Annotated in this window: 56 protein-coding genes, 2 pseudogenes, 1 riboswitch and 1 other annotated feature (2 of these 60 only partly in view); of the genes and pseudogenes, 22 read left to right on the plus strand and 36 right to left on the minus strand. The window is 46.5% G+C overall.

All coding sequences use genetic code 11. The features are described 5' to 3' along the window. The 3 genes from GCU48_RS05450 to GCU48_RS05460 all read right to left on the minus strand — a co-directional run. On the minus strand, positions 1-1,140 hold the 5' portion of the coding sequence (locus tag GCU48_RS05450; RefSeq protein WP_152379339.1) for an HlyD family secretion protein. The gene continues 198 nt to the left of window position 1, outside the view; only the first 1,140 of its 1,338 coding nucleotides appear in the window; the start codon lies at positions 1,138-1,140; the stop codon falls past the left edge of the window. Positions 1,141-1,258: 118 nt separating this feature from the next. Beyond that, the gene (locus GCU48_RS05455; protein ID WP_370881031.1) at positions 1,259-1,720 is read right to left on the minus strand and encodes a MarR family winged helix-turn-helix transcriptional regulator; all 462 of its coding nucleotides are present in this window, start codon (positions 1,718-1,720) and stop codon (positions 1,259-1,261) included. A 181-nt stretch (positions 1,721-1,901) separates the two neighbouring features. Then, positions 1,902-3,092 (minus strand): NAD(P)/FAD-dependent oxidoreductase, encoded by a 1,191-nt coding sequence (locus GCU48_RS05460; RefSeq protein ID WP_152379341.1) that lies wholly within the window; start codon positions 3,090-3,092, stop codon positions 1,902-1,904. 234 nt (positions 3,093-3,326) lie between these two features. Here GCU48_RS05460 and GCU48_RS05465 point away from each other — a divergent pair, with 234 nt between their 5' ends. After that, positions 3,327-4,331: an NAD(P)/FAD-dependent oxidoreductase gene (locus GCU48_RS05465; protein WP_152379342.1), complete on the plus strand. Its 1,005-nt coding sequence runs from the start codon at positions 3,327-3,329 to the stop codon at positions 4,329-4,331. Between the two features lie 160 nt (positions 4,332-4,491). On the opposite strand, the gene sda is transcribed toward GCU48_RS05465, so the two are convergent. Continuing rightward, positions 4,492-4,635, minus strand: a complete 144-nt coding sequence (sda, locus tag GCU48_RS05470; protein ID WP_007431918.1) for a sporulation histidine kinase inhibitor Sda — start codon at positions 4,633-4,635, stop codon at positions 4,492-4,494. Between the two features lie 251 nt (positions 4,636-4,886). Next, positions 4,887-5,543 (minus strand): YheC/YheD family protein, encoded by a 657-nt coding sequence (locus GCU48_RS05475; protein WP_152379343.1) that lies wholly within the window; start codon positions 5,541-5,543, stop codon positions 4,887-4,889. 218 nt (positions 5,544-5,761) lie between these two features. On the opposite strand from GCU48_RS05475, the gene GCU48_RS05480 reads away from it, so the two are divergent. Next, positions 5,762-7,297 (plus strand): Ppx/GppA phosphatase family protein, encoded by a 1,536-nt coding sequence (locus GCU48_RS05480; RefSeq protein WP_025717435.1) that lies wholly within the window; start codon positions 5,762-5,764, stop codon positions 7,295-7,297. On the opposite strand, the gene ppk1 is transcribed toward GCU48_RS05480, so the two are convergent. After that, positions 7,257-9,365 carry a polyphosphate kinase 1 gene (ppk1, locus tag GCU48_RS05485; protein WP_152379344.1) on the minus strand — a complete coding sequence of 703 codons (2,109 nt, stop codon included), beginning with the start codon at positions 9,363-9,365 and terminating at the stop codon, positions 7,257-7,259. The two genes, GCU48_RS05480 and ppk1, sit on opposite strands and share 41 nt — an antisense overlap. Before the next feature lie 264 nt (positions 9,366-9,629). On the opposite strand from ppk1, the gene GCU48_RS05490 reads away from it, so the two are divergent. The 3 genes from GCU48_RS05490 to GCU48_RS05500 all read left to right on the plus strand — a co-directional run bounded on the left by GCU48_RS05490 (position 9,630) and on the right by GCU48_RS05500 (position 11,596). After that, positions 9,630-9,875, plus strand: a complete 246-nt coding sequence (locus tag GCU48_RS05490) for a hypothetical protein (RefSeq protein WP_007431922.1) — start codon at positions 9,630-9,632, stop codon at positions 9,873-9,875. A 206-nt stretch (positions 9,876-10,081) separates the two neighbouring features. After that, positions 10,082-10,741 carry a futalosine hydrolase gene (locus GCU48_RS05495; protein WP_152379345.1) on the plus strand — a complete coding sequence of 220 codons (660 nt, stop codon included), beginning with the start codon at positions 10,082-10,084 and terminating at the stop codon, positions 10,739-10,741. Continuing rightward, positions 10,742-11,596 carry a 1,4-dihydroxy-6-naphtoate synthase gene (locus GCU48_RS05500; protein WP_152379346.1) on the plus strand — a complete coding sequence of 285 codons (855 nt, stop codon included), beginning with the start codon at positions 10,742-10,744 and terminating at the stop codon, positions 11,594-11,596. It begins immediately after the preceding gene. Between the two features lie 112 nt (positions 11,597-11,708). Here the strand turns inward: GCU48_RS05500 and GCU48_RS05505 are convergent, their stop codons facing one another. The 5 genes from GCU48_RS05505 to GCU48_RS05525 all read right to left on the minus strand — a co-directional run bounded on the left by GCU48_RS05505 (position 11,709) and on the right by GCU48_RS05525 (position 14,676). Then, complete coding sequence (locus GCU48_RS05505) at positions 11,709-12,029, minus strand: hypothetical protein (RefSeq protein WP_152379347.1); 321 nt, start codon at positions 12,027-12,029, stop codon at positions 11,709-11,711. 311 nt (positions 12,030-12,340) lie between these two features. Beyond that, positions 12,341-12,631, minus strand: coding sequence for a hypothetical protein (locus tag GCU48_RS05510; RefSeq protein WP_025720067.1), 291 nt, complete (start codon positions 12,629-12,631; stop codon positions 12,341-12,343). Between the two features lie 62 nt (positions 12,632-12,693). Beyond that, entirely contained in the window at positions 12,694-13,038 is a 345-nt protein-coding gene (locus GCU48_RS05515) for a YkvA family protein (RefSeq protein ID WP_025720065.1), read from the minus strand. A 9-nt stretch (positions 13,039-13,047) separates the two neighbouring features. Then, positions 13,048-13,662 carry a hypothetical protein gene (locus GCU48_RS05520; protein WP_152379348.1) on the minus strand — a complete coding sequence of 205 codons (615 nt, stop codon included), beginning with the start codon at positions 13,660-13,662 and terminating at the stop codon, positions 13,048-13,050. Between the two features lie 84 nt (positions 13,663-13,746). Continuing rightward, the gene (locus GCU48_RS05525; RefSeq protein WP_152379349.1) at positions 13,747-14,676 is read right to left on the minus strand and encodes a DMT family transporter; all 930 of its coding nucleotides are present in this window, start codon (positions 14,674-14,676) and stop codon (positions 13,747-13,749) included. A 148-nt stretch (positions 14,677-14,824) separates the two neighbouring features. On the opposite strand from GCU48_RS05525, the gene GCU48_RS05530 reads away from it, so the two are divergent. The 4 genes and pseudogenes from GCU48_RS05530 to GCU48_RS05545 all read left to right on the plus strand — a co-directional run bounded on the left by GCU48_RS05530 (position 14,825) and on the right by GCU48_RS05545 (position 20,157). Further along, positions 14,825-15,694: a LysR family transcriptional regulator gene (locus tag GCU48_RS05530; RefSeq protein WP_152379350.1), complete on the plus strand. Its 870-nt coding sequence runs from the start codon at positions 14,825-14,827 to the stop codon at positions 15,692-15,694. A 47-nt stretch (positions 15,695-15,741) separates the two neighbouring features. After that, the gene (locus GCU48_RS28610) at positions 15,742-15,870 is read left to right on the plus strand and encodes a hypothetical protein (protein ID WP_280116425.1); all 129 of its coding nucleotides are present in this window, start codon (positions 15,742-15,744) and stop codon (positions 15,868-15,870) included. 559 nt (positions 15,871-16,429) lie between these two features. Beyond that, positions 16,430-17,571: pseudogene (locus GCU48_RS05540) on the plus strand (IS110 family RNA-guided transposase). Between the two features lie 420 nt (positions 17,572-17,991). Next, the gene (locus tag GCU48_RS05545; protein WP_152379351.1) at positions 17,992-20,157 is read left to right on the plus strand and encodes an anthranilate synthase component I; all 2,166 of its coding nucleotides are present in this window, start codon (positions 17,992-17,994) and stop codon (positions 20,155-20,157) included. Positions 20,158-20,436: 279 nt separating this feature from the next. Here the strand turns inward: GCU48_RS05545 and GCU48_RS05550 are convergent, their stop codons facing one another. The 3 genes and pseudogenes from GCU48_RS05550 to GCU48_RS05560 form a co-directional block, all read right to left on the minus strand. Continuing rightward, complete coding sequence (locus GCU48_RS05550) at positions 20,437-21,657, minus strand: IS110 family RNA-guided transposase (RefSeq protein ID WP_152379352.1); 1,221 nt, start codon at positions 21,655-21,657, stop codon at positions 20,437-20,439. Positions 21,658-22,532: 875 nt separating this feature from the next. Further along, a pseudogene (locus GCU48_RS05555) lies at positions 22,533-22,863 on the minus strand (hypothetical protein). A 596-nt stretch (positions 22,864-23,459) separates the two neighbouring features. Further along, on the minus strand, positions 23,460-23,819 hold the full coding sequence (locus GCU48_RS05560) for a HesB/IscA family protein (RefSeq protein ID WP_007431955.1): 360 nt from the start codon (positions 23,817-23,819) through the stop codon (positions 23,460-23,462). A gap of 373 nt (positions 23,820-24,192) precedes the next feature. Here GCU48_RS05560 and mqnE point away from each other — a divergent pair, with 373 nt between their 5' ends. Both mqnE and GCU48_RS05570 read left to right on the plus strand, forming a co-directional pair. Then, the gene (mqnE, locus tag GCU48_RS05565) at positions 24,193-25,299 is read left to right on the plus strand and encodes an aminofutalosine synthase MqnE (protein ID WP_152379353.1); all 1,107 of its coding nucleotides are present in this window, start codon (positions 24,193-24,195) and stop codon (positions 25,297-25,299) included. A 318-nt stretch (positions 25,300-25,617) separates the two neighbouring features. Then, positions 25,618-26,685: an NAD(P)/FAD-dependent oxidoreductase gene (locus tag GCU48_RS05570; RefSeq protein ID WP_025720048.1), complete on the plus strand. Its 1,068-nt coding sequence runs from the start codon at positions 25,618-25,620 to the stop codon at positions 26,683-26,685. Between the two features lie 56 nt (positions 26,686-26,741). Here GCU48_RS05570 and GCU48_RS05575 read toward each other — a convergent pair whose 3' ends face one another. Continuing rightward, a complete protein-coding gene (locus tag GCU48_RS05575) occupies positions 26,742-26,999 on the minus strand; it encodes a YuzB family protein (protein WP_025720046.1) in 258 nt (85 codons plus the stop codon). 87 nt (positions 27,000-27,086) lie between these two features. Between GCU48_RS05575 and GCU48_RS05580 the strand changes: the two genes are divergently transcribed. Then, a complete protein-coding gene (locus GCU48_RS05580; RefSeq protein WP_013311836.1) occupies positions 27,087-27,332 on the plus strand; it encodes a NifU family protein in 246 nt (81 codons plus the stop codon). 89 nt (positions 27,333-27,421) lie between these two features. Here GCU48_RS05580 and GCU48_RS05585 read toward each other — a convergent pair whose 3' ends face one another. The 8 genes from GCU48_RS05585 to GCU48_RS05620 all read right to left on the minus strand — a co-directional run bounded on the left by GCU48_RS05585 (position 27,422) and on the right by GCU48_RS05620 (position 35,513). Then, a complete protein-coding gene (locus GCU48_RS05585) occupies positions 27,422-28,186 on the minus strand; it encodes an SDR family oxidoreductase (RefSeq protein WP_152379354.1) in 765 nt (254 codons plus the stop codon). Between the two features lie 145 nt (positions 28,187-28,331). Continuing rightward, entirely contained in the window at positions 28,332-29,174 is an 843-nt protein-coding gene (locus GCU48_RS05590; protein ID WP_152379355.1) for a MetQ/NlpA family ABC transporter substrate-binding protein, read from the minus strand. 74 nt (positions 29,175-29,248) lie between these two features. Continuing rightward, positions 29,249-29,917 carry a methionine ABC transporter permease gene (locus tag GCU48_RS05595; protein ID WP_152379356.1) on the minus strand — a complete coding sequence of 223 codons (669 nt, stop codon included), beginning with the start codon at positions 29,915-29,917 and terminating at the stop codon, positions 29,249-29,251. Beyond that, positions 29,914-30,936, minus strand: coding sequence for a methionine ABC transporter ATP-binding protein (locus tag GCU48_RS05600; protein WP_152379357.1), 1,023 nt, complete (start codon positions 30,934-30,936; stop codon positions 29,914-29,916). Before GCU48_RS05600 ends, GCU48_RS05595 begins: the two co-directional genes overlap by 4 nt. Positions 30,937-31,086: 150 nt before the next feature. After that, positions 31,087-31,226: riboswitch (SAM riboswitch) on the minus strand. 130 nt (positions 31,227-31,356) lie between these two features. Next, positions 31,357-32,076 (minus strand): Cthe_2314 family HEPN domain-containing protein, encoded by a 720-nt coding sequence (locus GCU48_RS05605; RefSeq protein WP_025720040.1) that lies wholly within the window; start codon positions 32,074-32,076, stop codon positions 31,357-31,359. A 51-nt stretch (positions 32,077-32,127) separates the two neighbouring features. Continuing rightward, positions 32,128-33,894 (minus strand): UbiD family decarboxylase, encoded by a 1,767-nt coding sequence (locus tag GCU48_RS05610; protein WP_152379358.1) that lies wholly within the window; start codon positions 33,892-33,894, stop codon positions 32,128-32,130. A 129-nt stretch (positions 33,895-34,023) separates the two neighbouring features. After that, on the minus strand, positions 34,024-34,956 hold the full coding sequence (locus GCU48_RS05615; protein WP_152379359.1) for a COX15/CtaA family protein: 933 nt from the start codon (positions 34,954-34,956) through the stop codon (positions 34,024-34,026). A 212-nt stretch (positions 34,957-35,168) separates the two neighbouring features. Then, the gene (locus tag GCU48_RS05620) at positions 35,169-35,513 is read right to left on the minus strand and encodes a thioredoxin family protein (protein ID WP_152379360.1); all 345 of its coding nucleotides are present in this window, start codon (positions 35,511-35,513) and stop codon (positions 35,169-35,171) included. Between the two features lie 151 nt (positions 35,514-35,664). Between GCU48_RS05620 and GCU48_RS05625 the strand changes: the two genes are divergently transcribed. Next, on the plus strand, positions 35,665-36,954 hold the full coding sequence (locus GCU48_RS05625) for a DUF2515 family protein (protein ID WP_152379361.1): 1,290 nt from the start codon (positions 35,665-35,667) through the stop codon (positions 36,952-36,954). Positions 36,955-36,980: 26 nt separating this feature from the next. On the opposite strand, the gene GCU48_RS05630 is transcribed toward GCU48_RS05625, so the two are convergent. The 7 genes from GCU48_RS05630 to GCU48_RS05660 form a co-directional block, all read right to left on the minus strand. Next, complete coding sequence (locus tag GCU48_RS05630; RefSeq protein ID WP_152379362.1) at positions 36,981-38,615, minus strand: putative polysaccharide biosynthesis protein; 1,635 nt, start codon at positions 38,613-38,615, stop codon at positions 36,981-36,983. A 125-nt stretch (positions 38,616-38,740) separates the two neighbouring features. Further along, entirely contained in the window at positions 38,741-39,226 is a 486-nt protein-coding gene (locus GCU48_RS05635; RefSeq protein ID WP_152379363.1) for a DUF456 domain-containing protein, read from the minus strand. A 77-nt stretch (positions 39,227-39,303) separates the two neighbouring features. Beyond that, a complete protein-coding gene (locus tag GCU48_RS05640) occupies positions 39,304-40,053 on the minus strand; it encodes a Cof-type HAD-IIB family hydrolase (protein ID WP_152379364.1) in 750 nt (249 codons plus the stop codon). Between the two features lie 83 nt (positions 40,054-40,136). Next, complete coding sequence (locus GCU48_RS05645) at positions 40,137-42,215, minus strand: peptidoglycan D,D-transpeptidase FtsI family protein (RefSeq protein ID WP_152379365.1); 2,079 nt, start codon at positions 42,213-42,215, stop codon at positions 40,137-40,139. A gap of 174 nt (positions 42,216-42,389) precedes the next feature. Continuing rightward, positions 42,390-44,474, minus strand: a complete 2,085-nt coding sequence (locus tag GCU48_RS05650; protein ID WP_152379366.1) for a peptidoglycan D,D-transpeptidase FtsI family protein — start codon at positions 44,472-44,474, stop codon at positions 42,390-42,392. Between the two features lie 19 nt (positions 44,475-44,493). After that, entirely contained in the window at positions 44,494-45,645 is a 1,152-nt protein-coding gene (locus GCU48_RS05655) for a transglutaminase domain-containing protein (RefSeq protein WP_152379367.1), read from the minus strand. A 15-nt stretch (positions 45,646-45,660) separates the two neighbouring features. After that, positions 45,661-46,143, minus strand: a complete 483-nt coding sequence (locus tag GCU48_RS05660) for a hypothetical protein (protein WP_152379368.1) — start codon at positions 46,141-46,143, stop codon at positions 45,661-45,663. A 230-nt stretch (positions 46,144-46,373) separates the two neighbouring features. Between GCU48_RS05660 and GCU48_RS05665 the strand changes: the two genes are divergently transcribed. The 3 genes from GCU48_RS05665 (at position 46,374) to GCU48_RS05670 (ending at position 48,280) form a co-directional block, all read left to right on the plus strand. Further along, the gene (locus GCU48_RS05665; RefSeq protein ID WP_152379369.1) at positions 46,374-47,546 is read left to right on the plus strand and encodes an MFS transporter; all 1,173 of its coding nucleotides are present in this window, start codon (positions 46,374-46,376) and stop codon (positions 47,544-47,546) included. Between the two features lie 150 nt (positions 47,547-47,696). Next, positions 47,697-47,774 (plus strand): YjcZ family sporulation protein, encoded by a 78-nt coding sequence (locus GCU48_RS27680; protein ID WP_231503732.1) that lies wholly within the window; start codon positions 47,697-47,699, stop codon positions 47,772-47,774. Positions 47,775-47,938: 164 nt separating this feature from the next. Then, the gene (locus tag GCU48_RS05670; protein ID WP_025720019.1) at positions 47,939-48,280 is read left to right on the plus strand and encodes a toprim domain-containing protein; all 342 of its coding nucleotides are present in this window, start codon (positions 47,939-47,941) and stop codon (positions 48,278-48,280) included. 122 nt (positions 48,281-48,402) lie between these two features. Here the strand turns inward: GCU48_RS05670 and cyoE are convergent, their stop codons facing one another. Next, positions 48,403-49,347, minus strand: a complete 945-nt coding sequence (cyoE, locus tag GCU48_RS05675) for a heme o synthase (protein WP_152379370.1) — start codon at positions 49,345-49,347, stop codon at positions 48,403-48,405. A gap of 200 nt (positions 49,348-49,547) precedes the next feature. Here cyoE and GCU48_RS05680 point away from each other — a divergent pair, with 200 nt between their 5' ends. Continuing rightward, positions 49,548-50,531, plus strand: coding sequence for a metal-dependent hydrolase (locus GCU48_RS05680; protein WP_152379371.1), 984 nt, complete (start codon positions 49,548-49,550; stop codon positions 50,529-50,531). 252 nt (positions 50,532-50,783) lie between these two features. Here GCU48_RS05680 and GCU48_RS05685 read toward each other — a convergent pair whose 3' ends face one another. Next, the gene (locus tag GCU48_RS05685; RefSeq protein WP_013311857.1) at positions 50,784-51,005 is read right to left on the minus strand and encodes an alpha/beta-type small acid-soluble spore protein; all 222 of its coding nucleotides are present in this window, start codon (positions 51,003-51,005) and stop codon (positions 50,784-50,786) included. Between the two features lie 119 nt (positions 51,006-51,124). Here GCU48_RS05685 and GCU48_RS26775 point away from each other — a divergent pair, with 119 nt between their 5' ends. Further along, positions 51,125-51,292 (plus strand): hypothetical protein, encoded by a 168-nt coding sequence (locus GCU48_RS26775; protein ID WP_167518651.1) that lies wholly within the window; start codon positions 51,125-51,127, stop codon positions 51,290-51,292. A gap of 61 nt (positions 51,293-51,353) precedes the next feature. Here GCU48_RS26775 and trpS read toward each other — a convergent pair whose 3' ends face one another. Then, positions 51,354-52,343, minus strand: coding sequence for a tryptophan--tRNA ligase (gene trpS / locus GCU48_RS05690; protein WP_025720015.1), 990 nt, complete (start codon positions 52,341-52,343; stop codon positions 51,354-51,356). Positions 52,344-52,399: 56 nt separating this feature from the next. After that, positions 52,400-52,658 (minus strand) — a binding site (T-box leader). A gap of 143 nt (positions 52,659-52,801) precedes the next feature. On the opposite strand from trpS, the gene GCU48_RS05695 reads away from it, so the two are divergent. Together GCU48_RS05695 and GCU48_RS05700 are read left to right on the plus strand one after the other, a co-directional pair. Next, positions 52,802-53,767 (plus strand): aldose 1-epimerase, encoded by a 966-nt coding sequence (locus GCU48_RS05695; RefSeq protein ID WP_152379372.1) that lies wholly within the window; start codon positions 52,802-52,804, stop codon positions 53,765-53,767. A gap of 90 nt (positions 53,768-53,857) precedes the next feature. Further along, positions 53,858-54,103 (plus strand): alpha/beta-type small acid-soluble spore protein, encoded by a 246-nt coding sequence (locus GCU48_RS05700; RefSeq protein WP_025720012.1) that lies wholly within the window; start codon positions 53,858-53,860, stop codon positions 54,101-54,103. Between the two features lie 136 nt (positions 54,104-54,239). Here GCU48_RS05700 and GCU48_RS05705 read toward each other — a convergent pair whose 3' ends face one another. Together GCU48_RS05705 and GCU48_RS05710 are read right to left on the minus strand one after the other, a co-directional pair. Continuing rightward, entirely contained in the window at positions 54,240-54,647 is a 408-nt protein-coding gene (locus GCU48_RS05705; protein ID WP_025720011.1) for a hypothetical protein, read from the minus strand. A gap of 260 nt (positions 54,648-54,907) precedes the next feature. Beyond that, positions 54,908-56,695: a M3 family oligoendopeptidase gene (locus tag GCU48_RS05710; protein WP_152379373.1), complete on the minus strand. Its 1,788-nt coding sequence runs from the start codon at positions 56,693-56,695 to the stop codon at positions 54,908-54,910. Between the two features lie 97 nt (positions 56,696-56,792). Here GCU48_RS05710 and GCU48_RS05715 point away from each other — a divergent pair, with 97 nt between their 5' ends. Then, entirely contained in the window at positions 56,793-56,963 is a 171-nt protein-coding gene (locus tag GCU48_RS05715) for a YycC family protein (RefSeq protein ID WP_081752189.1), read from the plus strand. After that, positions 56,960-57,196, plus strand: coding sequence for a hypothetical protein (locus tag GCU48_RS05720; RefSeq protein WP_025720008.1), 237 nt, complete (start codon positions 56,960-56,962; stop codon positions 57,194-57,196). The genes GCU48_RS05715 and GCU48_RS05720 overlap by 4 nt, the downstream gene beginning before the upstream one ends. A gap of 104 nt (positions 57,197-57,300) precedes the next feature. On the opposite strand, the gene GCU48_RS05725 is transcribed toward GCU48_RS05720, so the two are convergent. Beyond that, positions 57,301-57,671, minus strand: the 3' portion of a protein-coding gene (locus GCU48_RS05725) for a DUF2225 domain-containing protein (protein WP_208811957.1). It continues 340 nt past the right edge of the window; the window shows 371 of its 711 coding nt (coding positions 341-711); its start codon lies beyond the right edge, outside the window; it ends in the stop codon at positions 57,301-57,303.

Here is a 57,671-nt window from a genome sequence, read left to right on the forward strand (position 1 = left end):
TTTTCCCCCTGCTTTAAACTGCGAGATGGAATCCTCATCCACATAAATATCGTAGTATAGCTGATTGGTTTCAATTACGACGCCCGTTGCCCCTGTCGCAACGATTTCACCCATCTTGGGTACAATGCGGGACACTTTACCATCTGTAGATGCCCTCAACACCATGCGTCCGCGCTGCAATTCCAAGGTTTTGAGTTGAACGCTTAATGCCTGCTTTTGTTGAGCCAGAAGATCTACGTTATATTCACTATTCTTGACATCTCTTCGCGTTTGCGAGGTTTGATTCAGGGCTTCCTTGGCCTTTTCTGTTTTGATACGTGCCTGTTGACGTTCCTCAGCGGTTGCACCTGCCTCCATTTTGTCCAAAGCGGTTTGCTGCTGAGCGATACCATTTTGAGCAATGTCGGATTGCTTGCTGGCGGCAGTAATCTGATTATTCGCAATCTCAACCTGATCCTTAGCTGTGGCTAACGCAATTTGGGCATTATCCAATTGGTTTTTGGCATTATCTAGCTCTGCTTTGGTCCCGGCACCGGCATTATACAACGCTTGAACACGGTTGTAATTCACTTGGGCCAAGTCAAGAGCCTCTTGCCTGGATGCTACTGTCTTTTGTGCGATCTCCGCATTTGTTTTAGCTGTCTTTACTCCTGTCAGAGCTGCATCCAACGATTGCTGTGCTGCTTCAATCGCCAGCTTTTGTTTTTGGATGTCCTCTACACGTGTACCTTCGTTCAATAAGGATTCTCCGGCTTCCGCAGCCTGAATATCCAATTGTCCCTGTTTTTCTGAATTTGAAATTTTCTCAGACTGATTTTGCAAGCCGTCTTTAGCCTGCTTTATTTTCACATCAGCCTGCGCGATATCTGTTTTTAATTTCTCAATCTGCAGGTTCTGGTCCACAGGATCCAGGGTCATGAGCACATCCCCTTTTTTCACCTGTTGTTCCTCCTTCACCTCAATGGTATTCACTCTTCCCCCTACGCCCTGAAAAGCGACATTTACGGTATCTGCGGCAAGCAGCGTGTTTTTTTGTTGGGCTGCCACACTCACAGCGTCCTTGCCGCTCATTGCCATCAGCGTACCTCCAGTACCTAATGCGACAACAAGTAGAATGTACACGATGATCTTTTTATTCATTGCAGTAAACTCTCCTTCATGATGATTTAGCCAATAATCGCTGAGAAATGATAGTTTTAAAAAAACTAATAAGCAATCTGATAGTACGACGTCTAACTATTGCTGCTGGGAGAGTTAATTATTCCCGTTTTATCCGTTCAAGACCTGAGGAAAGCTTCTGTAATAACGTAGTAAAATAAATATGATCTTCCTGCGTAAATTCACTCATTAAATCAGCAAAAAGCAGAGTAAACTTCGGAATTTTTTCCGTCATTAACTTTTTTCCTTTATCAGTCAAGGAGATCGCGGTCATACGTCGATCCGTCAGCGTACTTCGCCGGACCAGACCGTCCCGTTCCAGCTTATCAATTACACTCGTTATCGTTGATCGTGTAACCCCGGAATACTCAGCCAACTCTGACGGAGTCAACGAACGGTCATACAAAAACAAATAAATTAAAATTTTCAGGTTTCCGACAGATAATCCGTATTCGCACAACAGGGAGGATACACCATTGTAAATCTCATGAGATGTCTGCATAAAAAGGACGAGCGTGCTCAAGGATTGAGGGTCCAGATTGGGAAATTTGTCAGACAACATTTTTACTTTATTAGGGTAATGCTTGAAATTAAATTCAGAATCCAACGTTAAGGACCTCCTATGTATTTCGCAACCATACTATAAGACGCCGTATAGTTATAAGTCAATACTTTTTTTTCTATTGATCTAGACTAAAAAGGCCTTCAAGCTCCTGTACAGGACCGTGAAGACCTTTTCTGCTCTAGAAAAATCGTCCCTTTTTCAGCACTAGCGGAATCCCGCCAATGATGAACAGATAGCGGAGATCCACGATTTTTTTCAGCTGTGCTGCGACCCAGCCTTTTATTTTGCGTTTGCCCACCACTGCAACAGCCTCGCCTTTTCCAAGCGAAGCAACGGTCCCTTTATTGGAAAATACGAATTTGTGCAGCTCCTTTTTACGCAGGGTGGCTGCCAGATTCTTGGCACAGACTACCCCTTGCTGCATCGCAATTTGGGCTGTTGGTGGATAGGGGCGCCCTTCAGGATTAAGCATCAGGGAGCTGTCCCCGATAATAAAAATGCCATCGTGCCCTGGTGCACGTAGAAAATCGTCGATTTTCACCCTTCCACGCATCACTTCGAATCCGGCTTTCTCAATCAATCCGTTTCCACGGATACCTCCCGTCCAGACCACCGTGCAGGCTTCGATTTTCTCACCCTCACCCACGATTACGCCATCCTCCAGGCATTCCTTAATGGGAATTCCGATACGGAAGTTAACCCCCTTGCGTTTAAGCACATCCATTGCATATTCCACCAGCTCTGGGTCAAATCCCGGTAATGCCGTAGGAGCCGCCTCAACATTAATAATTTGAATCCGATTAAAATCAATGTCATAAGCTTTTGCCAGCTGTGGCAGACGATCCGCCAGCTCCGCAATGAATTCGATGCCGCTGAAGCCGGCGCCACCTACTACAAAGTTTAGCCGACCGGGTTTACCGTCATTTTTGTACAAAGCGAGTTGGTATTCAATATGCTCACGAATCAAGCGAACAGAGTTAATACTACGGATCGTCAGCGCGAACTTATCCATTCCTGGAATACCGAATGTTTCCGGCTCCCCTCCCAGCCCAATCACCAAGTAATCGTAGGATAACGAACCATCCTCAAGCACGATTTTTTTCTCTTTTGGCAGGATTTCCTTCACCGTTCCTTTGACTAAATCCACCTTGAACTCATCTATTAGCTGCGAAATTGGAATCCTTGAATGCTCAATCGTATCCGTACCTGCCGCAGGCATGTGGAGATGTGTCGTAATGTAGTGGTAATCATGACGATTAATCAGTGTGACGTTCGCCTCATTATGCTTGAGCTCCTTTTGCAATTGCTGAGCTGTTAAAATACCGCCATATCCCGCACCAACAATCACAATTTTGGGAATATTGCTCATATTCCTACCCCTTCCGGTATATTAATCATTAAATATTCAAGCTTTTCTCTTAAAACAGGTTTTATACACGCAGGAATTGTTCATCAAATTTTAATCGCTTTAGCCTTGCAAGTAGAACCCGGCAGTTTATAATAAGAAGCAGTGAATCAAGCATCTAATGGCTAATTAAACCTCTATGCGGCTGATTCAATATCCACAATTCATACTATAATCCCTTTTGGAGGTGTTTTTAGAGTGACAGCTCAATCCACAGGTGCGGAACTACGCGACCTGATCATTATTGGGGGCGGTCCAGCCGGTATTTTCGCCGCTTTCTACGGAGGAATGCGCCAGGCATCCGTCACCTTAATTGAAAGTATGCCCCAACTGGGCGGCCAGCTTGCAGCCCTTTATCCTGAAAAATATATTTACGACGTCGCTGGCTTTCCTAAAGTGACCGCACAGGAGCTGGTCAACAATCTGGTTCAGCAGATGAACCATTTCAATCCAGAGGTACAATTGGAAGAAAAAGTTGTTTCGTTGGAGAAAAAGGAAGAACGCCACTTTATCATAAAAACGGACAAGGGCGGCGAGTATCATGGTAAAGCGGTTATCATTACCGCTGGTGTAGGTGCTTTTGAACCACGCAGATTGGAACTGCCGGGTGCAGAGCATTTTGAAAAAACGAACTTGCATTACTTTGTCAGCGACCTGAGCAAATTTGCAGGCCGAAAAGTGCTGATCAGCGGTGGCGGCGATTCTGCTGTCGACTGGGCGCTTATGCTGGAATCGATTGCAGAACAGGTTACATTGATTCACCGCCGCGACAAATTCCGTGCACATGAACACAGTGTGGAAAACCTCCTCGCTTCCAAGGTAAATGTCATTACACCAACAGAAATTACAGAACTGCATGGGGAAGATACCATTACAAAGGTTACTCTCGCACATGTAAAAACCAAAGAGACTCAAGAAATTGAAGTAGACGATGTCATCGTTAACTTTGGATTTGTGTCTACCCTTGGCCCGATTGCTGAGTGGGGAATTGAAATCGAAAGTAACTCCATTGTGGTCGATTCTCGTCAGGAAACAAACATTCCCGGCATCTTCGCCGCAGGGGATATTACAACCTATCCAGGCAAGCTCAAGCTGATTGCTGTCGGCTTTGGTGAAGCACCTACGGCAGTCAACAACGCCAAGGTCTATGTAGATCCGGACGCCAAGCTTTCACCAGGTCACAGCAGTAACATGAAATTGTAGTTTATTTTAGACTATGACAAAAAAGGGTATTTTACTCCAAATTTGAATCGTTGGAGTGAAATACCCTTTTTCACGGTGTGCCTATTCGTTGCAGTGATTGTCTGTAAAGTCATCCGAACCCTGAATGGCTTTACAGTCGCAGTACGAGAGCTTGTCCGGTCTAATGAAGGACTACGGCTGTATTCATCTCTAAATTTCTTTTGTGAATCTCAGCCAGCAACAGTGCAATGAAGTCACATTCAAGTTTAAGCTCGATTGCCATCTGATAGGAATCCAAAAGCATTTCATCCGTCAGCATAGCCATCCTCGACACAACCTTTCCTTTTATTTCAAAATCTATTCTATCAAAATACTAAAAACGGAACAAGCGTTCTGTTATCCACAGACAATTGTGGAAATCCTGTGTATAAATTGTTGGTAAGTGTCGTAAACCCTTGTATGTGACAGGGGATAATGTGGACAATATTTATACACAGAATTTTGACGCCTTAACACAAAAAAAATATTTTCATAGTTTATACAAATATATTATATTTAGCGCCTTGTTAAGACGTTTTACTGGGGCCTTGTGTTTACCTCCAAAATCCATACCCGTCCATTTGGGTCAAGTCCATAATCAAACCCCAGCTGCCCGATTCCTGGAAACCTTCTCTCCAGTACCGGAATGCAGCGCAGGGTGAGATCCGCAATTTCCCGCTGCTTCCGGATAGCTAACCGTCGGGGATATATCATCCGAAGCGCCTTTGTTCCCTTCATTAGAGTCCCACCTTTGCACATATTCGTAATGACCAATCCAGGGCGGGCCTGACGTGCGACCACTGCACGAAAAACCCAATTTTGTCCTTCCCTCACCACCTTGACCCGATAGTCGACAGGTCTACCTTGAATGCGTGCCAATTGGATGCCTTGCTGAATAAGATATGGACGCTGGATTCGAAGTGCGTTGATTCCGGCCACAAGTGCTTTAAAATGATTGAAACGATATGTGTTCTCCATACGCGTACAGGTATATTCCCTACGCTCCCTTGCAACCCGCATAACCCCGTTTCCTCCGCCTCCCTTCACGGGCTTTATGAATACAAAAGCATGCCGCCGCAGCATCATGCGCAGCTGTTCTTCACTGTATAGACACGTGTCAGGTATATAAACGGCGGTATGTGGATGGTGGAGCAGCGCCTTCGTCTTTAACCACTTGCTTGCCAGTTGTCTCATCAACCCTCTCTCCTTTCGCCGCCAGCATACTTATACATACTCAACAGGGATGCGCTATTCTTGGATGATTGCCTGAGCACATAGGATTTCGACAAGATCACTGCAAACGGTAGCATGGACCGGACATGACTGGTACAATGACAATAATCTGATTTTTATTTGCCCGGAGCAGCGGATTTTACCCTGCAAATGTTTTTTTTCGACAAGGAGGTCAACTCATGAACAGCAAAATTGGCATTATGGACATTGGTTCCAACTCCATCCGTCTGGTGATCTATGAAATAACAGAGACAGGAGCTTATCGGATTGTCCAGGAATGCAAAGAGGCTGCCCGACTAAGTGAAAAGGTTGGGGCAGGCGGTCGTATGGAACGGGAAGCGATTCGAAGCATCGCTCCATTACTGCGCCAATTTATGACCGTATGCCGTATGCATAAGGTTGATCGTATGCGTGCAGCAGCGACTGCTGCTATCCGCAATGCGGTCAATTCGGACGAAATTGTTCAATGGATTGCGGAGGAAACAGGCTTAACGCTGGAAATATTGAGCGGGGAGCAGGAGGGCTATGCCGGTTTTCTGGGTGTCGTCAATACAATGATTGTAAACGACGGTATTATTATTGACATCGGAGGCGGCAGTACCGAAATTACACTGTTCCGCGAGCGGAAGCGGCTGCATACCGTTTCTTTTCCCTTTGGTGCGGTCAATATGAATTGGCGCTTTGGACGGGAGGTCAGGAATGGCGAATGGTCTCCTCAGCAGATCGAGGAAATGGAGAGCTTTGTCCGTTCTTCACTGCAAAGCCATGACTGGATATTTTCCAATCCGGGCCTGCCATTCATCGGTTTGGGCGGCACTCTGCGCACCTTGGCGAAAATCAATCAAAAGCGGCAGGATTACTCGTTGCCTGTTACGCACCATTACGAAATGACGGCTGAAGATGTCAATTATTTTTACGATACTCTGCCACATCTTCCCTATGAAAAACGAAAAAAAACAGCCGGCCTGTCCAAAGACAGAGCCGACATCATTGTACCTGGACTCATTATATTAAAAACGATATTCGAGGCTGCTCAAGGCAGCGCATATTTGATCAGTGGAGCGGGCCTGCGGGACGGGCTGTTTCACGAGCTAGTCAATACCGAGCAGCCCGTGGTGGCTAATCCGCTCATCGCCTCCATACGCAATATACTGTCGTTCGCAGTTCCGGTTAGCGAAGCACATGTCCGGCGCGTTAATGAATATGCGGTGCTGCTTTATGACGTTTTGACTGACACACCATCCGCAGCCATGGACAAGCGCTTGCTGCTGACCGCAGCTACTCTTTACAAGACGGGAGCTGCCTTGAATTATTATCATTTCCGCCAGCATTCCGTGTTCTGGATCCTGCACGCTGGCATAGGTGGTTTATCCCACCGGGAAACGGTACTAGCCGCGCTGATCGCTGATTACCATCCCAAAAATCGGACGCCTCGTCTGTTACGTACACATGCAGACATCTTGGAGCCTTCGGACGAAGAACGCGTGCATCGGCTCGGTTCCCTGCTTCAGCTCGCAATCGGCATGGATCGAAGTGAGTCCGGCATCATTACCAGCATCCATCCCACTATAGGAGACGATGCACTGCATATTCGTCTGGAAAGTAAGAGTGAACCGATTCTGGAACAACGGGAACTGGTAGCTGTCGCTAAAGATTTTCAAAAGGCTTGGAATCTTACATTGTCGTGGTCCATTCTTCCTTCTTCCAGTTTTTAACCTTCATCGCTTCGAACTGGCTCCTGATGGGAGCCTCTTCGTCGTTTCTTGCTACAAACTGATAGCTGCCGTTAGACAAAAGCTGCCGTGCTTTCACATTATCGGTCAAGGATAAATGTAAAATTTCCGCCAGCATTTCTTTGATTCGGTCATCATAAATCGGGCACATCAGCTCAATTCGGCGAGTCAGATTGCGAGTCATCCAATCCGCGCTGGACAGAAATAGCTCCGAATTTCCTGCATTTTCAAAGTAGAACAGCCTGGAATGCTCCAGGAAACGGTCGACAATACTGATAACCCGAATATTCTCGCTAAAGCCCTCCACCCCGGGACGCAAGCAGCAGACCCCTCGAATGATTAAATCAATCTTCACACCTGCTTGAGAAGCCGCATATAGCTCATCAATCATTTCCTGATTGGATAAAGAATTAATTTTGGCAATGATACGGGCTGGCTTGCCTGCAAGTGCTTGCTCCGCTTCCCTGCGGATCAGCTCGAACAGCTTATTTTTCATTCCCGTCGGGGCTACCGTGAAGGCTTGCAGGGTCTTGAGTGCGGAGAAGCCCGTAATTTCATTAAACATCTCAGAGGCATCCTCGCCCAGCACCGGGTCTGACGTGAACAGCCCGATATCCGTATATACGCGTGCCGTGCTTTCATTGTAGTTGCCAGTTCCCACATGCACGTATCGTTTGAGCACGTTACGCTCATGGCGCACAACAAGAATGATTTTGGCATGCGTCTTCAAACCAACCAGTCCGTACACCACATGACAGCCTGCTTTCTCAAGCGTACGCGCCCAGGCAATATTACGCTCCTCGTCAAAACGGGCCTTCAGTTCCACCACCACCGTGACCTGCTTGCCGGATTCGGCCGCACGTGCCAGTGCCGGAATCAGCTTGGATTCCCCGTTGACCCGGTACAGGGTCATTTTGATGGCCATCACATCGGGGTCCTCTGACGCTTCTATAATAAAGTCCGTCACCGCATCGAACGATTCATACGGATGATATACCAGCACGTCCCGTTTGCGAAGTACGTTGAAAATATCCTCTTGCGGGGGCAACTCTTCGGGATACAGCGGTTTGATTACCGGAAATTTCAGATGCGAATACCCCTCCAAATGATCGGCAAAAGACGATAAAAACGTCAAATCGAGCGGCCCGTCTATCTCAAACACATGATCGAACAACTTAAATTCACGTTGAAGCTCCGCCAGAGCAAAGGGATGAATCCCTTTTTCCACTTCCAGTCTTACTGGTGCACCGCGTCTTCTTCGACGCAGCTCTTTTTCAATCTCTTCGAGCAAATCTTCAATCTCTTCTTCATTAATGGACAAATCGGAATTACGCGTAACCCGAAAGGCCTGAACCGCCTCCGGAACATAGCCCGTGAAAAGCGTTTGGATATGATGCTTAATAAGTTCTTCAATTAAAATAAATGATTTCTTCTTACTGTTGGAACGCAGCGGTACTGTAACAACACGTGGAATATTGGAAGGCACCTGCACTATGGCAAAAAGCGGTTTATCCTCCTCGGTATCCCCCGGACGTTTCAAGACGACTGCTAAATATACGTATTTATTATGAACCAATGGAAAAGGACGACTTTGATCGACCGCCATCGGCGTTAGCACCGGAAATATAATTTCATGAAAATACGCATCCAGCGACTTGCGCTGTGTCGTATTCAAGTCTTCATATTCAAGTAATAAAAGCCCTTTTTTCGTCAAGAGGCGAGAAATATCACGATAGGTCCGATATTGCTCGGATACCATCGAGACGGTGCGCTTGATCAGGCGTTTGTACAAACCGGAGGGGGTATATCCGGTAAAATCCTTTTGCATAAAACCAGCCTTGATCTTCTCTCTCGTCTCTGCCACGCGAACGGCCATAAACTCATCTAAATTGCTAGACACAATTGCCAAAAATTTGGCTCTCTCCAGCAACGGTGTATCTGCATCCTGAGCTTCCTGAAGCACACGACGGTTAAATTCAATCCAGCTTAAATCCCGATTAAAATAACGTTCTGACCCGGCTTTATCCTTTTTCTGACTCTCTATCAACATATGGCCTCCATCAATTCATGCAGTATTGTTAACCTTTATTGTACTATTAGATGAAACGCACTAGCATCACAGCTGTGTAAACACAATGTAAAATCTATGTAAACGCAACTGGATGTTGAAAAGGTCAATCGGATGCTTTACAAAAATAGCATTAAGGGGTACAGTGTTTACGTCTGTTTCATAGAGTAGAATGACAAAGCATATCTTTTTCAACCACACTCAATTGCTGATTTTTAATGGCATCATATAGGGAGGATTTTCGTTATGGAACCCAAGAAAACGCCACGCGTACTGCAAAAAAACATCGAATTTTTCACCGCAGCGCTGTCTCAACACCTCGTTTCGGTCTGGCAAGAGGACCCTACGGGCGTATATTGCGAGATCGGCTGTGGATATATCGAGTTGTTCAGCAGCGAGATGATTCGAGTGCGCAATCAGGATGGGACCCCAAGCCATTATGACCGCAACATTACCATGTTTCAGTTGATCACGAAAGATCAACCGATATAATTATTATAAGCTTGCCTGCGCGGTTCTTCCAGATTAGAATTATTTTTATCTTATAGATAATGCTTGGCTTGTATATCAGCTAAAGCTCGAAATTTCACTCAAAAAGCGCCATAGAGCGCTTTTTTTGTCGACTTTTTTTTGAACATCGTTGCAAAAAGCAGTATGATAAGGGGGCATATTACCTGAATTTAAAGGGGAATCAACCGATGGAGCATACAACATCAGATGGACGCATCCTGGTCATGACCGCGGTTGAAGGCGAACGGGAGGCCGTGCTGCGCGGCTTGAAAGGCGATACTCGCTTTGCGGTCGAGCTGGCAGGTGTGGGCGCTCCGTCCGCAGCGGCTTCAACCGCGCTGGCGCTGGCTGCTGGTGACTTTCGCCTGGTCATCAGCGCCGGGATTGGTGGCGGCTTCGCCCATGCCGCTGCGCTGGAGAGCGTCGTCGTCGCTGACGCGATCATCGCTGCCGACCTCGGGGCCGAGACGGCAGAAGGCTTCAGCAGTGTGGACGAGCTAGGCTTTGGCTCCAGCCGAATCGCCGTGAACACCGCCGCCAGCCAGCGGATCGTGCAGGCACTGCGCGCCGCCGGACAGACAGCTGTCGCTGGGCCGATCCTGACCGTCACGACGGCCACAGGCACGTCGGCAACCGCGGAACAGCTGGCTAAGCGTGTTCCCGGAGCCGCTGCCGAAGCGATGGAGGGCTACGGGGTAGCTGTGGCAGCGAACAAGCTGGGGCTGCCTGTGATGGAAATCCGCACGATTTCCAATGCCGTCGGTCCACGTGACCGGGCAGCCTGGCGAATCAAAGAGGCTTTGCAAGCGTTGGAAGCCGCATTTTCTACATTAACGGAGGTTATATAGATGCAAATTGCTTTTTCACCTTGTCCCAATGACACCTTTGTCTTTCATGCTCTGGCCCACGGATTGATTCCGGGCGCACCCGCGCTGGACATTACCTTTGCCGATATCGACATCACCAACAATCTGGCGATCACGCCAGATGGACTGGATATTATGAAAATCTCGTATGCCGCACTCCCTTGGGTACTGGATGAATATGCTCTGCTGCCATGTGGTGGCGCACTGGGCCGGGGGTGTGGGCCGCTCGTACTGACCAAAGAAGGCTCCACGGTGGAAGGCCCGGAAGCCTTGTCTGGCAAGCGTGTAGCTGTGCCAAGTGAGCGTTCCACCGCCTACCTCCTGTTTCGCCTGTGGGCAGCCAAGCATGTACCAGGGGGTGTAGGCGAGATCGTCGTAATGCCGTTTGACCAAATCATGCCTGCTGTCCGTGACGGACATATGGATGCCGGACTGGTTATTCACGAAGCACGCTTTACCTATCCGTCCTACGGACTCAGCAAGCAAGTTGATCTGGGCAACTGGTGGGAAGAAGATACAGGACTCCCGATCCCCCTCGGAGCGATTATTGCCCGTCGTCATCTGAATTTGGATGCTATTACAGACTGGATACGCGCCTCTGTCGAGTACGCATGGAAGCATCCTGAAGCTTCCCGCGAATATGTATTGTCCCATGCACAGGAGCTTTCACCGGATGTCGCCCAGTCGCATATCGACCTGTATGTGAACGATTTTACCGCCAATCTGGGTGACAGCGGGTATGCCGCCATCGAAGCCTTGCTCGGACGTGCCGCACAGGAAGGGCTGGTGCCTTCGTTTGATTTGGCCAAGCTGCGCCCTGCCTCCACAATCCGCTAAAACCTATAAAACCTCCCGAACGAGCACATGCCTATTCATGCGCCCAGTTCGGGAGGTTTTATCATTTCTTCGTATGGCGAATTCTCATTCTAGACTCGCATGAGTCCTGTCTTTAGTTCTGTTCTTGCTCCACGACCTCGGTCTTAAACACATTATCCAGCTTGGTACCCAGTCTTTTTACCAGCGGCACCTTGATATCCCGGCTCAGTTCCTTGAAAAAAGCGTCCATATCACAATTAATCTTATCCAACACAACCTTCACGGTGCCCTCTGCCAAGATCTGCGCATTCAGTTCTTCCGGTACCGTAACCGAGATATCATACTTCTTGCTTAGCGTTTTAATGTAGCGGGTAAAGATTTCAATAAGCTCCTCATTGTTGAAGTTCTCAACAGCAACTTGCCCTTTGTTCGTAAATTTCAAATTCACTCTCACGTTAGCATTTCCCCTTTTCCTTTTGACCATTTATTTTGGATAAACGTTGAACCGTACAGCGGCTCTTCAAAGAAAGGGCCTTACCGATCGTTTTAGACTCTTGTCCTTTGATATACTAAGTATAACACATTAAGTCTGTTTTCATTTCTCAACTTGTCGTTTTATGATAAAAAATGATACATTTTGCGCATTTTCAACATAAATTATTTCTTTTCATTCCAATTACTAGTAGGGAATCATGCAAAAATATACAAGAAACGCCTATCTCACAATAAAAAACGTTTCCATATAGTAGCTTATATAACATGAATTCACAGCGGTTTTGTACATTCCCAACCGTGTGAACGGTACTCACGCACAGCATCCCGTATATCCTCAATATCATCCGTATGCAGTAAAACAGAAGGTAAAATGACCCAATATTCATTTTCTGCCAGATCAATAAATACGTCCTCGACGTCATAATACTGCATGTCTCCAAAAGCCGTATCTCTGATTTTCTGTCCAACCAAAGGCATAAACTTGGAATCAAAGGTCTTCATCACCTTCGTGTATTCCTGTACGCCCGTTGCTGCGATCTGTTGTGAAATAATGACGCTCAATGCTGCTACCTCCCTGACCTAATAATGCTTATTATAACCTGCCCTCAGACCATCTACAAAACCTATGAAAAAAATTCGCTCGCCTTCTCCCGATGGGCTGGCTTAATATGCATGTCCAGCACCTTTAAGGCTGTCAACACAACACCCGCGTCATCCGTGAATCCCAGTATTGGAATCACATCCGATATCGCATCCAATGGTGAAATAAAATATGCCAAGGCTCCGAAAGCTACTCCTTTGGCATAAAGAGGCGTTTCAGGATCTATCGCACAATAGTACATAGCCACTGCATCCTTCACAAAAGGAACCTTTCCGGCCGTGGACTTCACCTTTTTGAGAAATCCCTTTTTCACCTGTTCTTCCTGTTTCGGGTCATACTTGGCTTTCGTTACGTCAAAATCCTTCATAGGCTCCTCCTATTGCTGGCTGGTAAGCTTGAAAATGCCGCCTTCCCGCTTCCCAAGCGGATAATTTTGGACCGTCATTTCCACCTTCGTATTCTTATCCCATACAGGGAGCTTATCCGATTTACCGTACTCTTTCATAGCTATGTTTATGACTTCTTCTGCCTTCTTCGTCAAAGTAGCAGAAGCCATATTATATTTACCATAACCTTGATAAGCACCGCCAAAACCAAGATTGGGTTGATTATTCACATTTAAAAGCACACCCTGCAACGTACCATTCTCTGCTACATCAAAGGTCACTTTTTCCAATACAAAATCATCAGTAACGATAGATGTCTGCTCCATTGCATGCGAGATGGATGACAGGTTGGCTGCTAATTTAACCCGTTGCAGCAGTGCCTCTGTATCGTTCTGTTGCTTCGTCAATGCTTGTGTTGTCCTGTGCAGTGAAGCATTCGCTGTAATCAAAGTATTTACCTTTGTGTTCAAATTATAATTCCATACTGTCAAAGCAATACATCCGAGTACAGCTATTCCTGAAATGACCGTGGCTACAATGCCAAGCTTACGAGCAGCCTGTGATTGCGGCTCCACAGACTGAGTGTGGCTGCTTAATTCCCCCATACCAAACTTCCTCTCTGTTTATATAGTCATATTTTACTATGACCTCCTTTGATATTCTAGTATATTTTTCCTGATTCTGTACTTCTATGCATTTGGACAGGATTTCGCTTCATCAGTCTTTAAGCTTCGGTTCCCCCGTTTTCCGGGTGAAGCTGTATTTACCAGGTACACACTGCCTGCAATCAGCACCAGCCCCGCAACAAACGTCAAAGTAAGTGATTCCTTGAGTATCACCATACTAAAGATCGTGGACAGCACCGGGATCAAAAACGTATATGAGCCGACGGTTCCCGCATCTCCATTGTCGATCAGTTTAAAATAAATCATCCAGCCCATCGCAATCACGAACATCGAAATAAACAATAAAATCGCGATAAAGGAGTTTGTCCAGTGGATATCACTCCATTTTTCTGTCGCAAATCCAACCCCATTAAGCATGATGCCCCCCAGAATGAGCTGCATCGTCACCGCCCAAATGGAGTCCAGCTGCTTGCTTTTTTTCTTCATATAAATCGTTCCCAGCGCCCAGCACAATCCTGAGGCCAGACCCAACACAATGCCCAATACAGACAAATGACCTGCCATCCCGCCAGAGCTAATCACGATCACCCCGCCAAATCCAAGAACCAGCCCGATCACCTTCATAGGAAACATACGCTCACCCAACCATAGCCAGGAGAATAACCCCAACAAGATCGGCTGGAGGAATACTAAAGTGGAAAATAGCCCGGCAGGCAAATAACGCAGTCCCACCGTCTGCAAACCGTAGTATCCTGCAATATTAAATATGGCCAGCACAAGATAAGTCCACCCATTCTGTCTAAGGCGCAAGGTTTCCCGGTGACGCAAAGCGAATAACAGCAAAATCAAGCCGCCCAGCAAGGTGCGAATTCCCGAAAAGAATAGCGGCGGTGTATCTGGCAAAGCCAGCTTGGTCAACGGCCAGTTGATCCCCCATACCATCACTAATATCAATACAAGCCACAGTGTAGCTTTGGGTGTTAACTTTTTCATAGATGTCTTCTCTCCTCTGGCATTTTCATCATTCTTTGCAAACACTATAAGCATCAGGCCTGTTTGCAAAGCTTTACTTTACTAGCGTATACTGTGAGCACCAATAAATAAAATGAATGTTTCCGATAAGGGAGATAACTTTTCGCTTATGACCATTACCCAAATCATGATCTTTGTCCGCGTAGCTGAAACACTAAATTTCACCCAAACTGCTCACGAGCTGCATATGACGCAGCCCGCAGTTAGCCATGCTATCGCCAGTATCGAAAATGAGCTGGATGTTCAGCTATTGCTGCGTGATCGCAAAAAAGGCGTACTCCTAACCAATGTCGGGCACAAGGTACTGCTGCAATTCCGCATGATGCTGCAAAACATGGAAAAGGTACAGCAGCAGGTGGCTGCTGAAAAAGGGCTGGACGTTGGCACGATCACCATCGGCGCCTTTCCCTCGGCCTCAGCCTATTTTCTGCCTCCCATTATCCAGCATATTCGCCAGCACTATCCCAACCTTGTTTTTGATCTGCACGAAGGCTCCACGAATGAGGTCAAAGAATGGGTGCATACCCGAGAAATCGAAGCCGGGATCATCCTGCTGCCAGATCCACAAGTAGATATAATCCCTTTATGCCAGGATAATATGGTCATCCTCCTGCCGGACGGTCACCCCTTGCAAGCACATGACAAAATAGCTATTCGAGACTTGAATCAGCAGGATATGATCTTTTGCAAGGGCGGACATGAGGTTGCCATTATGGAGGGGTTTGAACGTGAACAAATCCAGTTACAGGCACAATTCATTACTCACAATGTCAGCACCTTGGTCAGCATGGTCCGACAAGGACTAGGTATGGGTATTGTCTCTTCACTCGCCTTGTCCACGTTCCCTCATGATCTGACCGTCAAGGAAACCACGCCATTGATTACACGCGAGATTGGTATCGCTGTGCCATCTCTGTCTAATGCTTCTTTGGCCGTACAGTTATTTGTGCGCACTGCGCAGGAGCTATTTACGGATTGATACTTAAAACCTTACGAAAAAAATAATTTTAGGAGGTCACTTTTTATGTGCAGAACAATCAAATCATTGAATACGAGGAAAAACTGCGTAAGGCCATGTTGGCTAGTGATGTGAAGATGCTGGATGGAACCGCCGTAACTATAATGGCGTGTTTCTCTACAAGGAACGGTGGGTAACGAACCATTGAAGATGAAATGTGTTATACCCGTGTTTGGCACGAATTTGATGGAGCGGGCTTTCCATTTGTAGAAATAGGAATAGCGCTATGCTATACTATAAACAGAAGTTGTACCACGTATCACGTGTCATATAACATATGATACGTGGGTAAAATGAGAATAGCCGCGATGGTTGCACATCGCGACTTTCTGACAAAGGCCGGTGGGCGACCACGGCGAGAATTTCATACTAGGTACGAAAAACCACCGGATAGCTAGGCGCCTAACCTATTCCCGGTGGTTTTCGTATTATTAGGTCAACCAAAAATTTGGTTGGCCTATTTTAATAGGTGTTTTAAGATGACGATAGGCGGGAAGAACTAGGTGGTTTTAGGGGAATATACCCCGTCAAGAAAACTGTTCTCCCACTATCACCAACGACCATGTTTGAGCTGGTTGGGGCAGCGATCCCGTATAACAAGCGAAGCTATGAGGTTGGAATCATCGTGGGGACACCGGTGGTATTCGTAGGAGGGGGATTATGGAACCAGTTATTGGACTAGACGTATCAAAAGGAATGAGTGTATTTCAACCCTTTGTGCAAAGAAATGATCCGTTAGGAAAGGCGGAAACGATTCTCCATGAAGAGCAAGGCTTTCGTCGTATACGCGAAGTAGTTGCACAGCTACAGGAACGCACAGGCAAGGCTCCAGTTGTTGTTTTAGAAGCAACAGGTCATTATCATCGTGGACTTGTTGCATTTCTCATACGAGAAGAAATTGCACATCTCATTGTGAATCCCTTGCAGTCCAAGCGAGCCCGAGGAACTACGCTACGCAAGTTAAAACAGATGCAACAGATGCTTGGCACTTGGCTGAAATGTTCTACCGTGGTGATTTAAAACCACACCGGGCATGGGATGAAGCCCATACAGAGCTTCAGTATGTAACCAGACAGCATGAATTTATAACATCATTATATGTGCAGGCCAAGTTAAATACTCGGGCTTTGCTAGATCAGGTATTTCCCGAATTTGAACCCGTATTTTATGACCTTTACTCGGTAACGGCTCTAAAAGTCCTGCAAGCTTGCCTTCAGGGTAAGGTGGAAAATGCCTCTCAAGCTTTGTTTGAGCATGCCAGGCTCTCTCACTCCAAGAAATGGATTAACGATAGAGTAGAGCTGCTAGACATAGCGTTGCAACAAAAAGCCAAAGTCAGCCGAAGCGTCTCTCAACATGCCGTTTTAGAAGGAATGATTACCTTATTACTTGCCTTTCAGTCTCAACTCGAAATATTAGAGACACAAATGGAGGAAATTTCCTCAAATCTTCCAGAGGTCTATTTGCTCAAATCCATCCCCGGGATTGGTGACAAGCTCGCGTCTACTATTGTGGCTGAAATTGGCGATGCGAGACAATTCGTAGGGCCAAAACAATTGGTTGCCTTTGCAGGACTAGATCCTGGAGTGTACAGCTCAGGTAAGTTCAAAGCAACGAATAATCGGATTACAAAGCGAGGATCAAAGAGACTACGAAGAGCCATTTATTTGGCCGTTCAATGTGGACTGCGACAAGGAGCAAATCAAAGAATAAAAGACTATTACGATAAGAAAAAGAAAGAAGGCAAGCCTTACAAAGTGGCTGTGATCGCCTGCGCCAACAAGCTTATACATCACATATACGCCATTCTTAGTAAAAACGAGCCTTACCACCTGTAAATACCATATTCATCCAGGAACTTTCTGTAGGAGCAGAAGGTTTCTTAGTCATGTTTATAAACAAACCACGTTTGTGGCTATATAATAAGGAGTGGCCAAAAATAACCCTTTCCAAGTATCAGAAGAAAATAAAGTTCTAGACTGAAAAATAAAGTGTTAGACTCTGCAAATATAGTTGTAGACTAAGAAAATAAGGTCTTAGACTGAAAATGCTTCATTAAGCTAACGGGGCAGTTTTGCATTGATAAAATTCGGATGATCAATTAAGATTTAAACAGTTGAGATGAGAACAGGTTAGCTGAGCTGAGAATAGATGAGACTAGTTGAGAGATGCGAAAGAATGTATCTTATTTATTTCCATATCAATATCCTCTCCATGGTCGCTCCTGTTCTCCTCTATACCTAGAGGAGGTACTTCACATGAGTATTTTGTCATCGTTCATTTCTAGTCCCCTTCAAAAAGTCTACCTTACCAAAGGAAACATCGAAGTAACCCGCGATATTAAGTCCATGGATGTCGTAACGTCGCATCAAGTCATTCTAAAGGAAATTGATTATAAAAAGGGCGCATTATTTTCCAGCGGGTATGAATATCCGGGGCGGTATTCGCGTTGGGATATTGGTTTTATATCACCTCCAATAGAGTTCAAAGCACAAGGAAACAGTTTTTGTGTTACTGCAGAGAATAGCAGAGGGACCGTATTATTAAATGCTATTTCCCAAAAATTGGAACAAGTCGGAGACATTGAAAATCTTACGTATTTGGAAAACAAGATTTCAGGTAACATACGAATCAATCAAGGGTTTATAAGCGAAGATGAAAGAACGAAACAGCCTTCCATTTTTTCTGTAATCCGTGCAATTAAGGATCAATTTTATTCCCCTGATGACGTCTTTCTAGGATTGTACGGAGCCTTCGGGTATGATTTGGTGTTTCAATTTGAAGCGATGGAGTTAAAGCACAAAAGGGATTGTGACGAATCCGATGTGATACTTTATCTCCCTGACGAAATCATTATCGTAGATCATCATATGAATTCCGCCTATCAACTTTCTTACGATTTTAGTTTCAACGGTGAGAAAACTAATGGACTGGAGAGAAGTGGACAAATCCGGCAGCCCAAGTTAAATGGGCAAGTGCCATCGGAAGCTTATACCCAGGGCGGCTATGCAAACTTGGTGCGAGAGGCAATTAAATCTTTCAAAGTAGGGGATTTATTTGAAGTTGTTCCCTCCCAAACACTCGTTGAAACTTGCTCAAGCCTACCATCCAACATATTTACTCGATTGCAGGGCATCAATCCGAGCCCTTACGGGTTTATTATTAATTTGGGGGATGAATTTTTGGTTGGCTCTTCCCCTGAAATGTACGTTAGAGTGGAAGGCACAAGGGTAGAAACATGTCCGATTTCAGGTACCATAAAACGGGGGACAAACGCAATTGAAGATTCTGATCGGATAAGAGAATTGTTGAACTCCGCTAAAGATGAGTCAGAGTTGACGATGTGTACCGATGTAGATCGAAACGATAAATCGCGTATTTGCGAACCTGGTTCAGTTAACGTCATTGGGAGAAGGCAAATTGAGATGTACTCCCATCTCATTCATACCGTCGATCATGTTGAAGGGATTCTGCGTCCTGAATTTGATGCTTTGGATGCATTTATGACCCACATGTGGGCGGTTACCATAACGGGTGCTCCCAAGCGCGCCGCTATTCGTTGGATTGAAGACCATGAAAGTTCATCAAGGAGCTGGTATGGTGGAGCCGTTGGCTACTTTGCCTTCAACGGAGATTTGAATACAGGGCTGACGTTACGGACCATCAAAATTAAAGAAGGGGTTGCGCAAATCCGCGTTGGCGCAACGCTACTTTATGATTCAGTGCCCGAGGCTGAGGAGCAGGAGACGCTCACGAAAGCGGCAGCCCTTGTTCAAGCTGTGCGCGAATCAAATGCTACAAAAAAAGTTAAATCGAAACCGATTCGATCCAATGTAGGACGGGGCAAGAATATTTTGCTTGTTGATCATGAAGATTCTTTTGTTCATACGCTAGCAAATTATATTAAACAAACAGGCGCGAAAGTAATGACCTTACGTGCCCCCTATGCCCGAGATATTTTAAACGAAAAGACATTTGATTTGGTCGTGCTTTCCCCTGGACCTGGTCGACCATCACGATTTGCACTAAATGAGACCATTGCGATTTGTCTTGAGAAACAAACGCCTATTTTCGGAGTGTGTTTGGGGCTGCAAGGGATAGTTGAATACTTTGGAGGGAGCTTGGATATTTTGGATTATCCTCAGCACGGTAAATCCTCTTTGGTAAAGACCAATGGGATGAGCCGAATTTGGGATGGATTACCCCAAGAATTTGATGTTGGTCGATACCATTCTTTATATGCAAAACAAATACCGAGTTCTTTGACGGTCAATGCGATTTCAGAAGATGGGGTTGTTATGGGAATTGAGCATACGACATTGCCGATTGCCGCAGTGCAATTTCATCCCGAATCGATCGCCACATTGCGCGGAGAAGTAGGTTTAAGATTAATCGAAAATGTAATATCACGCCTAAACGGCTGATATTGTTGCGCTAACGGGAAACGTTAGTTTAATGGCAACGGCAGTCTAAGACTTTATTTAACAAGTCCTAGAACGCCGTTGTTCTCATTAATGGAGCAGTCTAAAACTTATATTTCAAAAGTTGACGATTCTTCTTTTCAAAGACCGCGTTAAATCAATCACTCCTGTCTATCCTGAAAATATCGCTCCGTAGAACACCTAAAAAAGGCAACAAGAAAGCGACCCTCCGGCAAACAAAAAATAGCCAGGGGCATTAGTAATGTATGGTTTGCATAACGATCAGGAAGCTGCCGTATTCACAGTAATTGATACACCTAATGACTCCAGTTTCTTAATGGAATGCTTGATGATCACATCCCGTTTTCGTTCCTCGTAGTAGGTTGGACCTAGCTCGATGTAGGGTTGTTTCCGCTTAAGAATATAGTAAACCATAGATAATATACTGTGTGCTACTGCAACCGTCGCTCGGTTAGCTCCCCGACGCGCGGAAATCCGATGATACTGGCTGGATAAATACGTTTCTTTTGTTCTAGCCGCAGCCTTCGCAGCTTCTACAAGCGTACTTCGGAGTTTCTTATTTCCTTTTCGCGTCTTGCCGGACAATCGTTTTCCGGCGCTTTCATTCTGACCCGGACACAGCCCTGCCCAAGAACATAAATGGGCGGCGGAAGGATACTGATTCATATTAGAGCCAATTTCGGCTAGAATAGTCTCTGCTGTTCTTCGTGCCACACCTGGGATGGTGTCAAGCAGTTCCAAGTCTTCATCAAAAGGGAGCATGCGCTTTTTAATTTCCTCATCCAACCTGCCAATCTCTTCGTCCAAATAATCGACGTGACGGAGCTGAGCTCCCAGCATCAGTTTCTGATGAGGGCCCATTAAGCCGTTCAATGCTCGCTTCAAATCCGCTTTTTTGCTTTTCAACTTTCGTTTTGCAAGATCAGATAAAGCTTCAGGATTGGTTTCGCCAGCAATCATCGCCTCAATCATTGCACGTCCTGATTTCCCAAGCACATTGCTGGCAACCGAGGAAAGCTTGATGTTTGCTCCTTCCAGCACCTTTTGAATGCGGCTGACTTCCCGAGCTCGCTCTTCGATGAGACTACGGCGGTAGCGAATCAATTCCCTCAGCTCTCTTTGCTCGCGATTTGGGATAAAGCTACCCTTCAATAGACCATGCCGGAGCAATCCAGCAATCCATTCCGCGTCTTTGATGTCAGTCTTGCGTCCCGGAACATTCTTGATGTGCTGGGCATTCACAACAAGAGTCTCAATCTCCTCAAGCTCCAACAGGTTGTAGATTGGTTTCCAATATGCTCCAGTGCTTTCCATCGCTACATGAGTGCATTCCTTGACTTTGAGCCAATCTACAAGCAAAATTAAATCGTCGGTCATCGTGCCAAACGTACGGATTTCTTTACCTTCAGGCGTGATGGTGCAGGCAACGATGTTCTTTTTATGAACGTCAAGTCCGCACACATGACTGTAAACAACGTCCATTCGTAGCCTTCTCCTTACGGCAGCAAGATTGAAGGGGCTGGTGCAACAACCACATATGGTTATTCTATCCTGCGTGCTTCCAAATTCGGAGCAACAATCTGTGGTGCACCTGGTCGTTAGGGTCAGTCTAATACTCGGGCTCGAAGCACCATTGACTGCCGACCTGCCTTCGCCAGCCGTAAGTAAATTATATCGCATGCCTACCATTTTCATCATCTGTTGGTGCTGCGTTAGCGGCATGGGCGTCTAATACTTTATTTTCAACGAACAGCTGAACTATGCGCTGTTTGGCTGGGCTGGGTTACTTATAGCACTGGCTGGAACTATTTATGGACTTTCATTTCTTACGGTATTGCATTTGTACTCGTTTACTTATATATACTGGTTTTGAAATGGGCAGAGAAATAGATCAATCTCCAAGCCAAGAGATAGCACAATAGAAGCAGTGACAGCCTAGTCTTTCGACTTTCGGGTCACTGCTTTTTTAAGTGGGAGTCAAATAAAATAAATGGAATTTGATACTCGGCCTATTAGACGATCATACCGTTCAGTTTATAGAAAAATACGCCATCTCTTTGACGTATATTTTCGTTAGAATGTTGGTGGACCCCCTTGACAAACATTAGCTGGTTTTCTTGTCTTTACGTGATTGCTTCCAGGCCTGAACCAAAGTCTTTAGGTCAGTAGTTATACTGACCAACTTTAGCACAACGTCAAGAATCTTCACGATTAGATCAAATGACACGGCGTCACCCCCTCTCGGGCTAGCTTCGCCGCATCTTCCCACCGGTTATTTTGTCCAAATCATTATAGCATAAATGGGAAAACTGGAATATAGAGTAGGAATAGCGAGAAGAAATACTAGTCGTTAAGTGTCACTTTGTTTTAATAAGGTCAAGTTCAATGTGACTTCGATTGTGTAAAACATAGCAGTTCATCCAGTAAAAACGTTAATCCATCCTTTCTGCGTAAACGCTCGATCAACTCTGTAACGACTTCCATAATCTCACGTTGTACATTCTTCGCCAGTTGGAGCCCCCCCGCTTTCCCCATCCACATATAGATGCGGATGATCCTCCTGTTCTACCTTGCGTACATGCCGCAGACACAAAATCCTTTTTCAAGATAAAAGAAATAGCTACGTCCATACAGGACTCCCTCAAATAATTCATACATATGAGGATCATCATCAGGTCCATAAACCATGGTGGCTCGCTTTAATTCAACCGGATTGCCCGTATATAAAATTACTCCCTCCACACTCAATTTCAAAAGTAGCTCCTATACCAACATTTTAGTGAGGTAAAACTCAAATTAAAATAATGTGAACTTTTTGTTCGATAAGTGCTAAGTGATCGTATGCTAAAATGTAATTTATGTATAAGGAATCGTACATCAAATACGTTTGTATATATTTCCTTATAAAGTTCATGTTACGTCGGCCTCTATGTATTAATGTGCTACTTATTCTATATGTGAATTCTCATAGTCGGGATGGAGAGTGATAAAATGCGCTTTCTGAAAGCTTTTTCCTCAAAACAAAATATAAATAGCTCAGTTCTGTTTTTTGCATTTTTAATTTCATACAGTGTTTATTTTGAGATGGAAATTAAGCCCTTAATCATTTTCATTTTTACAATTCTATTCTCCCTTCTTAATGCTTTTAGTACATTTGTTCAATCCATACGGAGTAATCATGATTTTAAATAAAGTGGGTATCCACACACTAAAAAGACCTCCACAACGAGTATAGTACTTGACTATACCGCTATGGAGGTCAGATCATCAATGAAAAAGTCTAATTAACAAGGCTCCTCGCTTGGCTTCCCTGCATCGTCACGTGTACGAAAGCTTGAACCACAGCCGCATGTAGCTACGGCATTCGGGTTATGAATCGTGAAGCCACCAGACATCCCGGATTCTTCAAAGTCGATTTCCAGCCCGTCCAGGTAGCGAATGCTTTCTTTTTCCACTACTACTTTCATATCCTGTACGTTCATATATATATCCTGATCTGTCTCATTGTCGTCAAAGCCCATGGCGTACGAAAATCCGGTACATCCACCTGGCGTAACACCCAGACGCAAAAACATATTCGGCGTTTCCTGCTGCTCCAGCATTTCCTTCAAGCGTTCAGCAGCGGAATCGGTGATGTTAATCATGGCTCCATCCTCCTCTTTTACTTCATATTCTCCTTCAGTATACTCCACTATTTGCAGGTGCTCAAGTCATGGAATGTCCTTCCCCTACGGGATAAAAGACCTGTTTTTATACTCATTTGTATTGATCACCTGTGTGGTGAGGTTTATAATAGGTGAAGAGTGTGTAAAAGAAACTGTCGGAAATTTGTCATTTCAATGGCGATGTTTTGAGACATTCATCATTGTAGCCTGGCATTGTAACATTTTTCACATATCATATATCCGCGCTGCCGGGTTCGTACCGACGGAACGGGACATCCTGTGTGCATCAAGCGCTTACGCCGCTGATCAAAGCGGACAGCCTCGCACAGAGCAACTTGAAGGAGGAATGGGCATGTCCACATTAGTTACACCCTTTACAGACCGCAGAATGGCGGAGATTGTAGAAAAGGTACAGAACGGGATTCGTTTGAACCTTGAAGACGGTATATATTTGTATGAAACTGACGATATTCTCACACTGGGTCAGTTGGCTAACGAAGCGAATTTACGCAAAAACGGAAAAAAGGTTTATTTTATTGAAAACATGAGCCTGTACTTCACCAATGTATGCGAAGCGCGCTGCGCGTTCTGCAATTTCCGCAAGGATCAGGGGGAGGACGGCTCTTATACGTTGTCCGGGCAGGAAATGATTGATTATGTAGAGCAACATATTCATCCGGGTGTAAGAGAATTCCATATCGTCGGCGGTCATAATAATCATGTGCCTTTCCAATACTATGTAGACTCATTGAAGGCGCTAAATGAAAAATATCCTAACGTTACACTGAAAGCCTATACTGCGGCAGAAATTGATTTTTTCACACGTATTAGCGGCTTGAGTATCAAAGAGGTGCTTCAGGAACTGCAAAAGGCTGGGCTTAAAACGCTGACAGGCGGTGGCGCAGAAATTTTGTCCGACGAATATCGCAAGAAAATGCATGTTTCCAAGGCCAACGTGGACCGCTATCTGGAAGTACATCGCACGGCTCACAATCTCGGCATGAGAACCCATACGACCATGCTGTACGGTTCGGTCGAATCGTATCAGGATCGTATTGAGCATATGCTGCAAATTCGTGAATTGCAGGACGAAACGAACGGATTCATGGTATTCATTCCACTATCTATGCAGCCGAAAAGCAAAAATGCCAACATCATGCGCCGCAATTCCGCTTATGAGGATCTCAAAACCATTGCGATCAGTCGCCTGATGCTGGACAATATCGATCATGTCAAAGCCTACTTCATTAATATTGGTCCACAATTGACGCAGGTCGCGCTTACATTCGGTGCCTCGGACGTCCATGGCACGATTGTGCGCGAGCAAATCAGCCATGCCGCTGGTGCATTGACTCCGGCCGGTCTGACCCGTAAAGAGCTGATTTGGCTGGTCAAAGGTGCAGGACGCATCCCGGTTGAACGGGATACCTTCTATAACGAAATTGAAGTTTTCGAGTAGAAATTCTCAAATTCTCAATTACATGTATTTTTGGATTCAAATTTCCCGCGAGCATTTCATCCCCATTACTCACACCATGCAGCGTCAAGCTGTCTCGGAATACTCTGGTTTGCCTGCCACAGGCGGACCAGACTCCGGGTTTTACAACAATAATAAACTCGTGTCTGATCGGAGTGTTGAATTCGTATGTCGCCGGAGTAAGACGTTAATTAACTTTTACGTAACAAATCTTGATACGGCGAGAAGACGAACTTGCTTTTCTGATGAGGCTCCAGACCATTTGCCGGGGACACGGCAGCGAAAGGACGGCGGATTTTGATGAAAAATTTCGTTATTCTGGGGGGCGGCTACGGCGGCCTTACCATTGCCAAAGAATTGCTGGACAAACACATTCCCGACGATGTTCAACTTATTTTAGTGGACCGGATGCCCTTTCAGGGGTTGAAAACAGAATACTACGCTCTCGCGGCGGGTACGGTATCTGATTTTGATTTGCGAGTGCATTTTCCCGATGAGCAGCGTCTGATTCGCAAATATGGGGAAGTCACCTCAATGGATTTGGAGAATAAAATCGTCCATTTTCAGGATGGCGAGCCTTTGCTCTATGATCAGCTTGTGATTGCGCTGGGTTGTACGGACCGTTTTCACAATACACCAGGGGCTGAAGAGTATAGCTGCACGATCCAGTCATTTAACCATACCCGTCAAACGTATCTGCGCTTGAATGAAATCAAGCCTTATGGACATGTTCATATTGTAGGCGGCGGTCTGAGCGGTGTTGAAATTGCTGCGGAATTACGTGAAAGCCGTTCAGATTTAAATATTACCATTATGGATCGGGGCGAGCGGGTGCTGTCGGCATTTCCGCAACGTTTGTCTGCCTACGTACACGCGTGGTTCAAGGAGCACCAAGTAAATGCACTCAACCATGTTGCGGTTTCCCGTATTGAACCGGGAGCTATTTACAACCATGACGAGCAGATTGTAACCGATGCAGTTGTATGGACCGCCGGGATTCAACCGGTAAAAATGGTGCAGGATTTGGCCGTTCCTAAAGACCCACAGGGCCGCATCGTGCTCAACGAATATTATCAGATACCGGATCATCCCGAGGTGTACGTGGTTGGGGATTGTGCCAGTCTTCCCTACTCGCCAAGCGCCCAGGCGGCAGAGGTGCAGGGCGAGCAGATTGCACACATTGTACGCGACCTGTGGAAGGGCCAAACGCCTCACCCTCATCCTCTGAAGCTGCGCGGCACATTAGGCGCACTTGGCAAGAAGGCGGGGTTCGGCTATGGCTTTATGGGTAGCACCTCATTGCGTGGGCGAGTACCGCGCTTGCTTAAAAGCGGTGTGCTCTGGAAGTCCAAACGCCATTTTGGCTGACCCAATGTCTATATAATCACAAGAAGACCCGCTCTCGGAGCAGGTCTTCTTGCATTTCAATCCAAATCAAGCTGATCCCATGCTTCGGCTTCCTTGATCTTGTTTATAATCACTTCATACAGCAGCTCTGCTGAATCTGCGGAAACAATCTCGCCGTTGACCATCGCATAGGGTTCAGCATTACACTGACCACAATTGCTAAGACAGCCGTATTCGATTACATCATAATCTGGATTTTGCTCCAGCCTGGACATAATTTCATCGGTGCCAAAATGCATATTACTGGTGCAAAATTCGATGATAGGTCTTAACATTTTTTCACCTGCTTTGGCTTACGGGCATTTTAATTTGGCCCGCTTTGTAATATAATAAATAAGGTATAGGAAAGGAGTTGAATTCTAATGAGCGAAACACAAAGCGTTCAAATGTATGACGAAGTAGCAGATGTACTGGATAAGCTCCGTCCGTTCCTGCAACGCGATGGCGGTGACGTTGAGCTGGTTGACGTTGAAGACGGCATCGTTAAGCTGAAGCTGGTAGGCGCTTGCGGTAGTTGCCCAAGTTCCACAATCACGCTGAAAGCAGGGATTGAGCGCGCTCTTCTCGAAGAAGTCGACGGCGTCCAAGAAGTGGTACAAGTATTCTAATGCTTGTTGCATAATGATCATGAGAGTCTTGACTTCGGTAACGAAGCTCAAGACTCTTTTTTGTGTACTGCATCTACCGAATCCAACTCTTAAATGGTCGGCCGAATCGGGTCCAGCCCTCCCGACACATCCATAATATTGCCTGTTATAAAATCCGAGTGTTCCTGACACAAATAGGCGATCACTCGTGCAATGTCCTCTCCACTCCCCGGACGTCCACGTGGTGTCTCTTTATCCTGCATGCCGATGACGTCGGCGATAGACATTTCTTTATTCGCTCCCCGGATATCTCCGGGACAAATCATATTCACCGTAATGCCATACGGAGCTTCCTCCACAGCCAGTGACTTTGTGAAAGACACCAGCCCCACCTTGGCGGCTGCATAGGCAGCACGATGCGGCCAAGCCCTCGCTTCTCCAGCATGACCAAAGCCAAAATGAATAATACGTCCCCATTGCCGGCTACGCATATGAGGCAATACCAGATGATCCAGCAGCATGGTACCGACCAGATTTCCCTGTATCATGGCATGAATCTCGGCTACACTGTAATCCGCAAACAGACGGCGTTCCCGGATGAACGGTCCGGCATTGTTCACCATAATATCTACACCGCCCAGCCGATCCTCGACCTCGCTGATCAGCCTCGTGATATCCTCCTGAATGGAGATATCTCCTTGTAAAGAAAGGCAGCGTACTCCTTTAGACTGGATCACCCGCTTTAGCTCATCGGCTTCAGCTTGGCTATGCACATAATTCAGTGCAATATTACAGCCTTCATCAGCCAGACGCAGAGCGGTCATCTTGCCTAAACCTTTGGCACTGCCTGTTATGAGTGCGACTTTGTCTCTCAACAGTTTTCCTCCTCTTCACAGAGAACGGTCACCCCCAAGTATAAAATATTTAGGCTTCGCCTACAACTCCAGGAAAAAAGAAACCCCAGTCCTCTTGTTCAAGAGATCTGGGGTTTGCGTTGTTCGACGCGCTTACACTCCCTACTTAAAATGCCGGGATAATCGCGCCTTGATATTTATCTTCAATGAATTTTTTAACTTCCGCTGATTGCAAAGCCTTCATCAGCTTTTGAATCGCTTCGGAATCTTTATTATCAGGACGTGCAACCAAAACGTTCGCATATGGAGAATCCTTGTCTTCCAGTGCCAATGCATCCTTGGTTGGATTCAGATTTGCTTCCAGAGCATAGTTCGTGTTGATCAGTGCAATGTCCACTTCAGGCAACTGACGTGGCAGCATTGCCGCTTCCAAAGTTTTGAAATCCAATTTTTTCGGGTTTTCAGTAATATCTTTTACTGTAGCTTCGATATTGCTTTCGTCTTTCAGCTTGATCAGACCTTGTTTGGCTAACAGCAGCAATGCACGACCTTCATTGGTTGCATCGTTCGGAATAGCTACGGTTGCGCCATCTGGAATTTCATCAAGTTTTTTATATTTTTGGGAGTAGATACCGAATGGCTCCAGATGAACGGCACCTACAGACACCAGATTCATTTTACGCTCTTTGTTCATTACATTCAGGTAAGGTACATGTTGATAGAAGTTAGCATCCAGCTGCTTGTCGAACAATTGTACGTTGGGTTGTACGTAATCGTTAAACTGAACGACTTGAAGACGAATGCCCTCTTTTTCCAACTGAGGTTTGATCGATTCCAAAATTTCCGCATGCGGCACAGGAGAAGCGCCTACTTTCAGCTCAACTTCGCGTGGTGCACCGCCCGTATTTCCAGTTGTTTTTGATGCATCAGATGTCGTGCTCTTCGTGCCGCAAGCAGCCAGCACCGCAATTAATGTCAAGCTTAATACGGCCAATACCCATTTCTTCATGTTATTACCCCTCCAATAGTTTGTAATGTTCAGGATTCAGATGCCTGATCAATAAGGATATCTATATGGTTTCCCTATTTTCGAGTATAATGCCTTACCAGACGATCCCCTGCCATTTGCAGCAGTTGTACCAGTACGACCATCAGCACGACGGCAACGATCATTACAGCCGTTTCATAACGGTAATAACCGTAGTTGATAGCCAGCGTACCCAGACCACCGCCCCCGATCATACCGGACATCGCCGTATAGGATACGAGTGTAACGATGGTAATAGTTAATGCGGCGAGCAATCCCGGCAGTGCCTCACGCAACAGCACCCGGCGGATGATTTGCCCAGTTGAAGCGCCCATCGCTTGCGCGGCCTCGATGACACCCTTGTCCACTTCACGCAGCGACGTTTCGACAAGGCGTGCGAAGAAAGGGGCGGCCCCGATGACCAATGGCGGAATGGTACCCAGCACCCCGGTCGAGGTACCTACCAACGATCGTGTAAAAGGAATAAGTGCAACGATCAAAATAATAAATGGTACAGAACGCAGAATGTTAACGATAAATGATAGTACAATGTATACCACCTTCATCAGAGTCAACGAAGAGCGGCTCGCCAGAAACAATAGTATACCAAGCGGCAAGCCAATAATAAGGGTGAACAGGGCGGATGCCCCAAGCATCTGAAGGGTCTCCACCGTAGAATTCCACAGTTCTTCCCAACTCACTTGCGAAAAATCGAGTTCGCTCATTGTCCGATCACCTCCACATCAAGTCCTTGCCCGGACACTTCACGCAGCGTATGCTCAATATCCTCCTGATTTCCTTCAAAACGAACGATGAGCTGTCCATAGGGTACGTTTTTGATGGTGGAGATGGTTCCCTGCAAAATCGCAAAATCAACGCCGGTCTTACGGGCCGTACGCGAAAGAATCGCATCGTACGTTTTGCTGCCCAAGAAGGAAATTCGTACTACCTGTGCCGATTCGCCGCCACCCGCGGCCGCAATTGCTGCTTGCAATTCCTCGGCATGCTCAGACTCCCGTTGGATAAAGTCCTTGGTAACCTGATGCTGTGGCTTCAAGAATACTTCCGCCACCGGCCCCTGCTCCACAATGTCGCCCTGATGAATCACGCCGACTCGATCACATATGCTTTGAATGACATGCATTTCATGCGTAATCAGCACGATAGTTAAATTAAAGCGCTGGTTAATATCCAATAGCAATTTCAGAATCGACCCTGTCGTCTGCGGATCAAGCGCTGAGGTAGCCTCGTCACACAGCAGCACATGAGGATCACTGGCAAGCGCCCGCGCAATACCTACCCGCTGCTTCTGTCCCCCTGAAAGCTGTGAAGGGTATTTTCCACTGTGTTCCTCCAGCCCAACGAGTTCCAGCAATTCTCGAACTTTCTTGTCCACCTGCTGCTTGGGCGCGTTCACCAGACGCAACGGAAATGCAATATTGTCATATACCGTCGCCGATGATAATAAATTAAAATGCTGAAAAATCATTCCGATTTTTCGGCGCTGCTTCTGTAACTGGGCTTGACTCACAGTGGTGAGATTGACATCATCCACCCATACTTCACCTGAAGTGGGCCGTTCCAATAAATTAATACAGCGAATCAGCGTGCTTTTCCCTGCTCCGGAGTGACCAATAACTCCAAATATTTCTCCACGCTTTATAGAAAGGTTCAACCCGGACAGCGCACTAACGCGCCGGTTCCCTTTGCCATAATGCTTGGTTAATTGCTTAAGCTCTATCAACGTGCTGCGACCCCCTCTACTCTTCCTTACCCTTTTAATCAGCTTTCATCTCTAGGATGTATAATCGCTCAATTTGTGTACACAAATTAAGCGATTTATACAAAAAGAGCCCCTTTCACAGAATGAAAAGGGCCCCGCTATGCGAACCTTTTCTCATCTGTCAAAAACGCTATAACTCTAGCGGTTTTGTAGGAATTAGCACCATCATGTTCCCTCCCGGTGTGTTATACCGGGAAAAAACGGGTTGCCGGGCTTCATCGGGCCAGTCCCTCCACCTCTCTGGATAAGAAAAATATGTTAAACTCCAGCCTTAGCTGTCCGTTAAGTTTGTATTAAAACCATAATTCAAGCATTTTTCTGAAACTAGATTTCAGTATAGATAGTTTACATAGCTTTGTCAAAGGATATTTTCTAACATAATTATGGACGCACTGCCCGGTTCTCCCATTGTTTCGCTGTATAAGAAAAAACGTTTGTTAATGACCGGCACACCATATCCAAGCCCTGCTGCAAATCCTCCAGATGATGATCCAGATCTTCCAGCTGTATTTTGCCGTACAAAGCTCGATGCCGTTGCCAGAGATCATCCTGCATTTCCGTATTCATATAGTGTATCTCCGTATTTCGCCGCTTACGCAGGCGATTGATGGCATCGGTGTATGTGTCCTTAATATCAATCAAATTATCGGTCAATACAGGATGCATTTTGAGATACTTGAGCTGCCGCAGCACGGTAAAATACGAATAATGCGCCTTATACTGCCCCGTTTTTAAATCATACAGATCATTCATCCAGTTACCGAGCTTATCCAGAATGGAGAATACTCGCACAAACCCATCCTTGTAAAAGAAAACATACAATGCATAATCGGATTTTTCATCCTCGCTCATATCTTCAGCGTATCCGGCCTTCACTTTCATACGGAAAAAGGCGGCAGCATGATGGCTCTGCTCCAGCTCGTCCAGAGAGGACATCAGACCGCGTGTCAAAATATCCGCTTTGCGAAAATCGTGGGTCGGATCACCACTGGCCTGAATTTGCCGCTCCAGCAGGTTTAACATGTCTGACATGCTATTCATGGCATCCAGCAGGACGCCCTTGCTCACACGTGGCGGCTCGCCCAGCAGCTTGCGTATCATGCTCACGCCTCCTTATGAATGTAAAATCCGGTTGTTCAATGAATTAGGGCGTCAAGCGAAATAACTCGTCCACCGTTGATCTACAAGCTTAACAATATCCTCACGTGGCAACACTTCATCAGGGTAGCCTGGCTTCATACGCGCATCCACTACAATCGGCAGCTTATAGTTCAGGTGATGCAAACGCACCTCGCTGTCGGCGTACATATCCGTAGCCGGGTTAAAGCGTGTGAATACCGTCCACAGGAACGAGGCTTGGGAGCGAACCACTTCTTTGGCATCGTCCACGATAAAGACGAGTGGCCATTCTTGCTCACCCTCCGCCAATCGTTCCAATACACGCGCTGCCAATTCTGGTTCTTGCTCAAAGGACGCACCTGATACAACAAGGCAGCCTCCGCAGTACGGCTTAATTTCACGAATACCCGGCAGGTCTCCTCCCTCATAGGTACCAGGCAATTCACGTATCGGCTCGCCTACGCCCATCAGAATCGCTTTACTGCCGTGATTCAGCTTGCGGCCCGTATAATCAAGTGTATCGTGGGACGTATGGTTGAAAATGAACAAATCCCTTGCTGGATTAAATCGCTCCAGAATCGTTTCCAGCAGCAGGTTAAAATCAGACAAATCAATAACCCGATCTGTCAGCATCAGGAATTTGGTTAATGACAATTGGCCTTGGCCCAAAATGGTAAAGCCGGATACCAGCGCTTCACGGGAGTAGCTTTCACGCACAACGGCCGCTGCCAGCGCATGTACGCCCGTTTCCGCATAAGCCCACAAGGACTTGACTGAGGGCATCACAAGCGGATAGGCAGGCGACAACAGACGCTGTAAAAATTCGCCGAGATAGTAATCCTCCTGACGTGGTTTACCTACAATGGTTGCCGGATAAATGGCATCCTTGCGGTGATACATATGCTTGACATGAAATACAGGGAAATCATGCTGTAATGAGTAGTAGCCAAAATGATCGCCAAACGGTCCTTCCGGACGGCGTTCATGAGGCGGTACATAGCCACTGATCGCAAATTCGGCCTCTGCCGGAATCCGGTGACCACCAAGCGGGTCTTCTGTCATCGGCAGCTTGCCTCCCATGATAAGCGAGGCCAGCAACAGCTCAGGCAGGTTCTCCGGTGCCGGAGCAATCGCAGATGCAATCAGAGCAGGCGGTCCACCGATGATTATCGTTGTAGGCAATGGCTCATTACGCAGCTCGGCTTCATGATAATGAAAGCCGCCGCCTTTATGAATTTGCCAGTGAATTCCTGTCGTCTGATCATCATAAATCTGAATACGGTACATACCGAGATTATGATCCTTGGAATGCCCCGGCTTTTCGGTATATACGAGCGGAAGCGTAATGAACGGTCCTCCATCCTCATGCCAACTCGTGACTCTAGGCAGTGGAGCCAGCGGAGCCTCTGTCCGCCGAACTCCCAATACAGGAGCCTCGCTATGGGATACCGTTTTCAGTCCTACTTTTAGCATGTCCTTAATGAGGCCACGTTCATTCCATAAAGCTTTGGGGGTAGGTGGAAGCAAGGTTTTGGTCGCTCCAACAATCGCATCCATCAATTGCTCCGGGCGAGGACCAAAAGCCATGTCTACACGACGATTCGTACCAAACAGATTACTAGCTACCGGAAAAGGAGTTCCTTTTACATTCGTGAACAGTAGTGCCGGTCCTTCTTCCTCAATCACTCTCCGATGGATCTCGGCCAGCTCCAAATAAGGATCGACAGGCGCTTCTATAATTTTAAGATGATTTTCTTTACGCAGCGCTTCAATGAATTGGCGCAAATTCTGGTAGATCAACTGACGACTCCTCCTAAGCAAATCAAGCCCTCGAGAAACTCGTGGGCCTAGTTTGTTTCTTATATGCTATTATACGTGTTTGAACCCCTCTTGGGCAAAATATCAGCTTTACTATAATCTATGAAATACTTAGGTACGTTGTGCTTGGGTCGGAACAAACTTGCGATCCGGCGACAATTGCCATACACGATAACTCAGATAAACCAAAATGGAGAACAACGATGCAATCACCAGCATATGTCCTAGCACGACAAACATGTAAATTTCAGGTCTGGTAACGTACAGCAAGCTAATTCCAATAATGACCTGGAGTGTTATTAGCAGTACCGAAACAGCTCCCAATGTACGAATGTCCCGGTGATTCGGGTGATAGCGGTATGAGTAGTGACCCACGGCCAAGATAATGACGAACAGCAGACCGGCTGATATCTGATGAAGCAGCAGTGGAGATATAAAGCCCCCGATATTTATAACCTTCTGGATGACCGAGTGACTGAGCAACGCCCCTGAATAGATAGCAATATAGGTATAAATCGTCGATAGCCATATAAAGTTACGAAAGCCCCGACTGACAGACCCAGGAATCAGACGCGGGGTGTAGCGTGAATCCGCATGCTCCTGCCAGGCCCCCAGCGTCATCATGGTCGCACTGGCAAATGCAATAAGCGCAAAGCCAAAATGCAGTCCCATGACTGCCGCCGATTGGGAGAAGACGACAGCCAACGCCCCCATCGCACCTTGTATGATGACAAACATGAGCGTTAACAGCGAGAATAGCTGCAAATCCTTCCGGTGCTTCATAAACAGCAAAAAGCCGACAAATGAGGCGATAGAAAGAATCCCGGCCATGGCACTTACGGAGCGATGAGAGAACTCAATAAGGGATGCGATCGTATGTGCCGGAACCAGCTTACCATTGCAAAGCGGGAAGTCCCGTCCACAGCCCAGTCCCGAATCGGTCCGCGTCACAACACCTCCACCGAAGGTCGCCAAAAACATGACAATACATGTTACGAGTGCCAGCCACTTTAATATTCTGATTTTGTTATTCAAAGAACTCACCCGTATCCTTCCAAATATAATATTTATTCACTATATATGTTGTGAAATGATCACTTAAAGTAATTATAACTGATATATCGTTACTTGACATACGCGTTTTGTTGACAAAATGTGAACGTGTCCGTAAGAAAACCGTCTCCTTTATCAGGAGGCGGTTTTCTGATTGTCTTGATGATTATGGTTCCCTCGGAGTCATGCATATACTGCATCCATTATTTGGCCAAGTTAGCGTGAACATCAACTGCCCGATCCAAAAATTGCTCGATTTCCTCACGGGATTTACGCAATCTGTTGACCAGACGTACCAGCTCGCGCCCTTCGCTGTAAGCGATAAAGCTGGGAATACCCAGAACATTTTGCTCCTGGCTGACGCTTTCGGCCTGCTCAACATCAATTTCAATTAATGTAAGCTTGTCTGCATATTGTTGCTCTACATCAGGCATAAACGGATCAATAAAATGACAATCTCCACACCAGTCCGCCTTAAACACAGCCACGGTTACGCCAGAAGTTGATATTGCCTTATTAAAGTCTTCATGAGAGACGATTTTTTGCATACCTTTTTCCTCCTTAGATTCGGTTGTAAAAAAGAGCTTACTCCTCTATTGTAACGCTAAACAACGCTTTTGATAAGACAAGTACGGTTTTGGGCATACTAATGCATATACCGGAGTGAATCTGAATACCGTGAAAGGAGGTTATCAAGACATGTCTCTCACCGAATGGTTCCATGTAGCAACAAAGCAGCTTCAAGGCGGGCTAAAGCTACTCGGTTCTGTTCCGCGTGTTGCGGAGGAGGCTTGGGAGGGCAAACGGGCGGCCTGGACTGAATCCCGCAAGTTGCGTTATCCACTGCGTGAGCTGCCATGGGATTATCGTACCGCACAGGCCGCAATGGATGAAGCTGAAGCGCTAATGATGACGAACGGACCAGCTACGCGCCCCTCTTCTCTGAATATGCCCTTATGCGAAACAGACTGTGAGCTGCTGGAGCGGATCAAAAACGCTACCGCGCACGAGAACCGCAGCAACATCACACGAACTGCAGCTTACCTCGAATGCTATCGTGGCTATCCGGAATTGCATTGGGCACTATTGGCTCATCTCGTTTCTCGTAATGGCGGTTATAATATGACCGATCTCAAAGGCAGCCTGATCGGCAATCTGTTCAACGAGCAGGAAAAGGAGTGGCTATATCGGCTACTGGAGCGCTGCAACGCCCTTATTTTTCAGGATGCTTATCCGCAGCTGCAACTTTACATGCACAGCCGTCATTTGGGGCGAAGCTGCTTTCATTTATTGCCCTATTTTCACGTATCGCCATTCATGAGACCCTTTTGGGAACGCTTCTGGGCTTGGCGGGATAGCTCTCTATTGACCGTCGCTCTCATTATTAACGAACAAAACTATATTGAGGGGCGTGTTGTAAAAGATCCATATTTTCAAAAATTTGTAATGCACAAGCCAGGCTTTTATTTGCATGATTGGCTTCAGCTCAACCAGGTGATATTCCCACTTGGGTTGAACGGCGGACTCGCAGGACTTGTGATGGAGCGTTTTGGCCATCTGGACGAGCGAATTGGCTTTGGGAAAAGTCTTTATGCCATCCTGTTCGGTCACCAGCAGGTGCTGGATCAAGTGTCAGCATTCGTTGCCAGCGTGCCGCATACGGGTTCACGCAGCGACTATTGGCCTGGACTCTTCACCCCGAATGAACAAAAAGCGTTGCACTCTCCGAAAGAGAGCGCAACGCTTCTAGCACATGAATGGCTGCCGCCAGGACAACGCCTGTACAGCCCGGAATTGAACGTCGTCTGGTCGGATACGGCTTATGATCCGATTCCCCGTTACGACTGGTTTCAGGACGGCTCCACGCTCGGGCATCTGAGCGAGCCAAGGCGACCACTGTTATTTGCTATGCGGCATGAGCATCGCCACGGCATCCAAAAAACAGCAATGGTCCACGACACCCATGTCAACCTGCGGCCTTTCCACTGAGAAGGCTGAAAGGCTATCAATGCTTCTTAGCCCTGTTGTCCTGAAAACCCACGCTGGAGACGCATCAGCGGACGCAGTACCTTTTGCAATATACGCGGATAATTACTCAGCTCATCGCTGCGCAGCACACCCAGCACAACCAGCAGAACCAGATAGCACACCAGTACAACCCCTCCGGCGATACAGCAAGCGATAAGGAAGGCTATACGTGCAGGCATAAAGTGCACCAGCGGAATGCAAGCTTCATTTACACCATACCCGATTGCTCCCGAGACTACGACTGTCACCAAAAAACCTGCCCAGCGTCGGCCCATGATGGAGAAGGAAACGATCCCTTTGAGCACTCTCAAGTTCAACAGCGTTATCACGAGGAAACATAATCCGGTCGCAGCAAGGATGCCATAAATTCCAAGCCAGCCAGCCAGCAGCCAGCTTGCCACAGATTTAACCAAGATACCAAACATAACATTAACCATTGAAATACGCGGCTTGCCCATACCAATTAAAATTGAGTTGGACGTCATCATGGTAATCTGGAATATCGTCCCAAGTGTTAAAACAGCGATAATCCCGCTTCCTCCAAGCGAGCTGAACAGTAAGCCATTAATGGAATAGGCGGTTACACATAAAGCCAGCACAATCGGCATTCCGGTCAAAATAGAGATACGCAAGGCCAGCGTCATCTGATTTTGCAAATGGCGTTCATCCTTGCGGGCAAAAGCCGCCGAAATGATCGGAATGAGCGATGTGCTAAGCGCAATGGCTAAAATCGGCGGAATTCCCGCCACACTTTGTGCCCGCGACCCTAGATAACCCAATTGGGTAGTGGCCTGATCCAATCCAATCTGACCAGACAGCAGTCTAACTACAATCGACGTATCAATAAAATAGACCGCCGGAACCGTCAGGGATGACAATACGATGGGAATAGACAGGGTGAAAATGTCTTTGTAAATGCGCAGCATCGGCAGCGCGGAGCTTTCCTCCTGGAATTGCTCCTGTCGATCCTTGTGATCCTGGCGACGCAATTTCACCGTGTAGTACAACATAACCGCCAGTGCGGCGATGCTCCCCATGACACCCCCAAAGGATGCCCCGGCCGCAACCTCACGGTCTCCATAACCCAGCTTCAAAATAATAAAAGCGAGTATAATAGCGGTCGCCACCCGTGCAACCTGCTCCACAATTTGTGAAATTCCGCCTGCGGTCATATTGCCTCGTCCTTGGAAGTACCCGCGCATCATGGCAATGGCGGGAAACAACAGCAAGGCTGGTGCCAAAGCCTGAATAGCCAAAGCGGACTGTGGAACCCCTGCTACATGCTTAGCAAAATAAGGCGCTCCAAAATACAGCACCGCAGTGATGACAATGCCTGCCACGGCCGCAAATAGCAAAGCCGCTTGATACACGCGTCGCGCCTCCGAAGGCCGGTTCAGCGCATAGCGCTCCGAAACCATTTTGCTTAATGTACTAGGAATGCCAGCTGTAGCCACTGTGAGCAGCATCAGATAAGCATTGTTCGCAATGGTAAACGAGGCGTTCCCCACGGAGCCGAGCAAATGCTCCAGTGGAACACGCTGTACCAGACCAAGTACTCTGGCCACGAGGGCGGCAGCGGCTAAAATCAGCGTGCCTTTAAGGAATGTTTCTTTATTGGACAAAATGTGTTCCCTTCTTTCTTGCTGTTCACATACCTGCAAAAGCCCCGCAAAAAAACAGTCATGGCCTGAGCCATCACCGGTGCGGAGCCGCATGTCGATTCTGTCTCTGCAATCATAATAACGGGTTATCCGTGTAACACCCAAATCAAGAATACTATAATCATAGCAAGCTGCAAAATCACTTTCATCACGGTGCTGGTCAACAGCCCCAATACGGAGCCAAAGCCCACTTTTACAGCTCGATCCAGCGGCGCTTTACCAATCAGTTCACCCAGCACAGCGCCGATGAATGGCCCCAAAATCAGGCCGAATGCCGGAATAACGAAGGGCCCAATAATAATCCCGACCGTGCTGAGGATCGCCGACAGACGCGAACCGCCAAATCGCTTGACTCCCCACGCATTAACAGCATAGTCCGCAACAAAAAGTGCAACCACGATTAGTGTTTGTATAATCCAAAATAACTTACTATATGAAGAAAACGAGAAAAACCAACCGTACACAAAAAAAGCAAAATAGATAGCGAGCGCCCCCGGCAATACGGGATATACCGCCCCGGCCATGCCAACAATGAACAGCACGACAATAACAATCCAGCCTACAACGTCCATGGGCCCCCTCCTTCTTGTCCATTCATCCCATATGCAGCCTCATGCGTTCTATTAAAACGTTCTAGTAAGCCGTTCTTTTAAACAAGTATATAATCACGGATGACTTCTACGATACCGTCGTCATTGTTGGACGCCACGACCAGATCAGCCGCTTCTTTTACCGTGTCCTGAGCATTGCCCATCGCTACACCTAGTCCAGCCGCTTGAATGACGGCCAGGTCATTCAGACTGTCGCCAACCGCAACCACCTGGTCCATTGTAATTCCCAACAGATCGCACACTTCAGCGATTCCACTTGCTTTTGATATGCCAGCCGGGTTAATTTCCAGATTCGTCATTGAGGAGTTGGAAATTTCAAGTCCTCCCATATCCTGAAGCTGGAGTAAAATTTGATGGCGAATTTCGTCATTTTCCGTATTATAACCAAATTTGAGCCATTCCTGTGTGTCTAATGTATCAGTCCAACGGTCTCTGTTATATAATTCCTCTGTTGAGCAAGCCCAAAACCAGGAGTCTGTTTCAACAGCAATCTGGTGCATCTTGCGAACAAGCTCCCGATCAAGCAAATAACGGCGCCACAGCTCATGAGGTGATTTCCATACCTCACTGCCGTTTACCGTTACCATTGGCGTTTCCAAGCCGAGCTGCTGGCCATAGGGCAGAGCATACATCGCTGCCCGTCCGGTAGACAGGCATACATGAATTCCCTCCTGAATCGCCTTGTTAATCCAGTTAATCGTATCTAGGGTAATCTCCTGATTGTCGTTCAGCAGAGTTCCATCCATATCGAGCGCCAGCAGTTTGTATTTATATTGGTTCTCTCCCATAGTTTCTCTTCCTCCTGTAATGTCCCATATGTCCAACGACATTTTACCATGAAAAAGAGAAGCCCACAAAAGAATTCAAGTCCTTACTTCGATGTCTGCGGCTTTTTTGGGGTACCATCCAGCCCGTATACCTCGTCATACGCATCAAATATTTTACGTGCCACCGGCCCGGCGCTCGTCGCGCCAAAGCCCCCTTCGGGAATAATAACCGCTACGGCCAGCTTCGGATTTTGCCGCGGTGCAAAAGCGATGAACACCCCGTTATCTTTAACAGCACGTCCCACTACCTGCTCAGAAGTCCCTGTTTTACGTGCATAATCATACGGAAATCCGTTAAAAGCTTTGACATCTGTAGCCATACCGCGAATGATCGTATTCCAGTACGTTTCGGGAAAAGCGACCACATTCAGCACCTTTGGCTTCAATTCACGCACGAGATTCCCTTGATCATCCACAATCTTGCTGGCCAAATGAGGCTGCATACGCTTGCCCTTTGTTGCCAGTACAGTCGTATATTGAGCCAGCTGCATCGTCGTGTATTTCCCTTGTTGGCCGAAGGATGCCTGCACCAAGCGCGTCAGCGCACTTTCCTGCTTGCTCATATACTCAAGTCTGCCCGCCCATTCGCCCGGCAAATCTACTTCAGTCGGCACGCCTAATCCAAATTCCTTCATATACTTGTCCCATACATCAATCCCCTGATGCATCCCTACATTACTTCCGTATTTGTCATACAGCGGCTTGCCGATCATATCCACCATAAACGTATTGGATGAAAATTCAATGGCTTTGTCTGGGGTCAAACTACCGTACACATGTCCGCCCGAATTACCGACACGGCTGGATTGATTTTTTCCGTAATACGCGCTCCCTGTATCCAAATAAGTTTGTCCAGGTGAAAACAAGTTTTCCTCCAACCCGATCAGCACGGTCAACGGTTTAATAGTTGAACCCAGCAGCACGGAGGACTCCGGGTGCGGACCCGATTTTCCACTCGGTACAGATTTAATCGTTCCGTTCCCCATTTTATGCTGAATTTCACTATATACCGAAGGCGAAGTACTTCCAGTTTTCCATACATTAGGGTCATAATCCGGCATACTGGTCATCGCTACGACATTTCCTGTCTCGACCTCCATCGCTACAGCAAAGCCCGTGGTGGCATCTTGGTGGAGCTTTCCGGATACCGGATGAGTATGAAGCCAGCGAAGCTGATCCATAATCGCCTGCTCGGTTTTTTGCTGAATTTCCTTGTTGATGGTGGAATAGAGATGATGTCCTTTTTGCGGAGGAGTCATCGATTCAACGCCCTCCGGCATGCTGCTCGGATTGACTTCTACCGTTTTATAGCCGTTTTTTCCTCTCAGCTCGTCCTGGTACTGCAGCTCCAGACCATCATATCCGACCGTTTCACTTTCCAGGTAAACCTGTTCTGGTCTTAGAACCTCCGAATTGGCTTGGTGCAGCTCTTTATATTTGGTTCGATTCGCACGTGCTCCTTTGAACTTATACATATATCCAATCGCTTGGACCGCTACCCGATCCGGGTCATAATGGCGGACACTTTCTTCTACTACCTCCACACCGGGAAATTCCTTTTTGTGCTCCAGAAAATATGCAATCTCCTCCCGGCTCAAGTCGGATTTGACCAAACGCGGGGTAAATCCCCTATATTGATTATAGTCCGGGTCCAGGCGTTTCTTAATTTCCGGTGCATCAAGCTTTTCCCCATCTTTATGTCCCAATTTATTTAGTTTGGCAGCGAGCTTATCTGCAAAAACATTAAGCTCAGGAAGCAGCCTTTCCCCAGGCTTACGGACCTTCTCTGCACGCTTGCTATAATCCTTGGACAAGGTTACATACAGGGATTGTACCGGAGTTGAATACGCCAGTTTCACCTTACCCGTAGAGTCATAAATCGTGCCACGATTCGGAGCTAACGGGACATTTTTGGTATTCACGGACTGCTGCAGCCCCTTTAGCTCCTCGGATTGTACAAACTGCAGTACAGCTAGTCTGGTAATGATAAGGGCAAACAGCACAAAAGCACTGAAAAAAATAAGGTTCATTCGAAAGGTCGTCCGTTTTTTGTATGTCTCCTCGTTCTCTTCATTATTTTTCTTTTTGAATGAAAATTTTTTATCCAAACCACTTTTGTCCATACAGTCTGATCAATACTCCTTTCACTGGATCTCATATTCCTGATCCTACCATAAGTAGCGCAAATAACGATGAATTTGACGATGACAATTTTGTAAGAAATCATACAAAAAAAAAAGCTTCCCTCAGCATAAGCTAAGAGAAGCTTTATAAAATGGAATTATTGTATGAATTGATTATGGCTGTTTGACTGTATTAGGGTCGGTTGTTGTGGCATCCTTTTTCTTCGGAACACCGTCCAGACCATAAACTTCGTCGTAAGCATCAAATATTTTACGTGCCACAGGTCCGGCACTCCAGGCCCCGAAGCCTCCTTCAGGAATGACAACCGCTACGGCCAGCTTCGGATGCTGGCGTGGTGCAAAGGCGATAAATACCCCGTTATCCTTCAGCTTGCCGCCTACGCTTTGCTGCGATGTACCTGTTTTGCGGGCAAAGTCATAAGGGAAACCATTAAATGCACTGACGTCGGTCGACATCCCGCGTATAACCTCATTCCAATAGGCATCCGGGAAATCCACTTCATTCAGCACTTTAGGCTTAATAGTTTGAACCACATTGCCGTTGGCATCTTTAATTTGGCTGACCAGATGCGGCTCCATCCGTTTGCCCTTGTTTGCAATCATCGCTGCATATTGCGCAAGTTGCATAGGTGTATATTTACCTTGTTGCCCAAAAGATGCATAAACCAATTTGGAAAGTGCTGATTCTGTTTTGCTCCTCGCGTACTCCCGATACCCCAGGAACTCACCGGGCAAGTCTACTCCAGTAGGAACGCCTAGTCCAAACTCCTTCATGTAACGGTCCCATACGTTGACGCCCTGGTCTTCTGAGGTGTTATTAATATATTTGTTGTATAAGCGCTTGCCAACCATGTCGACCATAAATACATTGGAGGAATGGCGAATCGCGGAAGCTGGGTCTAACGAGCCGTATACATGACCAGATGAGTTTCGCACCCGCGAAGAGTTGTTACGTCCGAAATAAGCCGCACCTGTATCTTGGTAATACGTATTTGTTGTAAACAGTCCTTCTTCCAATCCAATAAGAACAGACAACGGTTTAATAGTTGATCCAAGAAGTACAGTAGAATCAGGATGCTGTCCAGATTGACCAGATCCAACGTTCTTAATTGTACCGTTTTGATAAACATGTTCAATCTCTTTATATTTTTCTGTCGAAATATTACCTGTTTGCCAATAATTAGCATCGTAATCCGGCATACTGGCCATCGCCACCACATTGCCTGTATCCACTTCCATAGCAACCGCAAAGCCAGTTTTGGCATAAGGGTGTGTACTACCAGATACAGCATGGGTATGCAACCATCTCAATTGATCCATAATAGCATTTTCCGTCTTAACCTGAATCTCTTTGTTAATCGTTGAATAGATATTATCTCCTTTTTCCGGAGGAGTAACGGAATCTACACCTTCCGCCATATTGCGCGGATCTATCGGGACGGTTTTATAGCCATTTTTTCCTCGTAGCTGTTCTTGGTATTGCAACTCCAGTCCATCAAAGCCGACAGATTCATTATCCATATATATGAGGCCAGGATCACTATCAGCGGAGAGAGACTTCTGAATTTCTTTATATTTAGTTAACGTTTCACGCGCACTTTTGTAGCTTTTAATATAACCGACCGTTTGAACAGCTACTGTATCAGGATCATAATGGCGTACGGTTTCCTCGACCACATCTATTCCGGGAAACTCGCTCTTATGCTGCATAAAATAGGCGACTTCTTCTTTACTGAGATTCGTTTTAATCAGACGGGGCGTAAAGCCGCTAAACCGTTGATAGTTCCGGTCCATCTCATCCATAATTTGTGCAGCCGTCATTTTCGGTTCGTCTTTATTCCCATATTCAGCAAAGCGATTCGCCAGCCTTTGCGCCATATTCTCCAGCTCAGGCAACAGCTTTTTATCAGGATCACGCTTTTCTTCCACGCTGTCACTATAATTCTTGGAGAGTGTGATATACAGCGATTGTACAGGTGTAGAATACGCCAGCCTGTTCTGCCCGGTTGCATCGTAAATAGTTCCGCGAATCGGCGTAAGCGGCACATTTTTAGTAACATTACTGGCCTCCTGCTGCTTAAGCTGAGGTCCCTCTACAAATTGAAGTATCGCCAGTCTTACAATGATCACTGTAAATATAATGAACGAGCTGAAAAAAAACAGATTGATCCTGAAGCTGAATCTTTTTCGATCGGACGACTCGTTGTCTTTTCCCTGCTCGTTGTCCATCTTTCTCATGTGCCCTTCTCCACTCCTTTTAAATCACTTTATCCTTGACATGGGTCTGGGCAAAACCAGGCGGATTAAACCAATCTCCGCTTTGCGCCCAGGTCGGGTCTAGCGGTACCCACTGATGCGAGCCGCTTAAATATACTTCATTCCAGGCATGTGGTCCATAGCCCCCCTGTCCGTTGTATCCCAGTCCGGTCACCACCTTGACCTGAAGTCCCTGAGAACGGGCCATCACCGCATACAGGCGGGCATAGTCAATGCAGACACCCTTGCGTGTATCAAATGTATCTCTGGGGGTCTGCTCATGCCAGTCGCCACGCTGCTCATAAGCTTCTACCTTACCGTAATCATAGCTGATACGGGTGCCTACCCACTCATACAGCGCTCTGGCTTTTTGCTCATCACCACTAGTCCCCTGTGTAATCTTGGCCGCAGCCTGACCGATATCGTTCGGAATTTCCCGGTCGATCATTTCGTATTTACGCTGCATGATGCTGTTTAATTCCTTGGTAACGGCCTGTGTAAATACGGGCAGCTTATCCTTAATCAGGGTACCGGATAACGGCTCAATGACTGATTGCGCCCCTTGTTTATAAATCGGTGAAGCCTGAACATAGCTACTAAACGCGCTGTCCGGGTATAAGCTTACACCTATGAACAACAAGGCTATCACCATGATGGCGCGTGCTCCGCCGATCACCGTACCAATCCCGGCCCCAGCCATCCTGCTGAAAAAACCTGATTTTTTTTGCTGCTCACGAACAGGAGAATCCGACCTGCCACCTGCTACCAGCACATAAATCGCACGTAGTACAAATTGAGCGATCGCATAGCTGAGCATAAATAATACGGCAAACCGCAGTAGCGGAAAGCCCTCTAGTCCTGCCAGAAGCGTATAATAAAATTGCTCGATCCCGCTTAGCCCTCGTTGCGGCAAGTGCTCCATATAAGCTGCCAGCCATTGCTGCACCTTCGGTGAAAGCCACATGGCTAACCCGAGAGAGCACAAAATGCCCGCCACGGTGAGTATGCCATCCACAATGAGACTAAACAGCGCACCTACAGATCTGGAAGCTCCTCGCCTCCACCCCTGTATCAACGACAACAGTACGATGGCGATCAAAAACACCGTCACGCCATTCCAATGAAGAATAGACTCCAGCCAGGATGGATTCATCGTGTTCCTCCTTTCTTACGGCGACTGCGGCGACTGTGTAATAGCCGAGCCTTTCGCACTTTCGATATATTTCTTGACCGTATCACTCATACTCCACTCGCCCAGCGACATTCCCTGAAACCATACCTTGACCTTGTCACCTTCAAACGGTCCTTTTACTTCCAGATTGGAGCTGGTTACTGAAAATGTACCATCCCCGTTGGAGGTGTATTTGGCATGTTGGGCCTCTTTTATCATCATGTTCAAAGCTTCGCTCTGAACCTTGTTAATCGCATCATCCTTTGCCTGAGTAACTACCTTGCCGACCTGTTCAAAGGAAATACCGCTGTAGATTAGCAAGCCTGCAATCACCACAATGACGATCAGCCATTTTACAAGAACTCTTACAACCTTCAATATAACAAGCAATAGGACAAGCCCAACCAATATATACAGCCAGTTATCCTGAACGATCTGCCAATTATGTTCCAAAAACTCTGTCCAGACGTTTTTATCCATTTTCGCTACACTCCCGTTTTCAACTGCATGATTCAAAATGCAAAATTGTCTCTGTAATTATACATGATTCCATGATGTCCTGTCAGCTTAGCTCTTTTCCACTGCAGGAGCAGGTCCATTCAAATCTTGTCCTTGCAAAATGGTCTATGTTCGTCCACTTCCGCGTACAACTTAGGAAGGACGATACGCAGCAGCATGAAAGTTTACGTTAGGGAAAGGGGGTCATCCGCTTGAAAACAGCCCTCTGGCTGTATCTCTTTTTGTTCATTGCCTTTTTTGATCTGCATGCACAATATCCTATTCTGACACCATTCGCTATTTCCCTGGGTGCGGCACCTACCTTTATCGGCTGGATGATGGGGATTTACTCCCTGACTCACCTGCCTGGTAATTTGATGGCCGGTCCCATGGTCGACAAGCACGGCAGCCGTCGATATATTATGTTCAGTCTGACAGCCGCAGGCATCATCCTTATCATTCAATCGTACATCCACACCCCGTGGGAATTACTTTTTCTGCGTGCGATTAGCGGTTTTGTGCTGGCCTTTTTGTCCCCGGCCTGTCTGGCTATGTTAGCACAGCTATCCGATCATCCAGTTACACAGGGCAAATATATGTCGGGACACGGCGTCATCCACACGCTGGCCTCTGTCCTGTCTCCAGCGGCGGGAGCGTTCATCGTAGCCAGCTTCGGCTTTAGCGAGACATTCAGCTCGCTGGGCATCATTCTCGTAATCACGGGACTGATGGCGTATTTCTCTCTGCCTAAAGCAACCCCTGCTCCACAGGCCCAATTATCTGATGGACAAACGATATCTGCTCCATCGTCCGGGTCACAACCGCTTGTACCATTCAATTGGCGTTATCTGTTCCTACCTTTTGTTTTGGCGTGTGCACAAGGCATTTTATTTTATGAGATTCCATTGCGGAATAACGGTTCTGCGTCCATGATGTCCACCGGACTGCTCTTTTCTATTATCAGCTTGGGAGCGCTCTGTACGCTCAGCTTGCTTTTTTTAAACAAATATTCACCAATGATTCGGCTGATTTGCGGCATTATTCTGATGTCCCTAAGCTTCTACGCACTCGCCATCGTACCCGAAGCAACAATCGGCATTATACTTTTTATTTTGGGGACCGCCAAAGGTGTGATTTTCCCTGCACTGGCCTCCCTCTTTATACGGCTTGGAGGTACACGTCTGGGGAAAACCTTTGCACTGCAATCTATTGCGACATCCATTGGTTCCTTTGCCGGGCCTGTCCTGGCAGGTCAGCTGCCGGAGCATCTTTCTCCGTTTTTTGTCGCATTCTTAATTCTAATGCTCGGTTTGCTACTTATTCCTGTTAAGCGCTTATTTTCGACACCGCCATTATCTGCCCCAGGGCCTTATCAGTCCAGCTAATCTCCAAAATATAGCTATCTTTACAGCCCAAAATGCTGCTCCAGAGGGCAAGCGCACAGTACCTGATATCCCTACACACATAGACTAATTTGACTAACCATTAATTAAAAAAGGGAGGTGCAGCCCGTGAGCCACTGTCATCCTTGCCCTATTTTTGGAACTTCAACCGGCACCATTCTTGTTCTCTATGTTCTTCTTGTGATCATTCTCCGTACTTGCTGGATTTAATACCTGAATTGCCCAACATGCCGTCCTCGTACTCATGCCTGCCACTTCTGGCAGGCTGTTTTATTGTTTTTTGCATGAGAACCTCGTTTAGAGCTACACTATACACATATTTATTCATTTCCCGGGGAATTTCGAGCACATGCATCAAGCAGGGGGTGGGCAAGATGGCAATTACCATCATTGTCGAAGGAAAAAATGACCGCAGTAAACTTCGCCGATTACTTGACCCGGAGGTCCACATTTTGTGCACCTTCGGCACGTTAAACTCTACAAAACTGGAATCCCTCCGCAAGCGGGCAAAGCATGAGGAAATATACTTATTTATGGACAACGATAACTCTGGGAAGAAAATACGAGGGGTGCTTGCAGACACGTTCCCGGATGCACATCATATGTATACCCGCAAAGGGTATGCCGGCGTGGAAGGCACTCCGGATGAATACTTGATCGCTCAATTGGAGAAAGCAGGGCTGGAGGAATATATTATATATCCGCCCGTTCTTTAGTCTAAAAAAACAAAAAAAGCTGTCCGCAGGCTACTTTCATGCCTGATAGACAGCTATAGGATACATCTAACAAATGGTACTAACGATCATGTTAGAACTTATGAACCGTATCAACGATCATGTTAGAACTTATGAACCGTATCAACGATCATCAGCAGGAAGCTGAGTGTTAGATGATTGATGGAAAAGAAAAATACTTTTTTAGCCCAGGAATCCGTTTCTTCTTCCTTAATCGTAAAACCTTTAAAGGCATAAAATGCCCAAAGCACAGACAGTAACACGGACACAATCATGAAAATCATACCGGCATATCCATAAGCATACATCAGAATGGGTACCGGAATGAGCAGCACAATATAAGGAATCATTTGAATTTTTGTCCGATGAATGCCCTTCACGACCGGCAATAATGGAAATCCTGCCGCACGATATTCCTCAACTCTGCGGATCGCAAGTGCCCAAAAGTGAGGCGGTTGCCATAAAAACAACAGTGCGAATAAGAGCCAAGCGCCCATGTCAATACGACCGGAAGCAGCCACATAACCGATCACAGGAGGCATCGCCCCAGAAATACCGCCGATGGACGTACTCCATGTAGATGATCGTTTTAACCAAAGTGTATAAATACCAACGTAAACGAACATGCCAAGTATACCCAGTAGCCCTGCCTTGATGCCTGAGAAGGAGAACAGAACAGCCAACCCGGCAATACCCAAAATAATAGCGTAAGACAACACCGTTGTAGGAGTCAGGCGCCCTGTTGGCAGTGAGCGATTACGTGTACGTTCCATCTTCATGTCCAACTCACGATCAAAATAGTTGTTAAAGACACAAGAAGAGGCCATAATCAACACCGTACCTAAAAGTGTAAGAATTAACTTTATATAGTCAACGTCCCACTGTGAAGCCAACCAGAAACCACCAAAGGCTGCAACCAGATTTGTACGAAGAATGCCTGGCTTGGTGACTGTAATAAAATCTTTCCATGTGCCCGCTTTACCGGGTGGTTTAGATTTTACAGAGTAAGTAGCTGCATCCGAAGAAGTCTTATAACTAATATTATCCATTGTGAGTAACTCCCCCTTAGAAATGTATGAATTCGGGAGTAAGTTGAACTCCGATATAAATTTTATCATACACTCCCCCTAAAAAGTTTGACAGAAAACGCACAAAACGTTCACAAATGAATGGCAAATCGACCCTGCTGATCGTTTACAGTAAATTTGGGTAGTAATAATCACAGGATAAATTCAAAGGAGCGACAGATATGGATACAGCCACACACTTTGTCATGGGAGTCGGATTGGCCGGGCTGGCATACACTGATCCTGCCGTCGCCGGAGATCCAAAGCTGGCGGCAGTTGTTCTGCTCGCTACGGTCGTAGGTTCACAAGCTCCGGATTTTGACACCTTGCTACGATTAAAGAACAATGCAGCCTATATTCGGAATCACCGTGGACTGTCGCATTCCATTCCCTTCTGGTTGATATGGATTTTGTCCATAACGGGACTGATTTGCCTTATTTTCAGGGATGTGCCCCCTGGTCATGTGGCCCTATGGGTAACGATTGCCGTTTGCCTGCATGTATTCACCGATTTATTTAATACGTATGGGACACAGGCATTTCGGCCGTTTACGAACAAGTGGATATCCTGGAATATCATCCACATCTTTGATCCCTTTATTTTTGGCACCCACGTTGCTGCGATTATGCTATGGATCACCGGGTTGATTTCACCCGTTCCCTTGTTTATTACGCTGTACGTCATGATCGGCGTGTATTACATTTGGCGGACCTGGAGTCATTTTCGGATCAAAAATGCAGTACGTGATATGGACAATGAGCGCCAGCAAGGAGACACCTATTATATCATTCCCACCGTTTCTTGGAAGCGGTGGCATGTGGTAAAAGCACATCAGGATGGAAGCTATGACATTGGCGGACTAAACGGTAAGCATTTGTTTTGGACGAAGCATGCGGTTCCATCCACACATCCGGCTGCAGAAGCATCCAAATCCTATCGTGATGTGCAGGCGTTTCGTTATTTTTCTTCCTTTGCCGTTGCCGAGGTAGAAGAATTGGAATGGGGCTACATTGTGCGATGGGCAGACGTAAGATATCGCCACCGTAAGCAATATCCATTTGTCGCCGTCGTCGCGATGGATAAACAGTTCGGGCTGATCAACAGTTACATCGGCTGGCTCAGTCATGAAAAGATGCAAAAACGTCTCTCTCTGCATACAAATTAATAATGCTGGCAAACAGCAAGCCTTATAAAAGACAAACAGCAAGTCTCCTGTGATCTCGGAGCTTGCTGTTTTTTTCGAAAAAATCACACCTTCATAAAGACCTAGATGAAAGCGCCCTCTTGACGAAGCGGACTTGCGTGATTCACAATGGTTATAAGTCATGCGCACAAAAAATCCGGAGCATGATCGCTCCGGATTTTCTTCATCACAGTTGCTCATAATACAGCTTCCAAGATGGAGTGCTTATGTGTATTACTGCAAGCGGCTGCTGCCAGACAAGGATTGTTCAGCTTGTTGGACCAGCTTTTTCGTGATGTAGCCCCCAAGTGATCCCGTTTCGCGGGAAACGACATTACCAAAGTAACCGTCCTGAGGGATGGTGATGCCCAGTTCTTGAGCGGCCTCATATTTTAATTGTTGTAAAGCGGCGTTGGCCTGCGGTACTTGCAGGTTGTTTGAACGACGTCTGCTCATATTTGAATCTCCTTTCAGTTCTTTGTGAGTGAGGTTCATTGCAAGCTTGCAAGATTATTATGGCTCGCTTACACCTACTTATTCCTGAAATTCATCATTCAAAGCTGGAGGTTTTTACCATGAGCAAAGGTTTATCCCTGTGGTTCGCCGTTTCATCCATTGCCCTGCTGACAGCAGCCGCTATATCAATCAGTTATTCCGCATGGCTTGCCATTTTACTTGGATTTCTTTCTGTAGGCAACATCGGCTGGGGTTTCGTGATCAAGGCCCGCCTTCGCCGCTCTTAGCCCGCTCTATCACATCACCTGATTGTCCGTTGGCTGCCTGATGCGTTGACTATGTGTGCTTTTAGCGTAGTTGGGGCAGAAAGCCCATGCGCTCTTTGACCGCAGTCAGCGTGACTTCAGCGGCTTCTCGTGCACGTTCTGCGGATTGAGCCAAAATACGTCCAATTTCACCGGATTCCCGGATATCGTGGTATCGCTGCTGAATTGGCTCAAGCGTAGCTACAACAGCCTCTGCCAGTTCTTTTTTGAACGTGCCGTACATCTGACCTTCAAAGCGATCCTGTACTTCCTGAAGCGACAAGCCGGAGCATTGGCTATAAATGCCCATCAGATTGCTAATTTCCGGTTTACCTGCCGGATCATATCTAACCTCACTACCAGAGTCGGTAGTAGCGCGGCTGATTTTTTTGCGTATGACTTTCGGTTCGTCCAACATAGCAATATAGCTCCCGGCATTCGGGTTGCTTTTGCTCATTTTTTTGGATGCATCATCCAGGGACATAATTCTCGCCCCTACTTCAGGAATGTAAGGTTCGGGAACCGTAAAATAATCTCCATAGCGGTGATTAAAGCGGCCTGCCAAATCACGTGTCAGCTCCAAATGCTGTTTCTGGTCTTCACCTACAGGGACAAGATCTGCATTGTAGATTAAAATGTCCGCTGCCATCAGCGATGGATATACGAACAGTCCTGCTCCTACGGAATCCTTACCAGCGGCTTTATCCTTGAACTGGGTCATACGCTCCAGCTCGCCCATATTCGTCAGTGTTGTCATCAACCATCCCAATTCAGCATGCTGAGGAACATGGGATTGTAAAAAGACGTTGGATTTCTCCGGATTAATACCTGCCGCGATAAATAATGCTGCCACTGCCTCTGACTGCTCGCGCAATTGAGCCGGTTCCTGCGGTACGGTAATCGCATGAAGGTCTACAACCATGAAGTAACATTGGTGATCCTCTTGCAATTTTACAAAATTTTTCATAGCACCGATATAATTGCCCAATGTAAGTTGTCCGCTGGGCTGAATGCCTGAAAGTACAGTTTTCACGTTCATCATTCCTCCTAAGGTTTAATTTATTTTGAATGCAAAAAGGCCCCGCATCCTCAAGGGACGCGAGACCGTGGTACCACCCTTATTCATTGCCGCCAGTCCAAATACTTGTTGGGACTATGCCCATTGGCCGTCTGCAATCTTAAAGCTCCGTTAACGGGGAGTAATCGGCCGTCATACTTAGGATGATCAAATCCTGTTCTGTGCGGCACTCCAAGGTCCATTCAGCAATACAGGCTCACCGGTTCTCATCCACCACCAGCTTTCTGAAGAGCTTGTGCAAAGCTTACTTGTCCTCATCATCGTGTTATCCATGTCATTACTTTCTAAATTACATTTAATGATAATTCCGTATAATGTTATTGTCAAATGACGATTGTGCCCTGCGATCAAAAATCTGTTATCATAATGACACAAAGCTTCAACCGATTATAGTGGACAAAGGAGCATGGAATATGAAACAAGTGACCAAAGAACACTGGAATGGTTACGACACGTATGTTTTACATAGCCCTGAACTGGAAGTTACGATGATCCCTCGCCTTGGAAATAATATTATTTCAGTGCGTGATCTGAAGCTGAACCGGGATGTCGTACGGCGTCCGGGCGAGGAAGAATTGGCTTTTTATTTGCAGAAGCCTTATCATTTTGGCTTGCCAATTTTGATCCCACCGGGCAGAATTCGCAAAGGACAATTTGAGTTTGACGGTGTTTCATACCAGTTTGACCGTAACACGGCCAATGACAATCATATACACGGCCTGCACCGAAATCAATCCTGGCGCTGCAGTGATATTGAAGAGGATGAGGAAGGCTGCAGCGTAACTACCGAGCTTCTGACAGAAAGTGATCCGCACTGGATTGAACAGTTTCCCATTCCTTTGCGCCTGGAGATGACCTACCGCTTGCAGGGATCAATATTAAGTCAAACGCTGCAAGTAACGAATCTGGGAGAAAAAGCAGCGCCCTTTGGCTTGGGTTATCACACCTGGTTTATGGTGGACGGTGAACCTGAACGGTGGCGCCTGAAGCTGCCTGTGAACGGAGTATATGAGCAGGATGCTGAACAGCTCCCTACGGGTATGATTTCTTCTTTAGGTGAATTGGAACACCTCTCTTCGGGGCTTTCCCTGAAAGGAACGAATCTGGATACTCTGCTGCGGGCATCGGAGGGTCCTGCCGAAGCTCGATTGACTCGTGATGACGGTTATCAGATTCGCTACACAGCAGATGAGCAATACTTTAAGTATTGGGTGTTGTACACCAAAGGTGAATGCGATCAATATCTTTGTATTGAACCTTATACCTGGCTGTCTGATGCACCCAATTTATCGGACCCTGTCGGAGAAGGCGGATTGATACGTCTGGAGCCTCAGCAAGCGATCAGCCTCAAAACTCAGATTCACATTCACCAACCATAATTCCCCTTTTTCAACTTTCCTTCCTTCGGCGCATATTTTCATAACACTGTCGCATACTAACCTCATCACAGCCGAAGGAGGTGACTACACATGTATGAAGCTAATCAAGGCAATCAAGGTAGAGGCCGTCGCAGCAATACGCTAATCGTTCCTCAAGCCAACAACGCACTGCAACAATTGAAATATGAAGCTGCGCAAGAACTGGGCATCACCATTCCGGCAGACGGTTACTATGGTGATATGCCATCCCGTGAAGCTGGTTCTCTGGGAGGCTATATCACTAAACGCTTAGTACAGCTGGCCGAACAGCAATTATCAGGTCGTTCAGGTCAATAAGCGTCATTATTCCACATGAGCATTCCGTTCATTGTAATTTAACAAAGTAATTTAACAAAATGCGCGTTATGACGGGCATATAATAAAGGCGGTCTTCCTAGGAAGACCGCCTTTCCTTTTACTCCTTTATGGATGATTATTCCGAATTGGCCGCTCGATCTCGGTATGTAGGCTTGTTATAACGGATCATGAGATTCGCCATGTTATAGTTTGATTCCAGCGTGGCATCCACCAGAATAGTCCCCTGTCTGACAGCAAAATCAAAAGCAATCTCACCGTGGGTCCAGCTACGCTTGTGATTTAACGTGTCCAAGGCCATACGGCGAAAATCCTCACGATGCTTCGGAGATAAACCCGGCTCTACTGCGGCAAATGTGCCACCTTTCCCAGCAATAGGATTATGTCTGATCCCAAATTTTCCAATCACATTGTTGCGTATTTGTACAAATACGATGCCTGACGACAAACCCGCCAGTTCATTATCCAGTTCTTTTAAAACGATATCCAGCTGCCTTATTAACGAGAATTGACCTAAATCATCCATCATAAAAGCCCTCCTATATACCTGTTTTCAAATTTTTAATAGGTCTTACGGCTCAATTATATGTGAATATTTTTAATGTTACAATCAAAATCAACATAAATGGGTATTTATAACTATTTTCTAAGTATATCCACTAATTCAAATTTCACCAATAGGTAATATTTATAACGCTTCGACACATTGTGACGTTATTCTTCATTTTTTGCAATAAGTACAAAAAAGGCCTCCCTTGCGGGAGACCAGCTTGAAGCATATATCTGTTATTCTGTCATTTGCAAAAATTGCTCAACATCCTGAATGGTAACTTGCGCAGCATTACGCCAGAAGTCGGCCTGTGTTAGATCAGTACCCAAATGCTTGGATGCCAATTCTTCCACTGTCATGCGACCTGTATCACGTAGTAAAGCATCATACTGATCGGCAAAACCATTAGGATTCTTTTTCGCAAAAGCGTAAATTCCTGCACTGAACATGTACCCGAATGTATACGGGAAATTGTAGAATGGCGTATTCGTAATATAGAAATGCAGCTTGGATGCCCAAAAATGAGGGTGCACCTCATCCAGAACACCGCTGAATGCTTCACGTTGCGCTTGCTCCATTAACTCGCTCAACTGCTGCGCTCCTACGATCCCTTTTTTCCGCAATTCGTAAAAACGGGTTTCAAACAGGAAGCGAGCATGAATGTTCATGAAGAAGGCTACACCGCGCTGGATTTTATCCTCCAGCAAAGCTACCTTCTCCTGACCTTCGGCAGCTTCCAGCAAAGCATCTGACACAATAAGTTCTGCCAGCGTCGATGCCGTTTCTGCCACGTTCATGGCATAATTTTGATTCAACGGATGTAATTCGTTCATTACATGCTGATGATATCCGTGTCCCAATTCATGGGCCAGTGTCGAAACGTTGGATGGTGATCCGGCATAGGTCATAAAAATCCGGGTCTCTTTGCTCAGTCGCAAGGATGTACAGAAGCCACCCGGACGTTTTCCTGGACGATCCTCTGCTTCGATCCAGCTTTTCTCAAAAGCCATTTGGGCAAAATCAGCCATTCTTGGACTGAATTTACCGAATTGCTCCACAATTGTTACGGCTGCATCGTCGTATGGGATTTTAGTGGTTGATGTTCCCAATGGAGCCTCAACGTCATGCCAGGACAGTTTCTCTAACCCCAGCAATTTCGCCTTCCGCTCTAAATATTTGACCACAATTGGCTTCGTTTCATTTATAACCTGCCACATGGTATCGAGCGTCTGCGCTGACATACGACTGATTTCCAGCGGCTCCTTAAGCACGTCTGTCCAGCCCCGGTTTTCATATAACTTGAGACGGAAGCCTGCCAGGTGATTCAGCGTATCCGCACAGTAGTCCTCTACCTGAGTCCATGCCTCTTCCCAACGTGCAAACACGTCCTGACGCACGCTGCGGTCCGCTTCATCCAGTTTATTAGCCACTTGCCCAACAGACAGATTTACGATCTCGCCATTCTCCGGTACAGGGATTGTCATATTTTTGACAATTGTATCATAAAAGTCACCCCAGCCATGGTAGCCGTCTACACCCAAATCCAATGCAAGGCTCTCCAGCTCTGGAGCCATTTTTTCCCGCGCTTCGTTTCGGTATTCAGTCAGGACAAAAGATATCGGCTTGATGGCTTCACGCTCCATCCACTTCTGCCAAATGTCTTCACTCGTTTGTGCCAACAGGTTCTGAAAGGATACCAAAGCACTTTTCCCCTGTGCGTACAGTGTGTTCACGCGTGCCCCCAGTTGGACAGCAAGCTTGTCATGCTGATTTTGAGCAGTGAGACAAGAAATGAAGGAGCCTGCCTGTGAGGCCCCATTAAACAGCTCCTGTAAGCTATTCAGCACACTATCCAGACGCTCGGTATCCAATACCGTTTGCGGTACCTTCCCAGCTTTAAGCTGAGATTGCAACTGTTGAACTTTGCCCTCCAGTTCCTCCAAAAATGCATGAAATGAAGCTGAGGAGGAGCCTCCGCTGAATATAGATTCCAGATCCCATGTTTGCTTTAACGGTGTTTTCATAATAGTTCCACCTTTCTTTTTGGCGAATTGATGTGGTTTCATATACAATAAAGCTACATCGTGATGATAAAATCACTACAATTGGGAGGAATACAGGATGAGACCCTTACAAATTTCGCCGGAAACGGCTGTGAAATTATCCGAAAAGCTTGGCATTCCGCTGGAACACCTTATGCATACACCCCAGCACATTTTGATGCAAAAGCTGGCCGAACTGGCTAAAGAAGAAACCATTGACCCGAACGGCGGAGAGTCGGACAAATCATGATTCCTTTTGACAAAACCTGGCCTTACGACATTGTCATGGGAGACGTTTATGTACAGTCTTGTCCGTTTTGTGACCATGAGAATGTGTTGCTACCCCTGAAGCCAAAAGAGCTAAAGCTCATCCATGAAGGTATGAAAAAGCTGCTTGTGTTCCCGTGCTGCCATAACAAGATAACCTTGGTGGATTGTGACGGCGATTATTTGCTGTCAGACACCACACTTCGCCATCATTAATTCATGAGGCAGTTGTAAGACAACTTATAAGACAAGATAACTCGTATTAAAAACAAGGTGTGAACCATGAGCCTAAAGCGGCCATAGTACACACCTTTCTTTTTTCAAGAAGAGCTTGCGCCCTGCATTTCCTCCGGCAAACTGATATCCTTAGCCAGCATTTGCTCTCGCAGCACAGCCCATTGTTCACGGGAAGCACGGATCATCGCTGCATCCATAATTTTCTTATCATTAATAACCCGCGAAAACCAGCGTACCGCTTCATGAAAATTACCTATACGCCGATGCAATTCTCCAATCAGATAGAGAAGCTTGGCATTATTCGCTCCGACACCCTCCAGCTCATAGACTCGGATGTAAGAATCCAGACTAAATTGGAGAAAACGAAGCTCTTGTTCCTCATTTCCCTGGTATCGGTACATCCATGCGATATGCTGCAATAGACTGGATATCACCCGTTCCTTTTCTCCGATCA

The sequence above is a fragment of the Paenibacillus brasilensis genome (assembly GCF_009363115.1).
GTDB classification, from domain to species: Bacteria; Bacillota; Bacilli; order Paenibacillales; family Paenibacillaceae; genus Paenibacillus; species Paenibacillus brasilensis.

Excerpts from the sequence above, each read along its gene's own strand:
- GCU48_RS05515 (WP_025720065.1), bottom strand. The coding sequence starts at position 13,038 with ATGAAGGATTTTGACGTAACGAAAGCCAAGTATGACCCGAAACAGGAA.
- GCU48_RS05525 (WP_152379349.1), bottom strand. The coding sequence starts at position 14,676 with ATGAAAAAGTTAACACCCAAAGCTACACTGTGGCTTGTATTGATATTA.
- GCU48_RS05685 (WP_013311857.1), bottom strand. The coding sequence starts at position 51,005 with ATGAGCAGACGTCGTTCAAACAACCTGCAAGTACCGCAGGCCAACGCC.
- GCU48_RS05500 (WP_152379346.1), top strand. The coding sequence starts at position 10,742 with ATGCAAATTGCTTTTTCACCTTGTCCCAATGACACCTTTGTCTTTCAT.
- GCU48_RS05460 (WP_152379341.1), bottom strand. The coding sequence starts at position 3,092 with ATGAGCAATATTCCCAAAATTGTGATTGTTGGTGCGGGATATGGCGGT.
- GCU48_RS05480 (WP_025717435.1), top strand. The coding sequence starts at position 5,762 with ATGAACAGCAAAATTGGCATTATGGACATTGGTTCCAACTCCATCCGT.
- GCU48_RS05590 (WP_152379355.1), bottom strand. The coding sequence starts at position 29,174 with ATGAAGAAATGGGTATTGGCCGTATTAAGCTTGACATTAATTGCGGTG.
- GCU48_RS05640 (WP_152379364.1), bottom strand. The coding sequence starts at position 40,053 with ATGGGAGAGAACCAATATAAATACAAACTGCTGGCGCTCGATATGGAT.
- mqnE (WP_152379353.1), top strand. The coding sequence starts at position 24,193 with ATGTCCACATTAGTTACACCCTTTACAGACCGCAGAATGGCGGAGATT.
- GCU48_RS05570 (WP_025720048.1), top strand. The coding sequence starts at position 25,618 with ATGAAAAATTTCGTTATTCTGGGGGGCGGCTACGGCGGCCTTACCATT.
- GCU48_RS05670 (WP_025720019.1), top strand. The coding sequence starts at position 47,939 with ATGGCAATTACCATCATTGTCGAAGGAAAAAATGACCGCAGTAAACTT.
- GCU48_RS05560 (WP_007431955.1), bottom strand. The coding sequence starts at position 23,819 with ATGATTAACATCACCGATTCCGCTGCTGAACGCTTGAAGGAAATGCTG.
- GCU48_RS05655 (WP_152379367.1), bottom strand. The coding sequence starts at position 45,645 with ATGAATCCATCCTGGCTGGAGTCTATTCTTCATTGGAATGGCGTGACG.
- GCU48_RS05645 (WP_152379365.1), bottom strand. The coding sequence starts at position 42,215 with ATGGACAAAAGTGGTTTGGATAAAAAATTTTCATTCAAAAAGAAAAAT.
- GCU48_RS05700 (WP_025720012.1), top strand. The coding sequence starts at position 53,858 with ATGTATGAAGCTAATCAAGGCAATCAAGGTAGAGGCCGTCGCAGCAAT.
- GCU48_RS05620 (WP_152379360.1), bottom strand. The coding sequence starts at position 35,513 with ATGCAAAAAATCGTCTCTCATGAAGACTTTAATAAGGCAATATCAACT.
- GCU48_RS26775 (WP_167518651.1), top strand. The coding sequence starts at position 51,125 with ATGAGCAAAGGTTTATCCCTGTGGTTCGCCGTTTCATCCATTGCCCTG.
- GCU48_RS05495 (WP_152379345.1), top strand. The coding sequence starts at position 10,082 with ATGGAGCATACAACATCAGATGGACGCATCCTGGTCATGACCGCGGTT.
- GCU48_RS05545 (WP_152379351.1), top strand. The coding sequence starts at position 17,992 with ATGAGTATTTTGTCATCGTTCATTTCTAGTCCCCTTCAAAAAGTCTAC.
- GCU48_RS05650 (WP_152379366.1), bottom strand. The coding sequence starts at position 44,474 with ATGAGAAAGATGGACAACGAGCAGGGAAAAGACAACGAGTCGTCCGAT.
- GCU48_RS05530 (WP_152379350.1), top strand. The coding sequence starts at position 14,825 with ATGACCATTACCCAAATCATGATCTTTGTCCGCGTAGCTGAAACACTA.
- ppk1 (WP_152379344.1), bottom strand. The coding sequence starts at position 9,365 with ATGTTGATAGAGAGTCAGAAAAAGGATAAAGCCGGGTCAGAACGTTAT.
- GCU48_RS05595 (WP_152379356.1), bottom strand. The coding sequence starts at position 29,917 with ATGAGCGAACTCGATTTTTCGCAAGTGAGTTGGGAAGAACTGTGGAAT.
- GCU48_RS05695 (WP_152379372.1), top strand. The coding sequence starts at position 52,802 with ATGAAACAAGTGACCAAAGAACACTGGAATGGTTACGACACGTATGTT.
- GCU48_RS05580 (WP_013311836.1), top strand. The coding sequence starts at position 27,087 with ATGAGCGAAACACAAAGCGTTCAAATGTATGACGAAGTAGCAGATGTA.
- GCU48_RS05625 (WP_152379361.1), top strand. The coding sequence starts at position 35,665 with ATGTCTCTCACCGAATGGTTCCATGTAGCAACAAAGCAGCTTCAAGGC.
- GCU48_RS05720 (WP_025720008.1), top strand. The coding sequence starts at position 56,960 with ATGATTCCTTTTGACAAAACCTGGCCTTACGACATTGTCATGGGAGAC.
- GCU48_RS05705 (WP_025720011.1), bottom strand. The coding sequence starts at position 54,647 with ATGGATGATTTAGGTCAATTCTCGTTAATAAGGCAGCTGGATATCGTT.
- GCU48_RS05475 (WP_152379343.1), bottom strand. The coding sequence starts at position 5,543 with ATGAGACAACTGGCAAGCAAGTGGTTAAAGACGAAGGCGCTGCTCCAC.
- GCU48_RS05710 (WP_152379373.1), bottom strand. The coding sequence starts at position 56,695 with ATGAAAACACCGTTAAAGCAAACATGGGATCTGGAATCTATATTCAGC.
- sda (WP_007431918.1), bottom strand. The coding sequence starts at position 4,635 with ATGGCTATGCTGACGGATGAAATGCTTTTGGATTCCTATCAGATGGCA.
- GCU48_RS05455 (WP_370881031.1), bottom strand. The coding sequence starts at position 1,720 with ATGTTGTCTGACAAATTTCCCAATCTGGACCCTCAATCCTTGAGCACG.
- GCU48_RS05680 (WP_152379371.1), top strand. The coding sequence starts at position 49,548 with ATGGATACAGCCACACACTTTGTCATGGGAGTCGGATTGGCCGGGCTG.
- GCU48_RS05605 (WP_025720040.1), bottom strand. The coding sequence starts at position 32,076 with ATGATACGCAAGCTGCTGGGCGAGCCGCCACGTGTGAGCAAGGGCGTC.
- GCU48_RS05550 (WP_152379352.1), bottom strand. The coding sequence starts at position 21,657 with ATGGACGTTGTTTACAGTCATGTGTGCGGACTTGACGTTCATAAAAAG.
- GCU48_RS05490 (WP_007431922.1), top strand. The coding sequence starts at position 9,630 with ATGGAACCCAAGAAAACGCCACGCGTACTGCAAAAAAACATCGAATTT.
- GCU48_RS05575 (WP_025720046.1), bottom strand. The coding sequence starts at position 26,999 with ATGTTAAGACCTATCATCGAATTTTGCACCAGTAATATGCATTTTGGC.
- GCU48_RS05635 (WP_152379363.1), bottom strand. The coding sequence starts at position 39,226 with ATGGACGTTGTAGGCTGGATTGTTATTGTCGTGCTGTTCATTGTTGGC.
- cyoE (WP_152379370.1), bottom strand. The coding sequence starts at position 49,347 with ATGGATAATATTAGTTATAAGACTTCTTCGGATGCAGCTACTTACTCT.
- GCU48_RS05520 (WP_152379348.1), bottom strand. The coding sequence starts at position 13,662 with ATGGGGGAATTAAGCAGCCACACTCAGTCTGTGGAGCCGCAATCACAG.
- GCU48_RS05715 (WP_081752189.1), top strand. The coding sequence starts at position 56,793 with ATGAGACCCTTACAAATTTCGCCGGAAACGGCTGTGAAATTATCCGAA.
- GCU48_RS05660 (WP_152379368.1), bottom strand. The coding sequence starts at position 46,143 with ATGGATAAAAACGTCTGGACAGAGTTTTTGGAACATAATTGGCAGATC.